Origin of the sequence: Streptomyces sp. Rer75, assembly GCF_013414305.1 — a bacterium.
In the GTDB taxonomy this organism is placed as follows: Bacteria; Actinomycetota; Actinomycetes; order Streptomycetales; family Streptomycetaceae; genus Streptomyces; species Streptomyces himastatinicus.
In genome coordinates, this window is the sequence record NZ_CP058693.1 from 10,430,535 (window position 1) to 10,474,412 (window position 43,878).

The following is a 43,878-nucleotide window of genomic DNA, read 5'->3' on the forward strand; positions in this document are numbered from 1 at the left end:
TTCGTCGAAGTGAGTCCTCATCCGGTCATGACAGATGCCATCGGCGACTTGGCGGCTGCCGCCGGACACGAAGTGGTCGTGGTCGGGTCCCTGCGGCGCGAGCACGACGACCGCGCCGCGCTGACGCGATCCGCGGCGACGCTGTGGGCACACGGGGACAGCGTGGACTGGCCCTCGCTGGTGCCCCGGTCGGCGCGCCCGGTCGACCTGCCCACCTACGCCTTCCAACGTCAGCGGTTCTGGCTCGAGGCGCCCGCACGCGCCGGTGACGCGAGCGGAGTCGGGCTCGAGGCGGCGGACCATCCCCTGCTGGCAGGCGCGGTCGTTCCCGCCGAGAGCGACACGGTCCTGTTCACCGGAAGGCTGTCGCAGGCCACTCAGCCGTGGCTCGCCGACCATGCGGTGCTCGGCACGGTCCTGCTGCCCGCCGGTGTCCTGGTGGACTGGGCACTGTACGCCGGACGCGAGCTGGGCTGCCCCGAACTGCCCGAACTCATCCAGGAGACGCCGCTCGTCCTCGGTTCCGACACCGCTGTGCACGTTCAGATCCAGGCGGGGCCGCCCGGCGAAGACGGCCACCGCGTCCTGACCATCCACTCCCGCCCGGAGCCCTCCGCCGAGGACGCGGCCACGGAATGGACGTGTCATGCCCGCGCGGTCGTGGCCCCCCGGCCCGAAACCCGGCCCGCGAGCACGGGAGGCCCCCGAGAGCAGGCGGCGGTTGGCTTCGAAGAACTCACGGGCGCCTGGCCGCCACCCGGCGCGTCCGCGGTCGACGTGGCGGGCCACTACGAGACGCTGGCAGGGCAGGGCCGTAGGTACGGTCCTGCGTTCCGGAGCCTGCGCGCCGCGTGGCGGCGGGGCGCGGACGTCTTCGCCGAGGTGACCCTGCCGGAGGCAGTCGCCGCGAACGGCTTCCGCCTGCACCCGGCGCTGCTCGACGCGGCCCTGCACACCGTGGGTCTCGGCACGTTCCTCAGGCACGACGACGCGCACATACCGATGCCGCTCGCATGGTCCGGGGTACGGCTGCACCATCCCACCGCCACCGCCGTGCGGATGCGGCTCTCCGGCACGGGGGACGACGCGATCAGCATCCGCCTCGCCGACGCCGAAGGCCGCCCCATCGCCGGCGTCGACCGCCTGACGCTGCGCGCCGTACCCACGGCCGAGTTCGCGTCGACTGCCGGGACGGCCGCTCCTCGGACCGCGGGGCCCGGGAAGCCGCCACGGGAGCCGGGGGAGAACACCCTCGCCCGGCTACGGGACGCCGCGCCGGACAAGCGCCGGCGACTGCTGGAGGACATCATCCGTGGCGAGCTGGCCGCCGCTCTCTGCCACGAAGAGGGCGTGGACATCGACACGGACACGGAGTTCGTCGATCTGGGAGTGGACTCGCTCGCAGGCATCGACGTGAGCGACCGGCTCGGCGCGCTGCTGGACCTGGAGCTTCCCGCGACAACGCTGTTCGAGTACTCCACCACGGCCCGCCTCGCCGCCCACGTGGCGGCTCTCGTCGGCTCCCGCGCGCCCGGCGACCGCGCCGCCGACCGCATGGCCGCGCCCGCGTCGCCCTTCGACAGCATAGAAGCGCTCTACCGCGAGTCACACGCCCTCGGTCAAGCGGGCACGGCGGGCCTGAGCCTCATCAAAGCCGCGGGGCAGATCAGGCAGTCCTTCACCGTCGAGACCGCGGCGGGCCACGTCACGCCGGTGGTCCGGCTCGCCGGCGGCGACGGCACCCGGGCCGCGGTGGTCTGCGTGCCCGCCATCACCGCCACCGCCGGACCGGTGCAATACGCACGGCTCTCCCAACTCCTCCAAGGCGAACGGGACGTGCTCGCGCTGACCAATCCCGGTTTCGCCGAAGGGGAGCTGCTGCCCGACTCATTCGAGACCTTCCTCGAGGCGCAGATCGCCGCGCTGCGCTCGTGCGTCGGCGAACGCCCGTATGTCCTTCTCGGGCACTCGGCAGGCGGGCTGCTCGGCTATGCCATCGCGATGCGGGCCGAGCAGGCGGGGCTCGCTCCCGCCGCGGTCGTTCTGATCGACACCTTCCACGGGCACGGCCATTTCTCGACCGACACGGTCAACGGGATGATGGACGCCCTTTTCGCCCGCGAACACATCCTGGGACCCGACGCGCTCAGCGGTGTGCGGCTCACCGCCATGGGGCGGTACCACACGCTGATCGATCAGTGCACGGTGGCGCCCATCGCCTGCCCGACGCTCCTTCTCCGCGCGGAATCCCCGATGCCCCACCAGGACAGCGGATGCGACGGCGACGAGTGGCGGCCGATCTGGCCCTTCCCACACACGGCGGTCACCACCCCCGGGGACCACTTCACGCTCATGGAGGACAATGCGGCCGTAACGACCGGCGCGATCGAGCGATGGCTCACCGACCAAGGATTGTGACTCCCCGCCCCGGACGCCAGCCAGAGGGGCGGCCGCAGGCGGCCGTACCAGGTGTCCGCGCGGGACGACCTTTTCGATCGCCGACCACGTGTCCACGACCGAGACCGTCCCGCCGGTCTCGGTCGCGGGAGGCGCCGTCATCAGCGAAGGCCGTGGCCACCGCGAGCCCCAGATCACCGGTACGGGGCTCGCTCGCGTATCGCGGGAAATCCGGCTTTCGGGGTCTGCGGCGGGCTCTGTTCGTACGAGGGGTGCCCGGGACAGCCGTCGGGGTGGTCGTTGGTCCAGGACAGGCCGTAGGGGGGCGAGCTGGTGGCGTGCCCGGGTGAGGGCCACGTAGGCGAGTCGGGACTCGGCCAGGCTCAGCGCCCGTGGGATGGGTTTGCCGTCGAGGTCTACGTCGTCGGCGGGTGCAGGTACGAAGTCGGGAGCGGTGGCGTAGTCCCGCAGGTCGGCCTCCGGCAATCAGCATCGCCAGCACCTCCGGTGGGGTCGCCTCGTTGGCCGCCACCGCAGGGCGGACCTCGGCATGCGGATGCCGGGCAAGCCGGGCTGCCATGTCCGGCGTCATCCACGACGCGAGCTCCGCGACGACCCGTACCTCCGAGTCAGCGGCGATCCTCTCCAGCACCTCGGATGGAAGCCCGGGGCAGGCGGCCAGCTTTTCCCGGCGCCCGGCATCCGGATCCGACGCGAATACCTGCCGCCCCTTCGCCGACGGGTGCCCTGGTGCCACGCTTCGCCGAGCTCGGCGGCAACCAGGTAGTCACGCCGTGGGGGCCTGAAACGCCTTCATGCCCGGGAAGCATCAGCTGGTCGTTGGTCCGGGTGTGCCGTTGACTGATGCGCAGTGGGCGCGGATTGAGCCGCTGCTCCCCGACCGGACGCCGAAGCGGGGTGGCCGCTGGCGGGACCATCGTGAGGTGATCGACGCGATCGCCTTCAAGTTTCAGACTGGTACCCAGTGGGTTCATTTGCCGGAGGAGTATGGCAACTGGCGAGGCGTCTACAACCGGCTGCGGATGTGGGCCGTCGATGGCACCTGGGAGCGGGTGTTCACCGCTCTGGTGGCCCAGGCCGACGCGGACGAGGACCTGAGCTGGGCCGTTTCGGTGGATTCCACGATCGTGCGGGCTCACCAGCACGCGGCCGGGGCCCGCAAAAGGGGGCCCCGGCCAGCGAGCCGGACGACCATGCCATCGGCCGGTCCCGCGGCGGACTGACCACGAAGATCCACCTTGTCGCCGACAATCGCTGTCGGCCGCTGGTCTTCCATCTCACCGCCGGACAGGCAGGCGACGCGCCCGCCTTCATGGAAGTGATGGCACGCCTGCGCGTTCCCCGCCGCCGTGGACGGCCCCGCACCAGGCCGGACATAGTCCTGGCCGACAAGGTGTATTCCTCCCGCGCGATCCGCAGCCACTTGCGCCAGCGCGGTATCCGGACGGTGATCCCCGTCCCGGCCGACCAGCGACGTCACCGACTGCGGCGGGGAAGCCGGGGCGGCAGGCCACCGGCCTTCGACTCTGCACGATTCCGCCGCGGCGAAGGAAGTCCTCTTCCGCCTCCGGCTGATGCACCCCGAGATCACGATCGTCTGGGCCGACCGCGCCTACGCGGGCAAGCTCGTGACCTGGGCCAACGACACCTCAACCTCACCACCAAGACTGTCAGCCGTCCCAAGGACATGTCTGGGTTCGTCCTCCTGCCCCGCAGGTGGGTCGTTGAGAGATCGCTGGCCTGGATCATGCATGGCCCGCCGTCACGCCCGCGACTACGAACGGCTCATCCAGCACTCCGAGAGCCTGATCACCTGGGCCGCCATCACCCTCATGACCAGGCGCCTCACGCGGCGCCGTCAGGCGAAGCCGACACCGCCCCCGTCAGCATAGGCAACCTGATCAGAGCGCTCCCGACTGTCACCTAACGCCGAGCCGTCGGGAAAATGATCCCGAGGATTCCGCCTACGCCGCTGCCGAGCACCAGGCCGATCGCCATGTTGTCGAAGACGGACAGCCCGAGCATGATCCCAATCGGGATGCCTATCATCGTGCCTACAAAAAACCCTCTGGCAGGAAACGGCGTTCCGTCTTCTTCACTGTTTGTCACCCGCTCATTGTGCCGAACACAATGAGAAGCGGGCCCGTCACCGTCCCGATATGGCCAACCTTCCGCAAGCAGGTACTCAGTTACTGGCGCCGCTGGCCAAGGACACAGAACTCGTTACCTTCGGGGTCTGCCAGTACAACCCACGATTGATCACCCTGGCCAATGTCAACACGCCGTGCACCATGAGCCACGAGACGGGCCACCTCGGCGTCCTGATCATCTGGCACGAAGTCGAGATGCAGTCGGCTCTTGGCCTTCTTGGGCTCCTCAAGGAGGACGAACTCCAACCCCGGCAGGCGATCCGGCTCCGGGCGGATCGCGAACTCCACATCAGAGGTGTGCACCACAACCCAACCAAGAGCCTCGGCCCACCACTGCCCCAGGGCCGCCGGATCTGCCGAGTGAACAATGACATGTTGCCATTTCAAGGTCATCCGCCGAGCTTAGACCTCCCAGGGCTTCGAAAACAGGCACTGAGGTTTTCTCAATGGTGATCACTTCCAGATTGCGTTGAGGTCCAGAGCGGGGCGGGGTCTCTCGCCGTTACGGCTGGGTCTGATGGTGACGCGCTGCAGGGCTCGCCAGGATTGCTTGAGCTCCGCGGCGGTGCGCTCGCGCAGGGCGCGGAGGCTAGCGTATGAGGCCTTTGACGATGCCGGTGCCCACGCAGAAAATGGCGTCGTGACTGATCTCTACGCGGTACGGGTGCTAGCCGTCGATCCACCGCGCCGCCGCATACAACTGCGGGTAACTGCCATCAACCCGGACGTATGGCACGCTCCGCTGCCCGACGATGCGAGCTTCTTCCTCAGTGACCTGGAAGACGATGAGGCCATACTGGACCTTCTTGTTGACGAGGACGACGGGGTGGATGACGACTTCGTCGAGAGTGTGGAGCGGACTGCGACGCGCAACTACCCCTTCACGGCGGAGGCCGAGAAACGGGTGTTTGAAAGCGGCAGAGGATTTCCCTGGGAGGATGAAGGGTCGTTCAACGAGATGTCCCCCGAATCCGCCGCGGCCCTGGTCCGCTGCGAGGAGATACGCGTAGGGGCCGATTACGACGTGGTGGTCACCGATTCCCGGGTGATCGAGCATCTGGAAGCCGGCGACTGGTGGCGCACCACCGCTTACCCCGGTGCAGACTGACGCGGCGAAGCCGACGGGCAGCATAGGCGTCAGGCAGTGACGTTTTCCCAGTGGTGATCATTTCCAGATCGCGTTGAGTGCGAGGGCGGCGCGGGCGATGTCCCCGATCCGGCTGGGGCTGATGGTGACGCGCTGCAGGGCTCGCCAGCGCTGTTTGAGTTCGGCGGCTGCGCGTTCTCCGAGTGCTCGGATGCCTCTGATCAGGTTGTTCGTGGTTCGTGTGTCGGCGTGCAGGGCTTGTTCCGACTGGCCTTTCGGACGGCGGATTGGGACGAGGATGCCGATGCCGGCGCCGATGTAGCCCTTGTCGGCGAGGGTGGGCAGACCGTCAGCCGCCGCCTTGTAGAGGGCGGGGAATGCGTGGAGGCGGGGCGGCGGTGATGTCGGGGGTGGATCCGGGTTCGGTGTCGGAGATCCATAGCGGGGTGCCGTCAGGGGCGGCCAGGAACTGTACGTTGCCGCCGAACGCCTTGTGCTTCTGGCTGAACCAGAGGTCGTTGCCGTTCTCGCGGAGACCGGCGACGCGGTCGGAGGCGATCAGCGTGCCATCGAGGATCACGTGGGTCATGCCCTCGCCTCGGCAGCGGCCGAGAACCTCGTGCAGGTCCGGCGCCTGGCCAGCGAGGACGTCGATGCCTTCGTGGAGGTAGCGGTAGCCGGTTGCCTGGGAGATGCCAGCGTCGCGGGCGAGGCAGTGCACGCAGCTGCGTTCGCGGAACCAGCGCAGGACCAGCACTGCTTGGCGGTACGGGCCCAAGGCGCGTGAGTTCCTCGGAGTCCCGATCCGGCGGCGATGGGCGGCCAGCAGACGGGCGAGGTATTCCACGACGTGGCGGGGGACGTCGAGCGTAGCAACATAGGTGACCAACGTGGGCCTCTGGCTTTTCGCAGCGGACGATCTTGTGTGTGTGGGGGGGGGGGGAACCGTCCTACCAGGGGTCCAACGCCTGTCTTGCAGCCGGGGCTTCCCCGACCCCGCCCGCCCAACTCATGTTTTCCACAGGTCCGTTGGTCACTTCACTGAGAAAACGTCACTGAGCTTGTTCTTTATGCTCTGACCTCGAACGATGCCCCGAACGTGATCGCTCATACGGGGATTCCAGGGACGTGAACACGGCCTCCGTCTGATCCTGTGCTCCGACCAAAGAGGCACTTGACCAGTACGAAGGCCGTGGGGGAATGAGTCTGCTGCATCACGATGCCCGGCGCGAAGCGTTCGCGGTGGCATCACACTTCCGGGACGACTTCTTCGACTGCCTGACCGTGCGCGGGGACACGTTGTTCGAGCTGACCGACGCGGTGCTGTGCGCGGACGGGCCGGTGACCACGCCGGTGGATCTGACCCTGACGGCCGAGCACCGGCGTGGGCACGGCTCGATGTACGACGCGCTGAACCGGGGCCACGTGGATGTGCCGAGGCTGCGGCAGGTGCTGGCAGGGCTGCCGCAGCCCGAAGCCGCCGACGGGCGCCTGGTCCTGGCGGTGGACGTCACCCACTGGCTCCGGCCGGACGCGCCGACCAGCGCGGATCGCTTGTTCTGCCACGTCTACGGCCGCAGCGGACGCTCCTCGGACCGGTTCGTGCCCGGCTGGCCCTACTCGTTCGTCGCCGCGCTGGAGTCGGGCCGGACCTCGTGGTGTCAGATCCTGGACGCGCTGCGGCTGGGGCCGGCCGACGATGTCGCCGAGGTTACTGCTGCCCAGGTCCGCCGTGTGGTCGAGGACCTCATCGCCCTCGTCTGACCACCCGCTCCGCATGGATCGACCACACCGGAGAACTCCCCCTCATCGAGGGCACGTTGATCCGCCTGGAGATCGACCGCCTGCCCGGCGGCCACGATCCGCTCCCCGTCTGGCTATGGACGTCGGCCACCGACGTGCCGGGCGAGGGCGTCGATCTGCGCTGGCAGGCGTTTCTGCGCAGATTCGACCTGGAACACACCTTCCGGATGATCAAGCAGACGCTGGGCTGGACCCGCCCGAAGCTCCGCGCCCCCCGACGCGGCGGACCGGTGGACATGGCTCATCGTCGCGGCCCACACCCAACTCCACCTCGCCCGGCCGCTGGCCGCGGACCTCCGCCGCCCCTGGGAGAAACCGGCCGAACCCGACCGGCTCACCCCCGCCCGGGGCCGCCGGGGGTTCAGAAACCTCCGCCCGAACCTGCCCTGCCCGGCCCGTGCACCCAAACCCAACCGGCCTGGCCCCGGCAGGCCACTCGGCTCGAAGAACCGGCACCCCGCCACCCGCTACGACGTGGGCAAGACCACCAGACGCCCCGAAAGCATCACCGAACGCGATCAGCTCAGAGGCGGAACACGACTTCAGAACGGAACAGCCAGACCGGCCTCGCGCAATCGGAAGCAGTGCCCTGCCCATGCACTCGGCGACCGAGGCGCCGTCGGCCCTCATCCCACCGTCCAGCGGCCCACCAGAAGCGGCAAATGTCCACGCCGGCTGACCGTCACGCATGCGCTCCGCGTCGACCCGGATCATGGACCGACCCCTTGCTCGCCAAGCCACTCCAGGATGGACAGCGTCACGTCCTCGACGCCGCTGTCCAGGTCCACCTTGGGCAGCCGCCCCATCCCCTTGGCCATGGCCATGGCCACAACCCTACTCAGCATCTGATCGGGTCGCGTCACGCACTCTCAAGGCGGCTCGGACCATAAAGAACAAGCTGAGTACCTGTGTCAGAACCTCGTAACGCGTGCCTGGGCATCCAGCGCGGTGGCGGCCCGCCCTCGACCGGCCCCGGCGGTGGCCGGGGCGAGGAAGGAGGTGATAGGTGCCAGGGTGGCCTCCGGAAGGGGGATTGCGCGCTATCCGGGTCGAGTTCAGGTACTTTCGCTAAAGATTCCAGGCGATTACAACCTCCCGGCCCTCATGACCCGTCAAGACGTACGTACCAACTCACTTCGATATTCCGGAGGTTGGAGATGCGACGTTTGGGAACCGCGATCGCGGCGATCGTGCTGGCGGGCGCCGGACTGGCGGGCACGGCGGGGGCGGCCCAGGCCGCGACCACGGGCACGTCGGTGGCGTGCGCGACCGGCTGGGGCAGTGGCGAGAAGACGGAGTCGTTCAGCAGCGCGAAGCCGCTGGTCAACATCAGAACCGGTCAGCACGAGTGCTACGACCGCATGGTCTTCGACATCAAGGGCGCGACGGCCGCCGACAAGGCGTTCGTCTGGGCCGGTTACGTCGACACCATGTACCAGAACGGCTCCGGTGACCCGATCCCGGTCAACGGCGGCGCGATCCTGGAGATCCACGTGGGCGCGGCCAGCTACTCGCAGAGCGGGGGTACGACGTATCCCGGCAAGGTCGGCGAGCAGTTCCCGGGGGTGGACGTGTCGGGTTACAAGACTTTCCAGGACACTCGCTTCGGCAGCAGTTTCGAGGGCGAGACCCAGGTCGGGGTGGGGGTGCGGGCGCGGCTGCCGTTCCGCGTCTTCCAGTCGGACGGCAAGGTGACCGTGGACGTGGCCCACTCCTGGAACGCCGCGAGCTGAGCCCGGACACCGTGACGGCCCGCGGCGGCGGGCCGTGACGGCCGGGCATGAACGAGCCGGCCACGAGGCGGCGCCGCCCGCGGGTGGCGCCGCCTCGTGCGTCACTCGCTTGGCGGGCGGTCAGCGCAGCCGGGCGTCGACCGCGGTCGGGTCGAAGAGGGCGTCGGCGACCATGTAGGCCGCGCCGGTGACGCCCGCGCGGGTGCCCAGCGGTGAGAAGCTGTTTCTCAGCCCTGCGGGAGGTGCCGCCGGTACTCTGGTGGCGGGCGTCTCCAGAGCGTCTTGGTGGCCACCGAAGCGGGGCCCGGGGCAAAGTGACCGCGGTGGATTTGGCCAGCACGTCTCCAAGGGGCTGTGTGCTCAAGGAGGGCCGACGTCACGGCGAGACCGACTGGGACGGACAGGACGGCCGGGCGCGGGTGCGCACCGAGGCCATGGCCCTGCGCGAACTGGCCGCCGCTGGTGTCCACGTGCCGGTAGTTTACGAGGAGTTCGACGAGCAGCGGCACGCCTGCCTCGCCGTCGAGGATGACGGTGAGCGAACCTTGGAGGAACTGGTCCGCGTGGAGCGGCTGCTTTCTGTGCGCGGCGCGCTGCTCCTGTCAGCCGGGGTTGCGCGTCTGGTGGCCGAGGTGCATGAGGCTGGCTGGGCGTGGCGTGACTGCAAGCCGCGCAACGTGGTGGTGGGCGATCACGGTGTGCTGCGCCGGATCGACTTCGAGGGCGGCTGCTCCATCGGCGTCCGAGGGCTCTCCCCGTGGGGGAGCGAGGGGTACGCGTCTCCGGAGTGGCTCGACCCGGCCGCCGACCAGTCCTCGTGCGACCTGTTTGCGCTCGGAGTCAGTTGTTACCAGGTGCTCGTGGGGACACGCTCGTTTGGCGCGACGTCAAGTCTCCGCGAGCGGAGCTTCAACCTGCAACAGACTGCGGACTTGATCGAGGAGAACACCAACGCCTTCCACCTCGGCCTGGTCCCCTATGACAGCGACGACGCGTCTGTGAACCTCGCACGGCTCACGGTCAAGGTCGAAGGGCTGCGGGTGGAGCAGTGCAGGCGCGAACAGCAGCTGGATCAGCCACACGAAGGCAACAACGATCCGGCCTGAAGCCCGGCAATCTTCGACCGGAGACCGGAGCTTCCCTGGCTGACTGTCCACCTGACTGCCGCCGTGCGGTACCCGTTCTTGCACCGCGTGCTCCCGTGAGCGCCCTATGCCGCCCAGTCGAGCCCGAGGGCGGCGAGCTGCTGCACCACCAGCACCGCGGTCGGCACGGAGCGGTGATCATGGTGCGGTGCCGCAGGAGCGGTTCTTCCGGTGTGGTGGTCGTCTGGAGGCCGGGGCGGAGGTGTCGCTGGCCCCCCTTCGGGATCCTGGGGCTGGCCCCCGTGCGGCCGGGGTGTTGACGCCATGGTGCCGCATGGCCTCCGGCCCGTACGTTTAAGCAGGTCAGAGCATTGCTAGCCGATTCACCGACCGGAGTCCTCCATGTCTCAGACCGCCACGCCGTCTGTGTCCACCGCACCCGTCGGCGTCACCGCGCAGCAGGGGAGTGAGTTCACTGCCCTGCTGCGGAAGGTCAGGGGACAGGGGCTGCTGGAACGTCGCAAGGGCTGGTACGCGCGGATGATCACCGTGAACCTCCTCGCCCTGGCCGCCGTGGTGACGGGGTTCGTCCTCGCCGGGGACACCTGGTGGACGCTGCTGCTCGCCGCGCCGCTCGCCGTGTTGTCCGCCCGCACTGCCTACGTCGGCCACGACGCCGGGCACGCCCAGATCGCCGCTGGCCGCCGGGCGAACCGCGCCATCGGACTCCTCCACGGCAATCTGCTCCTGGGCATGAGCTACGCGTGGTGGAACGACAAGCACAACCGGCACCACGCCAACCCCAACCACATCGAGAAGGACCCGGACGTCGGAGCCGGCGCACTCGTGTGGACCGCGGAACAGGCCGCTGTGCGCCGAGGATTCGCCCGCTGGGTCACTCGCCACCAGGCCTGGCTGTTCTTCCCGATGCTGCTGCTCGAAGGCATCGCCCTGAAGGTGAGCAGTGTCCAGGACCTGCGGCGGCAGCCGGTGCGCGAGCGGGCCGTCGAGGGCGCGCTGCTGGCGCTGCACGCGGCCGGTTACGGTGCCCTGCTGCTGACCTGCCTGCCGGTGGGCAAGGCGGTTGCGTTCGCACTGCTCCATCAGGCGCTCTTCGGGCTCAACCTGGGCATGGCCTTCGCGCCCAACCACAAGGGCATGGACATGCCCGACCCGGAGGGCGAGCGCTGGGGCCATCTGCGCCGCCAGGTCCTGACCTCGCGGAACGTCCGGGGCGGGCCGGTCACGGACTGGCTCCTGGGCGGGCTGAACTACCAGATCGAGCACCACCTCTTCCCGAACATGCCCAGGCCCCACCTCAGGCTCGTACAGCCTCTGGTCCGGGAACACTGCCGCAACCTCGGGCTCCCTTACGCCGAGACCGGGCTGCTCGACTCCTACCGGCAAGGGCTGCGGCACATGCACACGGTCGGCGGTGCGGCCCGGCCAGAATGAGAGCGCCGTCGGCCGCGGGGCCACGGGGCCGGCCTGGGCCTTCCCGTAAACCACGCCCATGGCTCCCTGCCCGGCGCCGCAAGCCGAAGCGGTAGCGTCCAGTCGCTCCTCCTGACTCTCCCGCTCGCCTCGCGTCACTTGCGCGCCTTCTCCGCCACCTGCACAACGTTCAGGCCATGGCCCAGTCGAGACAGCACGCGGCCGGGAGCGACCGTGACTACTCCGTTGATTGTGTCGGTGGGAAGCAGCAGCGTGTGATGGTGAGTTCCGGGAACGCTTGAGGGGCTCGGCCGCAGAAATGTCGGCGAGTTTTAGGGCCTGTCTGATGGGTCAGTCGCCGGACCCGCCGGACGGTTCCTGGGACACGACCGTCGTTATCGAGCGGCTTGGAAGCGGGCTGGAGTAGACGACGCTCGTGGTGACGGAGCCCAGAGCGGCGATGCGGCCCGTGGTGCGTTCCAGGTCGCGCATCGAGCGAGCGACAACCTTGAGGACGAAGCAGTCCTCGCCCGTTACATGGTGGGCCTCCACGATCTCGGGTGTGGTGTCGAGCAGGTCGTGGAACGGCTTGTAGTTGCCAGTGGGGTAGCGGAGGCGGACGAAAGCAAGGATGTCGAGCCCCAGGGCCTCGGGGCTCACGACGGCGGAGTAGCCGGAGACGACCCCGCACTCCTCCAGCCGTCGGACTCGTTCAGTGACGGCGCTCGGCGACATGGAGACGCTACGGGCCAACTCGGCATAGCTGGCACGCCCGTTGCGTTGCAGGGCTTCCAGGATGCGCATATCGGTAGCGTCAAGGGGATCAGCGGCCATAGCCGATAATTACCACGGAGTCCACGGCGAAGGGCGAGTAGGGCCGTGGATCGTGGGTTCTGGGGGAAGGGGCGGGGAGCATAGCGTCCAGGGCATGACCAAGACCCGGATCAGCGCCGCCCTTCGGGTGCCGCCGGCGGCACCCGCCGAGGCGACCGCCTTCTTCACCGCACGCCTCGCCTTCCAGGCAGATGTGTCCGATGTCCATGCCTCGCTGGAGTCCGGCGACCCGGGCTTCGTGCTCGTCGACTCCCGGGGAGATGCCGCGTGGACGCAAGGGCATGTGCCGGGTGCGGTGCACCTGCCCACCGCCGAGATCCCGGAGCGCGCCGCGAGCCTGTTGGATCCGGCGGTTCCGATCATCACGTACTGCTGGGGGCCCGGCTGTGACGGCGCGACCCGTGCTGCGCTCGCCCTTGCCCAGCTCGGCTATCGCGTCAAGGAGATGATCGGCGGGATCGAGTACTGGATCCGCGAAGGGCTACCCGTCGAGGGGGCGGACGGGGTTGAACGGCGGGCGGTCGACCCGTTGACGGCACCGGTCGGGTCCGCCCTCTGCGCTTGCTAGGGACTCTCCGGCGAGTCACGCTCGCAGCCAGAGGCGGACCGCGGCGACGGTGACAGTGCCTTGAAACACGTAGGCTCTCTTGTCATATCTGGTTGCCACAGCCCGGAAGTCCTTGAGGGCATTGACTGTCCGCTCGACTTCGTTCCTGCGCGCGTACAACTCCCGGTTGAAGCCAGCGGGCCTGCCCCCCGCGCTGCCGCGGTTGCGGCGGTGGGTCCGCTGGTCGCGACGTTCGGGGATGGTGTGTCGGATCTGACATCATCGCAAGTAACGACGGTTGCGGCGTGACGAATACGCTTTGTCGGCGCTCAGGCAGTCGGGGCGGGTACGCGGGTGCCCGCCAGCAGGTCTCGGCACACGTAGCCGTTCAAGAACGGGGATCATCTGCGGGCCGTCGCCCCACTGGCCCGGGGTGATCAGCAAGGCCAGTGGTCGCCGGCCGCCCTCACTGGCTAGATGGATCTTCGTCGTCAGGCCGCCTCGGGATCGCCCCAGGGCCTCATCCGGGCGGTGCCAGGCGGGGCGGGTTCGCTTGCCCGGGACTCGTGGGACACGTTTGCGGGCGCCGGCCGCATGTTGGTGAGCACGGCAGACGGTCGAGTCCACACCGACCATGGACCAGTCGATCCGTCCCTCCGCGTCGGCGCCGGCCTGAAGGGACCGTAGGATCTTCTCCCAGGTTCCGTCCGCCGACCACCTGCGATGGCGGTCATACACCGTCTGCCACTTGCCGAACCGGGTCGGCAGATCCCGCCACGGAATCCCCGTCCGTAGCCGGAACAGAATCCCGTTGATCACTTTGCGGTGGCACTTCCACCGCCCGCCCCGCCCGATGTTCCTCGGGAGATGCGGCACCAGTCGGGCCCACTCCGCATCCGATAGGTCACCCCGCCCCACAGGGCCGAGAACGATCCGCGATGCGGATTGTCACCGACCCGTCGGACACGGCCTAGGTGTGCTGTCCGGGGACGTTGGTGACGGGCGACGCGCCGTGAGTGGTGCTTGAACGAGGCGAGGGCCTCTGGTTTCGGTGTGGATTGCGACATCTGTACCGGCACGCAGGAGGCCCTCGTTGATCCACCGTAACGCCCCGCTGACTCCGACCGGCAGGCTGCGTCTGGCCCGCTGTGTCGTCCAGGACGGCTGGCCGCTGCGCCAGGCCGCCGAACGGTTTCAGGTCAGCCATACCACCGCAGCCCGCTGGGCCGGACGCTACCGCCGCCACGGGGCAGCGGGTCTGCAGGACCGTTCCAGCCGCCCCCATCACTCACCCCGCCGGACACCCGCCGGTGTGGAGGAGCGGGTGCTGCGGATGCGCCGTGAACACCGGATCGGCCCGCTGCGGCTGGCCGCCCGTTCTGGCGTCGCCGCCTCCACCGCTCACCGCATCCTTCAACGCCACGGCCTGCCGCCGCTGGCCGCGCTGGACCGGGCCACCGGCGAACCCGTCCGCCGCTACGAACGCTCCCGCCCCGGCGAGCTGGTCCACATCGACGTCAAGAAACTCGGCCGCATCCCCGACGGCGGCGGCCACAAAACCCTGGGCCGGGCAGCCGCCCGCAAGAACAAGAACGGGACCGGCTATGCCTTCCTGCACACCGCGCTGGATGACCACTCCCGCCTGGCCTACACCGAGAACCTGCCCGACGAGAAGGCCCCCACCTGCGCGGCCTTCCTGGCCCGCGCCGCCGCCTGGTTCGCGGTCCAGGACGTGACCGTCGAACGGGTGCTGACCGACAACGCCTGGGCCTACAGTAAGAACACCTGGCGGCAGACCTGCCGTGACCTGGGCATCAGCCCCCGCTGGACCCGCCCCTGGCGCCCGCAGACGAACGGGAAGGTCGAACGCTTCCACCGCACCCTGCTCGATGAATGGGCCTACCAGCGGCCCTACACATCAGAAGCCGAACGCCAGGCCGCGTTTCCCGACTGGCTGGACTGGTACAACTTCCACCGACCCCACACCGGAATCAGCGGCCACACCCCAGCCAGCCGCATCACCAACCTCTCCGGACAACACACCTAGGGCGTGTTTCGAAAGTGCTGGTCACAGCCATTCGTTGATGGCCGCGACCAGCACGGTCGCCTCATAGCGGACGGCGAGCTTGTCGTACCTCGTCGCCACCGCGCGGTGGCGCTTGAGGCGATTGATTCCGCACTCCACCGCGTGGCGCTCTTTGTAGTCGGCAGCGTCGAACTGCGGTGGCCGGCCACCGCAGGAACCGCGCTTCTTGCGGTTGGCGGTCTGGTCGCGCTTCTCCGGGATCGTGCAGCGGATGCCGCGCTTGCGCAGGTAGGCGCGGTTCGCGCGGGAGCCGTACGCCTTGTCGGCGCGAACCTTGTCCGGCCGGGTACGCGGACGGCCCGGCCCGAGCCGAGGCACCCGGATACGGCCCAGGACCACCTGGAACTGCAGGGAGTCACCGCGCTGTCTGGCCGTGATCACCAGCGACATCGGCTTCTGGGCCTGCTCGACCGCCAGGTGCAACTTGGTGGTCAGCCCACCCCGGGAGCGTCCGAGACCGTGGTCGTCCGGCTCGGTGAACAGACCACCGGGCGGCTCGATCTGCAGATCCCCTTTTTGCGGGCACCGGCCGCATGCTGGTGGGCGCGGGCGATGGTGGAGTCCACCGAGACGTCCCAGGTGATCAGTCCCTCGGCATCGGCCCGGGCCTGCAGTTGCTCGAAGATGCGGTGCCAGGTGCCGTCCCGCTGCCAGCGGCGGAACAGTCTGTACACCGTCCCCCATGGGCCGTACCGCTCGGGCACGTCCCGCCACGGAGCACCGGCGCGGGTGCGCCAGCGTATGCCGTCTATCAGCTGCCGCTTGGTGTGTACCGGCGGTCGTCCGGACTTCTTCCCAGCAGGGAGCAGGGGCTCTAGCTTCGCCCACTGCGCATTCGTCAGATCGTGCCTCCCCATGAAGTGGATCTTGACACACCAAGATCCACTTCTGAAAACGCCCTAAGCCGCACAACCAGCCGCGTCCGCGGCTTGACAATCGCATAGGGAGGTTCCTGAAACACGAGATCCGCCAGAGCTAAAGGGCTCTATGTCTTCTGAGGAGTCAGTTGTCGCACCTCAGTGATGAGTCAATGACCGTCGCGGTCTCTCCTCTTCCGACGGGCAGATGGCTGCCTTCGAAGCTGTACTTGGCCTCACTCAGGGGGTCAGCACCACTACCAAGCGGGGGTTACCCCCATTACCTGCCGTGCCTCCACTGCGTAGCGTGATCGTCGTTCCCAGTTCTGTTCGATTCGATGGAGGAATAGCGACAATGAGGTGCAGGCTTCGTCGGCGGGGTGGTCAGCAAGGGAAGCGCCTCGTGGCCCTGGCGACGGTCACCGCGGCGATTGTTTCGGGGATGATGGTGTCGGGAAGTGGGCCGGCCGTCGCGCACGCAGTGGTGGAGCCATCCGTTCGCAGTGCCACCGCGTCACTGCGAAGTGACCTCGAGAAATATCTGGACGCTCAGGGCACTAAGGATCATTTCTCAGCGGTCTCCCTTCGGGTGACCTATGCCGATCAGCGACCTGATATCTCGGTCGATGCGGGGACGTCCCGCTACGGCGGTGGTCGACCGGTGAACAGCAAGGCGCTGTGGCAGATAGGCAGCAACACCAAGGCGTTCACGTCCGTGCTGCTGCTTCAACTGGAGGCCGAAGGAAAGCTGTCCATACGGGACAAGCTGGGAAAGTGGCTTCCCCAGTATCCGGCGTGGCGCGATGTCACCATCAAGCAACTGCTGTCGATGACCAGCGGCATCCCCAGCTACACCGAGCAGAATGCGTTCCTGAAGGATTTCGACGCCAATCCCTCCACGCGCTTCACGCTGGAGCGCCTGATGTCCTATGTGGAGGGCCTGCCACTGGGTCCCGCGAAGTACGAGTACTCGAATACGAACTACCTCCTCGCGCAGATGATTGTCGAACGAGCGTCGCACGATACTTACCATGAGCGGCTCGCCGAGCGCATCATCGAACCTCTCGGAATGAACGACACCTGCCTCCCCCCGGACTGCCCTCCGGACACGGCCTCGCGCATGCCGACGCCGTACTCCACCCATTCCGTCCTGCCGAAGCATCTCAACAAGTCACTTCCTCGGCTCCGCCTGTCCTGGGCGCAGGGGGCGGGTGGCCTGGTGAGTTCACTGAGAGACATGACGGCTTGGGACAGGGCGCTGTACAGCGGTCGACTGCTGCCCTCAGCGCAGCAGCGCGAGCTGGAGTCCCTGGTCTCGGCGAAGACGAGTAAGCCCATCAAGAGCGTCACGGCCGACGATCCCATCGGTTTCGGGCTCGGTGTCGTGAAGTTCGTCCATCCTGTGGCCGGGACGGTCTGGGCCTATGAGGGGGCCACTTTTGGAAACCGGGTGCTGCACATGTACTTCCCGAAGACTGGCATGATCATCGCCATTGCTGTCAACAGCGCCGTTGGCGAAGGGGACACGCTGCCCGACCTCGCCGGTACCGTCTACAAGACTCTTTCGGCGCAGAAGGCACAGGCTCTCCCACGGCACCAGTAGCCCCGGAGCCAGCTGCGTGACTTCCAGGTAGCTGCACTGCGAGGTCTGAGCTCCCTTCTTCCTGAGCTTGGCCTTTAACGTCGCAGGTCACTCGGCCTGCTGAGGCCCCGGGAATCGGCAGGCCGTGATGCGGCCATTCTTCGCGGTGGCGACGAGGTACGACGAGCTCGCCGTCCGCTATGAGGCGACCGTGCTGGTCGCGGCCATCAACGAATGGCTGTGACCAGCACTTTCGAAACACGCCCTAAGGGCGGTCGGGGACCGCCCTCGCGTCTGCGGCTCAGACAGCCTCTGGTGGTGTCAGGTTCTGCGGGATCGCTTCCCGCTACCTTCTCTTGGTGCTTGTGCACTCAGGCGCCGTTCGCCGCCAGGTCCGTCAGTTTGGTCTCCAGCAGGGCGGCGTCCTCGTCGTTGATCACGATGCCGAAGACGTCGTCCAGCAGCTTGCGCACCTCTTCGGCGCCTACTGTCTGGGTCTCGGGTGGGATGCTGCCGTCCGCCAACTGTGTGGTCCAGGTCAGCCCGTCGAGAATGTGCAGCCGGTCGGGGAGGATCCGCTGGATGAACGGACGGGTGACGAACGGGGAGCGGTCGTTGGAGTCGACGAAGTGGTTCCCGACGGCGAAGTCGATCGGGTACTGCGGGTTGAGGGTCGTCGCGTGCCGGCTCAGCCACCCCTCGGGGCTGTCACCGCTCCGCTGGTACACGGCCCATCCGTCGGCGCCGGGGGTGATCTCTTCATGTTGCACGCGGTATTCCCACGCGCCGGTGGTGAGTGCGGCGCCGTCCGCCAGCTCGATCGGCTCGAACAGGCTCGCCCCGAAGCCCACGTCGCACAGCCAGCGGCGCCCCTCCAGCTCGACGACGAGCATGGCGTGTGTCGCCGGAAGGATCTTGTCGGAGCCCATCCGTATCCGGCCGGAGACGGCGGTGAAGCGGTAGCCCAGTGCTTCCAGGACGGCGGCGAAGAGGGTCACGTGCTCATAGCAGTAGCCGCCGCGCCCCCGGTGCAACAGCTTGTCCTGGATGGTTGCCAGGTCCAGCGCCACGTGGCCGTGCAGGAAGGCGTCGAGGTTCTCCCAGCCTATGGAGAGGACGTGCGCCCGCTGCAGGGTTCGGAGGGTGCCCAGGGTCGGTGTGCAGTCGCCGTCGTACCCGATGTGTGCGAGATAGGCGTCGAGGTCGAGCTCTTCGCTGTGCCACACGGCGGTCTCCTTCCGTCGCACGCCTGGGTGCGCGCGTACCCGTACCGCCTCCGGGGCGGATCTCTGTCAGCGGTCGCCGACGGCCGCCCATACGCCAACATGCGGCCCCACGGCCGCATTCCTCCGCGACGCGCGTTCAGCTCGACTTCTTCTTGTTTTTCCGTTGTCCCAGCTCCTGCTCGCCCGTCACCAGCCAGGTCGCTGCACCTGCACCAGGGTGCTGTCGCCGCCCAGCTGGCGGGTGAGGGTACGGGTGACCGCGCCGACCGGCGCCCTCTGGGGAGACTCCGCAGGTCAGCGGGTTGCCGCTTCGGGGCGTCCCGAGGATTTGGACATGACGTGAGACTGAACGGCTGGACACTGCGTGAGGCACCGCGAGAAGCCGCAGGGCACGGCGTCGTCATGGGACACGAGCCACGAGACCCTACAGGTGACTGTGGGATCTCAGATTCCGTGGCCGAATCTCACGACCCATGGCCGCTCGGTGGCCGATCGGCCACGAATCCGAGACGCCTACCGCCTCTACACCGCCCGCTGGTCACTGGCCGACCTCACCTCCGACCGCCGACGCCCACCCACCACCGCCCCGACCGGCAGCCACCGGCCGACCCGAGCGCACCCGCCGCGCCCCGGCCTCCGGGCCTGGGGCCGGGGGAGTGGGAGATACCCCGCGTGCCGTTGCAGTACGAACGGGCCGTCCTCGCCGGAGCTGCGGTCCGCGAGAAGTCGCGCTCCACCGTCGCCACACGCGGCCGGGCGCACGACGTCGTCGCGCACCAGCAGGCGGCGATGCTCGAGCAGCTGCTCGCGCCCGAGCCGACCGACCCCCGAGCACGACGACCAGGAGCAGGAGCCCGGCCGACAGGAGGCGGTCGACCTGACGGCGCTGCGGGCCCTGCGGGAGTCCCGCACCGACGTGGAAGCCCTCGATCTCACAGCCGAGCGGCTGCGCCGCCTCGGGGACGCCTTCACCACAGCGGCCGACCGGGCCCGCGCCACGATGGACCGCTACGCCCACCGTGTCAATCCCCGTAGCGTGGAGACGATCTATGCGGCCAGTCCCTCTGCGAGGGTGGCCCGGTACTCGCGTTCGTAGTCGATCGGGCTTTTGAACCCGTATACGCTGTGTAGCCGCCTGGTGTTGTAGAAGTCGGTGATCCAGGTGGCGATCTTGATGCGGGCCTCGGTGCGGGTGCGGAAGGTGTGACGATGGACGTACTCGACCTTGAGCACGCTGTTGAACGCCTCGCTCACGGCGTTGTCGAAGCAAGATCCAACTCTGCCCATCGACTGCACGATGCCCAGCTTGCGGCAGGCCCGCTTGAACTTCCGGGAGCAGTATTCGCTGCCCCTGTCGGTGTGCATGATCACGCCGCGGGCGTCGCCGCCCGGGTGGCCGCGGCCATGTTGAGTGAGGCCACCACCAGCTCGGCGTCGTGCCGGGCGCCCATCGCGTAGCCGAGCAGCCGACGGGAGAACAGATCGATCACCGTTGCCAGGTAGAGCTTGCCCTCGCCGGTGTCGATCTCGGTCATGTCGCCCGCCCAGGTCCGGCCCTCGATGCCCTGGACATGGCCCTATGGCGCCGCGACCGGGCCGGAACCCTGTCGGACCAGGGCTGATTCATCATTCCGACGCGGGCAGTCAATACACGTCGTTCGCCTTCGCCGCCCACCTCCTCGACGCCGGCATCGACGCCTCGATCGGCACAGTCGGCGACGCCCTGGACAACGCACTCATGGAGTCCCGGATCGGCCTCTACAAAACGGAGCTGATCAAGCCCCGCAAGCCCTGGCACGGCCTCGCTGACGTCGAACTCGCCACCACGGAATGGGTCGACTGGTTCAACAACCAGCGCCTCCACACCGCCATCGGCGACATCCCGCCCCACGAACACGAGACCAACTACTACGCTCAACACCAGCCCCAACCGGCAGCTGGAGTCAACGCATAAAGCCTCCACCGATCCCGGAGCGGTTCATCACCGGACGCCTCTTACCCCCTCGTCGCAAATGTTCCAATCCTCGCGTCGTCAAGCGCAAGGTGTCCAACTTCGGGGTCAAACGAGACGAGCACTTCGCCTGGCCGCAGCCCACCCGCTCCGCAGCAGACGCCGTCACCATCGCTCCACGCTGGCGCACCGCCCCGAGCAACCCAGCAATCAGAGCAAGAGCCACGACCACTTAAGTCACTGGTGTTGAGGCTGAGCACGTCGCGCCCATGCGGAAACTGTTGCCAGGCAGGCGTCAAGAAAGGTGGGGGAGGTGACGAGGACTTCGAGTTCTACCGCCTCGTCGGGAGTGAGCAGGTTCCGTTCGAGGAGCGCGGGGCGGATCTGGTTGAAGGTGGCTTGCCACAGCTGGTGGGACGGGCTGTGGTCACCGACGGTCCCGACACCGATGTGCAGTCCGGGCTGGGTGAGTCCGGCCTGGAGGAGGGGGGTGGGCTGGGTCCTCGGCCAGCGCAAGTCGGTTCCCAGGGTGCTGCTGAGGAGATCGGCGCTTACGAGCGCGACCTTGCGGAAGAGCGGGTGGGGTGAAGACTGGGCGGGGAAGACGTCGGGGTCCTCCACGACGAGCCACCCACCGGGTCTGAGCCAGCGCGCGACCTTGGTCAGGATCTCCTGGCGGGCGGGGATGTGGACGAACAGGGCCCGGGCATGGATGAGGTCGAAGCTGCTCGGCGCGAAGTCGTCGCGGGTGACGTCATGGCGCAGGACATGCAGATTTCCGGGCAGGTCGCCGGAAAGGTAACCGGTGTCGATGTCGGTGGCTGTGGTGCGTCCATGGGAGCAGGTACCGGCCAGCCAGCGGGCGATGGATCCTGCTCCGGCGCCCAGCTCCAGGCAGTCCCAGCCGGGCTCAGGGTGCAGACCTCGGATGATGCGCTGGGTCGTGACGTCCCAGTCAGCCTGCAGGGTGAGGAGCCGGTCGAGTTCGGTCGTGATCCGGTGTGCGAAGACGCCCTGGGGATAGTCCTGCGACCCGCGGCGCCGTGGTTGCTCATCGGAGGAATCGGTGTGCTGGGTCATAGCCGGGCCGTGACCTTCAGGTGGGGGGTCGTCCTGCTGATGAGCCCGTGTGGGACGGGCGTGAAGCCGTCGGCCCACTGCAGTCCCGGCAAGTGGCGGAGCAGGACCGAGACGGTTTGGCCGAGAAGGCGGGCCAGGTGGGCTCCGAGGCAGAAGTGCCGGCCCGCGCCGAAGGCCAGGTGGGTGGCTGAAGCGGCGAATTCCCTGTCTATCCGCTCGGGGCGGTGGACGTCGAAACGGTCGGGGTCCGAGAAGAACTCGGGGTCACGGTTGGCGGATGCCAGCAGGCAGGCGACGGTGGAGCCGGCCGGCACGGTGCCGCTGGGTAGGTCGACGGCTTGAGCGGTCTGGCGCACGATGACGTGCGTGGGCGGGTCCCGGCGTAGCGACTCGGCCCAGGCTGCCTCCAGCAGGTCCGGGCTGTCCGCCACGGCGGTTTGCGTATCGGGGTGTTCGACGAGGTTGGTGAGGAAGAGAGCGAGGGCCTTCTCGCTGGTGTCGGCCCCGGCGGCCAGCAGAAGGCTGCACGTCCCCTGAACCTCGCGGTCGGTCAGCAGCCGACCGTCGATCTCTCTCGTGCACAGTGCCGAAAGGAGGTCGTCGCCGGGCTCGGCCCGCCGGGCGTCGATATGCGGTTCCAGGTAGGCGAAAAGGGCTTTTGAGGCGTCCAGGCCGCGCTGGAGGGTGGCCGGGTCCTGCCGGTGGTCGGCCACGAAGGACATGCCCGCGTTGTACCAGGGCCGCAGTCGCGGCGCGTCGTCGACCGGTAGGCCCAGGACAGCCGTCATGACGCGGATAGGCAGTTCCTGGCAGAACGAGGTGACCAGGTCGGTGCTGCCCTGCAGGCGGACCTCCTCAGCGGCCCGGCCGGCGAGTTCCTCGGCAGCATCGAAGGCGGCCCCGCGCAGGGCGGTCAGGGCACGGCCACGAAAGGCCGGGGACATCACCGCCCGGTGCGCGGTGTGTTCCGAGCCGTTCATCTCCAGCAGGATGCGTCCCACCATCGGACCGCTCTGCCAGGAGTAGTTGTCCGAGGTGAAGCGCGGATCGCACAGAGCGGCGCGGACGTCGCGGTAACGGCTGACCACCCATGCGTCCAAGGGCTCATCGCGCATGAGGGGAAAATGCGCACGCAGCCGCGCGTACACGGGGAAAGGGTCCCTCTCGAACTGCGTCCACATCAGACTCAGCGGAGTGCGCCGGGTGTCGACCGCCGCCACGGGCCGGCCGTGCCAGTGGTAGCGGCTGGAGGTCTGGTGCCAGGCCAGGACGTCAGCCATCGCTGCGGCCAGCACCTCGGCGAGCCGCCGGACCTCGGCCGCCTCCCCGCCCGTCCCGGGGAGCTGCGATCTCTCCTTCTCGAACGCCGAGACCCGGTCACAGATCATGTCACGGACCCCGTCGACAGCCTGCTGCCAGGAGCAGCCCCACTGGCGGTGGGCAACCTTGACCAAGTTCGCGTTCTCACCCAGCAGCAGGTCCTTCTCCAGGGAGTACAGGTCGTTCACCCAGCCCAGGACATCGCCGGCACAAGCGCGCAATCGGGAGACGCCGGCCCCCAGCACGCCGGTGTTCGGCGGCTGCAGCTCGTGCACCAACTCGATGAGGTCGAAGAGGATGTCCACGCCGAACAGATCGGCCCGGAACGCCGGATATTCCTCCAGCGTCAGCACGAGCGTGTCCGCCTGTCCCACTCGATGGCCGACCATCCGGCACTGCGCTTCCAGGTGACGACCCACGTGACCGACGAAGGCTGCTTCCTTGCCTGAGGCGAGCAGGCGACGCGTCCGCGGCAGAAGGTCCTCCGCGAGGACCTTCAGCATGGGGTCCTCATCAGCGCCGTCGGCATCATGCCGGCCACGGAGAACGCACAGCGCCCGCTGCGCGAACCGCTTCAGGACGCCGTCATCGGCCCACTGCCCGTCGTCAACCCGGTCGTCGAGCACCAGCGTCCAGACGAACCACTGCATCAGCAGCAGCGCGCGCTCCTGTTCCCCTCCTCCCGTCAACGCCAACCCGACATCCAGGATCCCGGAGGTCTCCATTCGGTCCCGCCCCCGCGGACCTACCAGCCCGTGCAGGTGACTCCACACGCATACCTCACGCACCAGGTCAAGGGCGTCATCACGGGGGAAGGCGCCCGTGAGGGGGAACGACAGATCCGGAAGGTCGAACATCACACGATCCGTGACACCACTGCTCGCCATTGGCTCCTCCGTCACCGATCCCACCAAAGCAACCAGAACTGACGTTTCACCGTCTCCAGCGCACGAACGATGGCCGTCAGATCCTGTTCGGTGAGGTAACCGTCCTGGTCGGTGTCCAGAAAGGCGAACATCCGGCGGAGCTGGGTGCTCAATATCGAGCTGTCGACGGTGGTGATGACGTGCCCTCTCCGTTCTTCGAGTCGGGGGCCTACATTGCGCGGCGACAACGGCTTTGGTGAGCCGTCCGGGTCGTGAGAGGCCGCTGGTTACCCATCGACCAGGGTGCACATGCAGCCCTGAAGCATCTTCACTCGTACCAGTGAAGATGCGGTGGCGAGTGTCTCGCTGCGATGTGCCGGTTTGGTGTCGGTGGGTTGGTGTCAGTGACGGCATGTCAGGTTGGGGTTTTTCGCTGGTGGGGTGTTGAGGATGGGCGGGCTTACTGCGGTGGAGTGGTATCTGCAGTCGGTGCGGCTGTCATGGAGCGGTACACCACTTCGGCTGACCCGACGACAGCAGGGCCGGACGAGATCATCCTGTCCGGCCCTGCTGCTCACCAGATGGAGCGGATGCAAGGCCCGAACGAGGGCGCAATCGTTCCAAGGCCGGTGTTGGTCTGGATTGGCGTCAGCGAGAGTGGAGCCAGACGCCGCCGTACGCCACGAGGGCGCCTCCGGCGGCAGTCGCTGCGCCGCGGAGCAGGTAGAGGCAGGCCTCGTGGCGAATCCGTCGTGCGCGTGCCGCCCACCGGGACGTACTGGGGGGTTTCGGTGCCGAGGTCGGACCCGTAATCTCGGTCATGGACTTGAGCTTCTGCTTCGTCGAGGATGTTCGGTCTTCTCCAGACGGCTCCCTGCCCACCAGGGGGCCGTCGCCGTTTACGGCGACGGCACTGCCGCTGTCCGCCTGTTGAGACACCACTGCGTCCGGTGGGGCGGCTGACACCAACGAAAGCACCCCGAATAGCGCGCTGACCAGCGAAAACAGTGCTTTGCTGAAGAAAGTTCTTCTGTGCTTTCACGCGGCAAACCACGCAGAGGCTTGTCTTCCCGAGGCTTTGACGGGGTCTTGTTGGGCGATGGTGGTCCCTTCTTGCTTCTGATGGGTGTCATGCCTGGTCCAAGCTAGGCTGTTCAGGTTCAAATAGGCCATAGCGAGCGGGAGTTAGGCATGCCCCAGATTCTGCGAATGCCGAGTGAGGATGAGCTCCCGCGCGGGCCCAGGAGGACCTTCGTGGGTGAGCTGTTTACCTACTTCCGCGCAGCAGGGCGCCCCTCACCGGCCAGCATCGCTGCAGCCGCCTCTCAAGGGCCTCAACCCGACCGCGTAATGGTGAGCCGTGAGACGGTCCGCAGGCTCCTCAAAGGCGAGACGACCAGCACCTGGCCCAAGGTGAGAGCGGTGCACGAGGTTCTCTGCCGTATGGCAGACCGTGACCCGACGTGGAGAAGGTTCTCTGACTCCTCCGACTACGACGAGGACAACGACACCCGCACGCTTCGTGAGTACATACGCGATCTGTGGAACGACGCTGTTGACGGTGCTGAAGTGGATGACGTTCCCCTCAGCTAGCTCCGGTTCCGGAGCTGTCACCGCCGCCCGCCCCCACGGGGGGCTGGGGAGGCAATGCGCCCTCAAGGGGGTGGGGCACTCCGCAGCACCCTCAGGACGATCCTTGGGCCACCGGAACGCCGCAAAAGAAGACCAGCAGTCAGCAGGTCTACAGCGACGAACCTCCCTTCTGAGCGCGGACGACTCGGCCTGCCCGGCACCCCTGCGACTGTGACCGCCACGGCTACGACCACCGCATGCCGATCGCGGACAGCTGCTCCACCCGCTCCGGCGACAGCGTCGCGGCCCGGCTGCGCTGGTTCCCGATCCACGCACCGAGTCGGAGCTCCCGCTCCTCCTGATGCTCGCCGTCGACACCGAGCACGATCGTCTCCACGTGCTTGCGCGGCACCTGAAGGTGCCCCTCGCGTTCGTAGAACTGCCGGGCGGCCTGGTAGTTCATCGCCCACTTGTCGGCCTGCGTACGGCGCGGCTGGGGCTTCTCGTCCTCGGCCGCGGGCTCGATCCCGAGGATCTGCTCACACATCCACTGCTGCACGGTGGTGAGCTTGTCCCACCCCAGGCGCTGCGCTCGCACCCACCGCCCCAGATCCTCACTCTGGTGCACGACCACGCCCGGCTCGGTCGGCAGCGCGCCACCGGCCTCCAGATGCTGCCGGACCAGGTGGAAGGCGCGCTGCCATCCCACGGGCCAGGCCGGGCACCATGACGGGTCGATGTCCTCCAGCTGCTCGCGGCGCTCTTCCGACAGCGCCCCGGCTGCCGACTCCACGGGCAGGCCCTCGGCACGCCGCTGCTCGTTCTCGGCAGCCTTCCGGGCGGCGGCCCGCGCGTTCTTCAGCCAGATGCCCACGCGGTACCCCTGGTGCGTGGCGTCCAGCGGCGCGAGAAGGTGCCCGTTCCGCTCGGCCCACCCGCGCGCTGCCGCGAGTCCTTCCTCCCACGCGACGTCGAAATGCGACCACACCATCCCCAGCTTCTCCAGCTGTTCGATGCGGTCGGCGTCCATGTCGCCGCGGGCGTAGAAGCGGCGGGCGTCGGCGATCCACTGCCCCAGCGGGAACGCGGCGAGCGAGACCGGCCACCCCTCGGTCTCCACCGCCCGGTCGTCACCGCCGGGCACGCGGTACGTGAATGGCACCTTCAGGTCGCCGTGCAGCCGGTTGTAAATGACGGCGGCCTCCACACCGCGCCGCCAGTGCTCGCGCTCGGGATTGAGGACCCGCAGGTTGATGAACGCCGCCAGCTGCGCCGGGTCACGCGGCGTGGAGAACTTCAACAGCGACCGCGCGGACACCGACGGCCCACCGGACCCGTTCCCCTCACCACGGCTTTCCTCGCCCTGTGTGGCCTTCTGGACGGGCTTGTAGGCGCTGGGGGCCTGCTGCTGCGCCAGAGCCTCCACGGCCCGGGCGTCGTGCGCCCTGAGTGCTTCCAGCAGCTTCGCCAGCCCGCCGAACGCCCTGCTCGTGAGCATGTTGTCGGCCGTCTCGCCCGGACCCAGCAGGACCGGCACGACCAGGCTGGCCACCTTCCCCTCGCCCGGCTGCATCCGCAACGCGCGGCCGACGGCCTGGACGAGGTCGGGCATGGAGCCGCGGACATCGGCCCAATAGACGGAGTCGCAGTGCTTGGTGTCGACGCCCTCACCCAGGACCTTCACCGAGCACAGGAAGCACTTCTCCACGACCGTGCCGTCCGCGGCGATCCCGTCGGCGAACTCGCCCAGCAGGCGCCGGCGGTAGAGCGGCTTGTGCTCCCCGCACAGCCAGTCCGCCCAGATCGTGCGCGGGTACAGCTCAGGGCCGGCGGCGTGCAGCTGCGCGGCGACGTCCGGAAGACCGGCCGCGAACGCCTCGGCCTCCTTCACCACGTGGTGAAAGACGAGCGTGCGCCGGAAGTTCTCCTCCGAGGACGCCTTCACCAACGCGGTCTGCAGAGCAGCGAGCCGCGCTCCGCGCACCTGGTCCGAGCGGCCTTCCGCGCCCAGGAGCTGGGCGGCTTGGAGCCGGGTGTCGGTGATGTCCACGCACACCACCTGGTACGGCGCACAGATCCCCCGATCGACCGCCTCCGACAGCGTCAGCGTGTACGCCCTGCTGCCGAACGGGCCGTCCGGGTCGTCCTCCATGCTCGCCACCAGCTCACCCGGCGCGCCCTCGGAGTCCTCGTCCAGCTGCCACACCCGGGGCGTGGCCGTCATGTACAAGCGACGCAGGGACGGAATGCGGGCGTTGTCGTGAACGACCGCCCACGGCTTGCCCAGCCGCCCCGACGTCCGGTGCGCCTCATCGACCACAATCAGATCCCAGCCCGGAAGACCGGCCTTGTGCGCGCGCTCCAGCGCGCCCAGCCCGAGCGAGGCGTACGTGGCGAACACCGTGACCCTGTCCAACGGGCGCACCCAGTCGACCAGTTCGGCCACGTCCGTGGTGTTGGGGAAGGAGGCTTCCTCCCCCCGCAGGGACGAGACACCGATCATCGGGCCCCGGCGGCCAGCCTCCCGCCACGCGGTCTCGGTCTGGACGAGCAGATCCAGCGACGGCACGAGCACCAGCACACGACCCGCGTAGAGCTCCTCGGAGCTGCGGGCCGCAACCCGGGTCTTGCCCGACCCGGTCGCCATGATCACCTGCGCCCGCAGCCCCCGCTCCGGCACAAGCGATCTTGCAGGCAATTCCAGAACACGGAGAACAGCGTCAATAGCCTCACGCTGAGCTGCCTCACGCTGATTACCGGTCATCATCCTTCCTTTTCTTCCGTGCCGTAAAGCCGCGTTTCGTCAGCCAGACCGTGGTGATCGAGGTGCGCCAGGAGCAGGCGGGCCAGGGGCCTGGCCGGGGTAGCTGGAGTGCAGGTGCCCGTTGGCGTCGGTGCCCTCGGTGAAGCCACACGTGGCCTGGCTGGCTCGCAGCTGCACGACGTCCTCACCCTCCCCGAGGATGCCGAGCTGGCCGGGGAAGCCGACGGCGCGAGTGAAAAAGTCATCCAGAACGCCGAACAGCTCCGGGCTCGGACGGCCCGGCTCACGATCACCCACGGCGGTGTCGGCGGCCTCCATGACGGCGGTGAGGAACCGCCCACGCGCCTCCTCCTGCTGACGCGCCTCGTTGGACAGACTCTCCTCACTCACCTCCACCACCCGGTACAGGCCCTGGTCCCCGCCACCCCGCCCGGCCGCTCCAACGCCATACGCACCTTGGCGACGGCCTCCTCCACCGACCGCCCGTACGCGTAGTTCGTCACCACAGCAGCCCCGGGGTGCGCCGGATCGGTCCGCTGCGCCCGATCCGGTAGCTGATCAGACCCGGGTGGCCTCACCGGTCTCGCGCTCCCAGTGCTCCCGCTGCGCCTGGCGCCAGCGGTGCACCTCCGGGCGCTGTCGGGGAGTAGGTCTCCACCCCGCATCGGTCATCAGGTTCCAGATGCGCCGCAGCTCGGTCCGCCGGACCGACGCCAGCCGCTCCTCGCGCTGATCAGCCTTGGCTGATCCTCATGGTTCTCCAGGTGTGAAGTGCCGTTCCAGTGCCAGTGGCGGAGTGCCGCTGCTCTGACATCGCCGACCTTCGAGAATCGGCTCTCTGGCCTGGTGCAAGTGCCTTCGATCGACTGGCGTTCAGTGGCATCAGGTGCTGGTAGATAGTGGCATCAGGCCAGGACAGCTTTGCGGCACTTCCTATAGGCCCCCTGCAGCTACTCCGCTGCCGGGTGAGGACCGTGGCGACATCAACGGCTCTCAGTCTCGGGTGGTGCTGGCCGCGAAAGAACCCTCACTGAGTGCCCCCTGTTCACAGACCAGCGGGGCGAGAGCGGGGCCCTCATGGTGTGACCGCTGCTCCTGTGCTCCGCGGACGAGCGGCGGTCACCCAGCGGCGTAGGGATACCGGCCGCAGTAGACGGTGAAGTCACCTGCCGTGACCTGCCGGGCGTAGGTCTCAGCGCCTGCGAGGATGTCGGGCCTTGCGGTCGGCTCACCCGCTGCCGTGCCCTCGGGCCGTGACGGCGGTAGGTCTCTCAGAAGGTCACGTCCACCACAAGGCCTGCGCCCGCGACGACGTCAAGTCCTTCCCGGCGTCGATGAAGTGCCCAAGGACCGGAACAAGGCTGCCACGGAGGCAGTGGTGTCAGCAGGAGACGCGACCACAGGAGTAGGGCGGGGCAGTACAGCGGGGGCCCGTCTGGGCGAGGACAGCGTCTGTTCCTCCTCGGCGTCGAGCAGAGGGGATAGACGCTCGCGGGTGTCGGTGAAGTTCCATCCGACGACATCCTCGATCGAGTCGATTTGCTCGGCTATGTCATCCGGGTCGTAGTCATCGAGGTGACGTGCCAGATAGGCGTCGACCTTGTCAGGCGAGTACGTGTCGACGGTCGGCCCCAGACCAAGACCGGCCAGGGAGTTGGCGTACTGGACCAGCGCCTCGACCAGATCTGCTTCGTAGCCGGTGCTCTGGTGGTGGGCGATCCGCGGTTCGTGGCTGGCCCAGGCGTGACTGATCACGGCGCGGATCTGAGAGATCGGATAGAGGAGCGAGTGGCCCGCCGGCCAGAGGGGACTGGCGCTCTCGATCGCCGCAGCGAGTTCCGTAACCAATTCCGCCAGCGGCTCAATGGATGTCATGCCCAATCCGTCCACGAGCCGGGCGACACGCGAGAGGGCGGCGCCGAACCAGTCAGCCGGCAGCGCTGCCCCAGGGGCTGCATGGCGGTCACCGTGAAAGCGCACGCTCAGCGTCAGAGCTTCGACGAGCGAGGTCAGTTCCCGAAAGCTCCCGCTGGCGAGATCTGCCGCATCGCATGCGTAGAGGTCCCACAGTTCCCGCAGCCGGACCAGCAACTCCCGTGCACACGTGTCGAGAACACTGCGGAACAGGTCTTCGCCGCTGGAGAACAGCCGCAGGTTGAATTCCAGCTCGATAGCCTCACCCCGCCTGCACACAGGAATCAGATCATCAAATTTCACCGAATTCCTGATGATGGCAGTCATTGCGCCGGGGCTTATGGACAAATACCGTATGAGGAAGTCCCGTTGGCTGGGATCGGCCAAGGTCAGACCCTGGCTTCCGGCATGGGACGCCTTCGTGATCCATGATCCGTTGAGCCGCTCGACGGCGGCATCGACGTGAAACTCCGATGACGGAAAGCTCCCCAGCCGTCGGACGACCTCCTGCCACAGCACCAATTGCGAATCCATTAGCGACAGGGCCAGCAGCAACTGCTGATCGACCGGCGGAAGCGCACGGAAACTCGCCCCCCAGATCTCGTGAGGGTTCTCCAGAGCCTCCTCCAGGTTGTTGATCAGCTCCTGGGCACTTTTCGCCCCATTGCGCCGAACGACGATCTCGATGAGACGAGGGGAGTAGTTCTGGTGGCTGGCCACCCGTTGCCACCAAGAGCCGATGGAAAGGTCCTGCCGAGTCTGCGGATTGGTCACGGCGAGGTGGACATGGTTGAACAGCATCCGGCAGCGGACGTCGTAGGGGAGGCGCTCCACCGGAACGTGACAGTGTGCGAGTCGTTCGACCGCGCGTCGGGAGGCGTCACTGAGCCGCACCGTGTCCTGCAAGACCTGCACCCGACTCGTCATGATCAAAACCTTGGATGCAGTGCCACTGCTCTGCCGCTCCACTACCGACTCGATGAACTCGGACATGTCCGTGTCGTGGTGACGTGAACCGTGGTCCTGATGGTGCGTCTGGCCCCAGGCGTCGTCGAAGAAGAACACCGTGGGAGTGTCGTCCTCGAGCCACGCCCACCACTGATCGACGGTCCGCGGGTCCACGACCACCCGAAAGCCGCGGTGCCACCACAGCAGCAACAGGTACTCGGCGATTGTCGTCTTGCCCGCACCGGGCGCCCCGCTCAGCAGCACACAGCCGTACTCCTCGAGTGCCAACTCGGCGACCTCGCAGGTCTCGTGATGCACGAAGCGGAGGTAGTTGCGCTCGATGCGCTGGATCCTGGACTCACCGCGCAGGAAGACTCCGTCCTGCATCATGGCGCGTACCGCCTGTGTCCAGGAGACCCACAGTTTGAAATGACGTCGCTCGACCTCGGGGTGCAAGGCGAGCACGGCATTGAGCCAGCCCCGCCCGTACACCTCCACCGTATCGGCGACCCCCGCAAGGGCCTCCTGTGTCTCCCTCTCGGTGCCAGGGGTCAGTTCAGCGGACGTGACGAAGACGTACCGGACAGGTGCGAGACCCATGCCTGCCGCCTTGCCCGCCTCGATCCTGGCGGCCCGGAGAACTGAGCCCTTGTCCGCAGAGGGCGTGTGCTTGCATTGCGCCACCACCCAGCCCTTCTCCGTGGCCGCCTTCAGGTCGATGCCCCCGTCTGCACCCACCCGGTAGGTGGAATAGATCAAGTGATCCTGCGCGGACAGCAAGTCACGGACGAACACTTCGAAGTCGTAGGGTGACAAGCTCGCAAAGTCATAGTCCGGAGCAGCGATCCCGCTCACCTCTCAAGATCCTTAGCGCGTCGACGGGGCCAGCCGCCCGTAGAAGGTCGAACCACACAGTGCCCCATGGACCGTGGGTACTGCCAGGCGCCCCCGGCAGACCGTCCAGCTGCGACGTGATGAGCACCGATCACACGGCACCTCATGCCGGCCGGGCTTTACAGAAGCGTTCCCAACCTCTGAGCGTGCACAGAATCCGGCCGCCGTGCCCTGTTGGCTTCAACGGGAGGTGTGTTGGCTGAGCAGAGACCCCGCACCCGGATACGCGCAGGTAACCGCACGCGTAGAGGTGAGAATCAGACAACTGCGTCAATCGGCGTGCGAGTTCGCATCCGCGCTCGGGCAGTCATTGTCAGACCTCGCCGCTACAGTGCCCCGGCCCACTGCGGCGGACACGCGTCACCCGCCCGAGTCGCTAACGAAGCACGGCGACAGAATCCGGCACCCAAGGGCGGCCCATACAAATCCTTACGGAAAAACGTAAGGAACCCCGGAAAGCCCGGACGCACGGCCAGCACCCGCACGCCTCTCCGCTCCTGATGCCTCAAGCTGCACTTTCCTTGCTTGTGGACCGCGTGCCGCTCCGTAGGCCAACTGGCGCCGCTGTACGCAGGACGCAACCTCGCCCAGCCGAAACGTAAGGCTCAGCAGTGGCGAATCGGCACTCCTGGCGACCGAACACCGATGCATCCCACCTGTCATATTCGCGACAAATCAAAGCTCGAAATGCAACAACAGGTCGGCTGTGCCAGCCCTGCTTCCGTAACGACCTGAACTGATCCACCAGACCAGCCAGCGGCTTAAGTTGCAGCTCACCGGCGCTTGCACAGCAGCGCCCGACACCCGCCCTGCGCACATCACCCCACAAGGGCTGGCGCGCATGGACCGTTGCACTCGCCGTACCAGACCGCCGCGGCGACGCGCTCCAACCTGGCACGCCACATCCACCGCCTGCGGCTGGACCGCCCGGGTTGTCACCGCGCTCACCAACGAGATGAAGGAAATGGCAATGGGACACGGAGAGTTGGGTGCCCAGGGCGTTGAGGAGGACGTGCCTGGCCGAGAGCCTGGACAGGCGAGTCTTCGACGATGTCGCGTGGAGACGCAGCGACGAGGAGCTCCTCCAACAGGCGCTGGGCTATCTGGTGAAGAAGAAGTCCGCGGCCGACGCGCTCCACGCCCATGGCATCACCGCCGATGCCGACACCGTCGCCGCGTGGCGGGCGAAGGTCCACCCCGGCCCCGAGGAGCAACAGCGCCTGCAGCAGGTCTTCAGGGAACTGCGTCGCCGCAACATCGCCCCCTACCTGACTCGCGTGCTCAACGCGGACGGCGGCACCAGGATCGAGATCCACCCCGTCGACCAGGAGTCCGTTGAGGCCCGCCACCGGCGCGACCTGCGGGTCCGGTGGAAAAACATCTGGCGTTGGAACGCGATCATCGCAGCTTGGGCGCGGCAGGACTCCCTGGAGATGGAGCACCTGTGGCGGGCCTCATGGTGAGATGGAGTCCGACCACCGTTCCTACTACTTCGTGCGACACATCGGCATCCTCGGCTGACCGCATTCCCGCTCGATCTCACCTGCAGCATCCATCGCATCTCTGAAGGGAGTACACCGGTGCCCCGGACATCGACTGACGCCTCGTCCGACGACCCAGAGCACGCCCCACGGCGCCGACGGGAGAAGAAGAAGCTGCTGGCGGCCGCGGTTCGCTCCCTGATGGAGCTGCGTCAGCGCAGTGACATGACCAGCGCCGACGTGAAGACCGTCGCCCGCACCCTGGGCGTCCACGAGCGCACCGTGTGGCGACGTCTGGAGAAGGCCCAGGCCCTGGGCACCGCCGACCTCCCCGAACGCCCCCGGTTCACCATCACCGAGGAAATCCGCATCAAGCTCGCCTACCACCACGGGAACATCAAGGCCGTCCACCTCGAGATGCTCGACGAAGCCGCCGATGCGCGGGATGTCCCGAGCCTGTCCACTCTGCACCGCACTGTGAAACGGGATCTTCCCCCGGGCGACCTGGCAGGCCTGCGCGAAGGCATCCCCGCCTCCCGCGCGCATGACCCCCACCTGCGCCGCCCGCCCACCTGCCGTAACGAGGAATGGGAAGGCGATCACAAGCAGGTTCCCATCCTGGTCTGGGCAGACGGACGCCTCGTCAAACCCTGGGTCACCTGGTTCTGCGACTGCCACACCGGCATGACCATGGGGTGGGCCGTCACGCCCCATTACCCGCACCGTGCATCGATCTTGGCCGCCCTACGCGCCTGCATCCTCACCGACGAAGTGCACGGCCCAGCAGGCGGACTGCCCCGACGCATCCGCATCGACCGAGGCAGGGACTTCCTCTCGGGCCGTTACCGAAGCTATGGGCTGCTTCAGTGTCAGGTGGACGTCCTGCCGCCGTACACCCCCCACCGCAAAGGCAGCATCGAAAACCTCAACCGGGCAGCGACCAGCATGTTTTTCTCCACCCTGCCCCGCTACACCAAGGCCCAGAAACTGGACACCAAACGGCGGGTCGGGGACAAGGACCCCGCCCTGTCCTTTGAGGCATTCGTCGACCTGTTCGCGAAATGGGTACGCACCCGCAACGCCGAACACCGCATGCAGGGCTACGGCGACGTCACCCCTCTGGAGAGCTGGCTCAGCGACGACACCGCCGCTGCGAGGCCGCCGCTGGAGGACCTGCATGTCTTCCTCCTCGAGGAGGAGCGCTCAACCCGCATCATCCACGGCCACGGCATCCGCTGGCAGAACCGCGACTACGTCGGCGCGTGGATGACCGGCCGCACCGGCACCCAGGTCCGTATCCGCTACCAGCCCCACCACCCCCGCGCCATCGAGGTCTTCGACGCCCACACAGACCAGCACCTCGGCACCGCGCACCTCGCCGACGAGGCCAGCGAGGACGAAATCCGCGCCGTATACGAGGCCCGCGACGAACGAGTACGCCGCCTGCGCCGCGACCTGGCCGACGCCAAGCGCCGCCGCCGTCGCCGCTTCCAGGCCGTCACCCAGGCCGAGCCCGCACGCACCGCCGGAACCATGACCCGCGCCCAGGCCGCCGCCGAACTCGCCTCCACCCGCCGATCGCGGGCCAAGGACGACGGCGTACCCGCCGGATACATGCCCCGCCGCGTCACCCCTGGCGCCCGCTGGGCGATGCCCGCACCTGCCAGCACCGAGGAGAACAGCACTGCCCGATGACCCCACCCCCTCGGCTGAGGTCCGCACCATCAGCCCGCACGGGCACATCCACCGGCGAGGCCGCACCTACAGTGCCCTCTTTGCGCTCGCCCACATCGGTGCCCGCGTCACCATCGAACCCGGCTCTCACACCGAGGAGATCGAAGTCCACGACCCCGCAACCGGCCGACACCTCGGGACCGCCCACCAACTGCTCAACCCGACCATGCCTGCCCCCGCCCACCCCTCATCTCCGCAAGGAGCAGCCATCATGACCAACACCACCACCGCCTCCGCCCCCGACGACAGTGGCGCAGACCCCGACTTCTACCTCGACCTTCCCGACGCCCGCATCGTCGCCACCGAAGCACTGCTGGAGGCCGGCGAGAACATCGCCGACACCATCGACGCCCGCGCCATGTCCTGCATCTACGGCGACGCCGGACTCGGCAAGACCTTCTCCGTGCGGGCCGCACTGAAGGAAGTCGCCGCCGACCTCGTCCTGCTCCTGCAGTTCCGCTCCCGCCCCACCCCGCGTGACATTCGCATGGAGCTCTTCGACGTCCTGCACCTGGAAGGCAAGCCCCCCGCCCACCCCAGCGAGTTCGACCGGCTCCTCAAGCGCGCCCTGGCCCGCCGCCCCTACATCCTGGTCTGCGACGAAGCCCAGCAATTCAGCCGCGAATGCTTCGAGTTCGTCCGCCACTTGTACGACACCGGCAAGGGAAAGAGCCGACCCGCCGTCCTCTTCGTCGGCGGCGAGGAGTGCTACAAGACTCTGTACAACGAGCCCGCTCTCGCCTCCCGGATCTATATCTGGCAGGAATTCACGCCCATGGAGCCCGCGGAGGTCGCCAAGAACATCCCCCTGTTCCACCCCATCTGGGCCAACGCCTCACCCGAGCTGATCGACTTCATCGATCAGGAAGCTGGCGGCGGCACCTTCCGCATGTGGTCCAAGATCACCCACCATGTACTCGAGGGCATGAAGCGCCGCGGCCTGAGCGAAGTCGACGAGACCCTCGCCCGCTGGGCCATCCGCCGATCCCGACCCGCCCGCCCCGTCCGCAGCGACGACGACCGATGAACACCACCGCCCTCTCCCGCCGGACCACCCGCACCACCCCGGTCGCCACCGCTCACGGAACCGTCCGTTTCGCCCGCCACCACCTCGGCCTCACCGGCGCCCGCACCGTCCACACCCTCCAGGTCACCGCCGCGGCCACCGCCCTCGAGGCCACCGTCACCGAGCACGGCATGATGTGCCTGACCGCACCCGCAGGGCAGGCAAACCTTCACCCTGCACACCTTGCTCGACCAGCACCCCGCCTGGCACGCCATCCGGATCCTGCCCCAGCCCCAGGCCCGCCCCGGCGACCTCCGCCACAGCCTCCACCACGCCCTGGGCCTGCCAGGACAGCCCCCCAAGGACCCCGGCACCAGCGACGACCTCATCCGCCACGCCCTGCACCACCCGCCCCGGCTGCTGGCCATCGACGAAGCCCACCAGCTCTCCGCCTCCTGCCTGGAGTACCTCCGCTACCTCTACGACGACCCCCACACCCGCATCGCCATGGTGCTGGCCGCCAGCAGCCACCGCCTCCGCACCCTGCGCACCACGCCCATGCTCGCCTCACGCGTGACCTGCTGGCACGAACTCCACCCCTCGACGCCACCCAGATCACCACCGTGATTCCTGCCTTCCACTCCACTGGAAGACCACCGACCCCGACCTGCTGGTGCACCTCGACCAGATGTGGGCCCGGCAACCGCCGCTGGGCCACCCTCACCTACCGCACCACCACCCGACCCGCCCACACCGAACCCGACGCACTCCTGCGCCACCTCACCCCTCGCCCGGGGCGCCATGACCCCCACCCGCCCTCGGCCGGTCCGGACGGCTCACGCCACGACAGCGAGTGGAACCCGACCTGGCCACCACGCCAGAACACCACGCTTCCCACCCCACCGTCATCGTCACCACGCGCGATGAACAGGACTACATGCGCCTGGCATTCGCTGCACACCAGCCCCGCCACGGACGCATCACCGTCCACCTCCCCGCTCGCAGGAAACGGCCCCTACCTGGCCCACGACCTGATCCGCGCACTCGGTAAACACCTGCCCCTCCCCGATGACGACCACGGCCTGCCCGCATGGGCCACCAACACCGACCGCAGCTGGCGCATCGCGGCAGCCTGGATCACTCTGGGCATCCGCCACCTGACCGCCGCGCGCCACCGGCTCAGCACAGGGCAGTGGGAGCAGTGCTCGCGCTCGCGCCGCACCGGCATCCGCGACCCTGCTGTGCAACGGTCCCATCCACTGACGACCCTCAGCCTGCTGGAGACCATCGAACACCGACTCCTGGACAGCCGACGCGCCGCAAGCCGCCCACTGGAGCAACCCGCCCGCGACAACTCGCCGACTACCCGTGGTGGCAACACCGCGCACCCTTCCGCGCCGCGCGACGCGCAGACTGCAGTTCCGTATGCCACCCCAGCCCCAGGGGCCGCACCGTCGTCTTCACGCCCTCGTCCTACCCCCGGCCCCCACCCCTGCCCCTGCCTGGCCACACCAAGACCACCTCCACCCCGCCCAGATCGCCGACCGCATCCCACCCGTCGCCCACCCGTCCACGCCGCCTGTGTCGCCGTGGCAGCACTGACCGGATACAACAACCAACAGATCAAAGCCCTCCACACCCAGGTGAGCAACGGCCTTCCAGCGATTCCGGCCTGGACGACGCTGCTGATGGACGCCGCCCGCCGCCTCGCGGCTCTGCGGGAGCCACCCAGACGCCCCCAACCCGCTGTCCATCCCACCTGGGAGCACACCGACGTCGAGCAGGCTCTCCGCCTCTCCCTGCCACCCACCCACCCGCCGATCCCGACCCTCCACCTCCGTCTCGCGGACGAAGACCGTCCGCCAGTTGCGCGGGCGCCTTGCCGCCCTGAAGGAACACAGATGCTCGACCGACTCCACACCGACTCCGTTGCAGAAGCCCTCGACATCGCCGATGCCCACCATTGGACTCGTCAGCCCCTGCTCGGACCGGGCCCGCTTACGCTTCCTTATGTCCCGACACGGACCTCGCCACCCTTGCCAGCCGCCTCAACACCACCCCCAGGCCCTGCAGCGCATCATCACCAACCGAAGTGGCGAACGGGCGGGCGACCGATCGAGGCGCTGAGCCAGGCCATCCTCAAAGACGTCATCCGGCTGTGGCAGCCCCATCCGTCGGCGGGCCCACCGAGTTCTCGCCGAGCAGCAGCACAGTCTGTGGGTGCACTTCCGCGGATGGTTCGGCTTCAACGCGGCAGCAGGATCCTCCGACGACGGCCGTGTCCGCTCCCTGTCAGAGACCCTGCATCACCCTTACCCGGCACGTCTGTTCGAGGCCCGACGCAGCGGCGCCAGTGAGCGAGACCTGCGCAGCATCGTCGCCGATGGGATAGGCGAGTCGTACTTCAGAGTCTCGACAGGCCGCAGCGGTCTGCACCTGGTACGACTTACCGACGTCGACTACATCGAGTTCTCCTACTGAACAGGCCGAGTGCCCACGGAAGGCAGTGAGTCAAACCCGGCTTGAGTAGTCAACTCAAGGCTCGATCGAGATCGGCTACGGCACCGTCACGGTTCAGCGGTTAGAGCCCGCAGACTGCTGTTCTGCCGACTTGTCCTGTGCGGCAGCTCCGGCGGCCTCTGCGGCGGTGTAGAAGACGGACGAGCCCTGCTTGGTGCGCTGAGCCTGGTTCTTGGCCACGAGGTTTTCGAGCGTGGTGCGCACGACGGTGGTCTTGATGTTGCGCTCGGGGTGCTGTTTGTCGAGCCCGGCCGTGATTTCGGCTGCGGAGCGAGGCTCGCTCTGGCCTGTCAGATGCTCGCGGACCAGGTCGACGAGGGTGGGCTGGGCCGATGTTACGGCGGATGCCTCGGACGCGTTCTTCTTGCGGGTCTGCTTGGGGGCCGGCGTGGCGGACTTCTTAGCGCGCGGCTGCTTGCCGGCCTTCGACGCGGCAGCCTTCTTCTTGCGGGGTGCGGGAACTGCTGCGGTGGGCTCGGATACAGCGGGTGCTGCTGAGGTCCCGAGGGCCTGCTGGATGTTCACCAGGACGGTGTGGTCCTGCTCCAGAGCGACCAACTGTGCTTTGAGTGCTTCGATTTCACCGCTGATTCGTTCCTGTTCTTTGAGGTTGCGCTCGAGGTCATCCGCCACCTGCGTGCTGTACTGCGAGCTCAACTGGGTGGGCGGATCTAAAACTGACGATCATCGTTGACACCTGGGTCTCTGATCACTACGGAGATCCACATGCCGAAGTCCACTCCCACCGCCCCGCCGCTTGACCGTGAGGGCAAGCGGCGGCTGGCGGTGATACGCCATGTCGAAGAGGTCACCGGGAACGTCGCGATGTCCTGCCGGTACTTCGGGATCAGCCGGCAGGCGTACTACACGTGGTACCGCCGCTACCAGGCCGAGGAGCCGAGGGCTGCGCACCCGCTCCAAGGCGCCGAAGACGTCGCCGAACGCGACGCACGTCGAGGTGGTCGGGAAGATCATCTACCTGCGGCAGAACTACCACTTCGGCCCGGAGAAGATCGCGATGTACCTCAAGCGGTACCACGACGTCACCATCAGCAAGTCGGGCGTGTGGCGGATCCTGCACCGCCTGGACATGGGCCGCCTGCCAGCCTCGCAACGCTACAAGCGCCACGACAAGCGGTGGTACGAGAAGCAGCTGCCCGGCCACCGCGTGCAGATCGACGTGAAGTTCATCGAGCCCCTCGCCTCCGCAGCCCAGGGACGGCGCGGCGGCCGCAACAAGTACTACCAGTTCACGGCCATCGACGACTGCACTCGCCTGCGCATCCTGCGGATCTATCCCGCGCTGAACCAGAAGACGGCCATTCAGTTCCTCGACTACGTCATCCAGCGCCTGCCGTTCCAGGTCGAGGTGATCCAGACCGACAACGGCGCCGAGTTCCAGACTGCCTTCCACTGGCACGTTCTCGACAAGGGCATCGCCCACACCTACATCAAGCCCCGCACACCACGTCTGAACGGCAAGGTCGAACGCTCCCACCGCATCGACGCCGAAGAGTTCTACCGGCTCCTCGACGGCGTCATCATCGACGACGCCGAGGTCTTCAACGACAAGCTGCGCGAGTGGGAGGACTACTACAACTACCATCGCCCCCACGGCGGCCTCAGCGGCCAAACACCCTACGAACGCCTCAAGCAGAAGACCGCGGCCCAGGCGTAACCGGTGATCGTCAGTGGCACACCGACAGGTGACTACGGCCTGATCGACACATGCCGCAACCCCAAGTTGGCGACCGACAGCAATACGACCGTGCGGCTGGCGCCTGCCATACCTTTGCCGCCTGTCGCCGCAGCGATATGGCGAATTAGATTGATCAACTGGATAGTGTCTCAATCTGCAGCGTCACCTCGGCCGCCCAATTAGCGCGCCCGTAGGATGGGTCATGGATCTGCGAGCAACTGGAGGCTGAACAGCCATGACTGACCAGCGCGTTGTCGTCGTTACTGGGGGAAGGACCGGTATCGGCGCAGCCACCGTGCGGCTGCTACGAGCGACCGGCCACGCCGTGGTCATCTCTGGGCGGCGGTCGGAACCGCTACACCAGGTCGCTAGGGAGACTGGAGCTCTTGCATACCCGGCCGATGCCGCAGACCCAGATGCCGTCCACGGCATTGTTGAGGCTGCCATGGCGCGTTACGGTCGGCTTGACGGGTTGGTGCTCAATGCAGGTATTGGCCCGCGGAAGCGTAGGGGAACTGTCCGACGAGGACTGGGAGGCAGTCCTACGTACGAATCTCACAGGGCCCTTTCTGCTCATGCGGGCGGCCCTGCCCCACCTGTTGAAGAGTCGTGGCTCAGTAGTTGCGGTCGCCTCGGTATCCGCATTACGTAACGGAGTTCGCAACGCTGTCTACGCCACGTCCAAGGCGGCGCTGCTGCAGTTGTGTCGCTCGCTGGTGGTCGACTACGGCCCGCGCGGATTGCGGGCTAACACTGTGTGCCCCAGTTGGGTGCGCACGGAGATGGCTGACCGCCGCATGGCTCGGTTTGCCGAGGATGCCGGATTGGCCGCTGGCGGAGTCGAGGAGGCATACGAGGAGGCAACTCGGTTGGTGCCGACGCGCCGCCCAGGGGAGCCTCACGAAGTCGCGGAGGCTATTGCCTGGTTGTTGTCGCCGGCCGCATCCTTCGTCAACGGCGCGGTGCTGACTGTGGATGGTGGCGTGACCGCGCTCGATCCTGGGACTGTCCCCTTCGGCTTTGATCTCACCCCACGGGACGACAAGGGATGACCTTGCAAGGGTTCGCTGCGCTCAGTGTGTCAGTGCGGCGCATTCCTCATTCGGAGACGCCGTTTCAACAGCAGAAAGACCCCGGGGTATAAAACAAGTCCCGGCGCACTATGCGAGATCGCGCCCGTCGTCCGCGAGCCGTCGGTTGAAAGTGGCGGTAAACTCACATGCTATCGGATAGGTTCGGATGCGTAGTAAAGGTCCGAGCCGGGGTCGATGCGTAGGCTTGCGCCACGTCGAGGAGGAATGTCTTCTCGCTATCAAGGTCGCCGTTGTCGAAGCTTCCGGAACCGTCAACGGGCGGTTGCGGCGGTATGCCGGCGAGCTTGTCGTTGCGGGCTCTTCTCAACACGCACGCAAGCGTCGTTGCCTCGGCCTTGGTCTGGGAGACATGAGCCTCGGCCACGTGACAGCGCGCGTGATCCCACGTACCGGCGGCCACGTAGCTGTTGAGGACGAGGATGGCGTCCCGAGTCTCTATTACTTTGCGGTAAAGCAAAAGTTCGCGCGGGACGGCCGGCCAGAGGGTCTCGAGCAGCCTCTTCTGAGGCCTAGCCAGAACCACGTGCGGGACAGCATCCACCAGTTCGCGCCAGGTGGCCACAGACGCCACGTGGTCACTATCGTGGCGGTCTTCCGGCCAATAGTAACGACGGACGGCACCAAGATGGCCGCTGCTCTGAACAGGCCGTGCAGATTCATCAATAGGGGCATGACCGCCGTGGGCCAACCGATGCCTGCCGTGAGCCGAAGCAAAGTCCAGCCAGTACACTCCAGCGAGTGCCGTACCGATCCCGAACAGATGCAAGCTGACTCTGACCGAGCGAGTGCTCGCGCGCCAGCCGTACCGCATGCAGACAGACGCGCAGGTGAAGTTGGCAACAAGGTGAGCCACCATCAAGATTAACCAGAACGGGTAGGAGAAGACCGGGTCGCCAGCGGCAGGAGGAATATTGTGCTCTCCGTGCCGGGAGGCCAGCAGGTCGAGCACGGGAAGCACCCCCAGCGTGATGCCCAACGCTATGCATAAGGTTGAGCGGAGACGACGGCCGCCAGCGGAGGAGGCAACGAAGTAGAGCACGGCAGTAAGCTGACAGGACTCGAACATGTTTTGGCCAGGGAAATGCGGTGGGCTGGGCCGAGATAGGACGTCAGTGTGTGTCCGGCCGGTGCATTCAGCGCCATGGCCATAGCTGCGGTGACCACAGCCAGCCACAACCCACGTTGATGCGGCGAGCGAGCAGCCCCTGGGAGACGTATAAGGGCAGCGGACCAGAGGATAATGACGCTGGGGTATGTAAGCGATCGCCCGAGCTCGTCCAGGTCATTCATCTTCTGATGTCTCTATCCCCAGGGCGGCTCCTAACTTGCCAGTCACGCTGCGCGGCTGGTAACGGTTTGCTCGGTCCGCGCTCGTCCGTATCAGGCTCGCGAGCGTTTCTGCTTCCTGCTCCTGGCGCGTGGTGTAGTTGGTGCGTCCGAGGAGACGGGTCACTAGGCTGTCGCTCAGATCGGGCAGAAGGTCGCCCATCACGGCTGTGTATCTAGCGTCAACTCTGTGATGGTTGAAGAGTAAGTGGCCTAATTCGTGGAGCACTATGTGCTCCTGATGCACATGCGACGTCTGGCTTTCGTAGAAGATGTGGTCGGCGGTGGCGGTGGCCAGCAACACCCCGCAGGCGCCGGTCGACGAAGCTTCCGGCGGCAGGGGGTGAAGATGAATCTGCCTCCCCCGTTGGCTGGCGATGGTTCGGCACAGGGCGTGGGCCGAGAACGGTCGTGGGAAGTCGATCTGGTTAAGCAAAGGCAGACATCGCTGACGCAGCCTGAGGTATCGGTACGGCATGGATCCCTCCCCACCCCTTCCCGGGCAACGTCGATAGGCGGTCACGCAGATGGACACGGTAACTTCCATCTCCAGTCGACTTTCACGCGATTGGAGAAAAGCTGCAGGTTGTCAAATGTTTGCTTACGGGTTCTCCGCCCCGGAGGACTTATGTTGGGTAGTTCCTGAACCCTGCGTGCCTCGTTCACCATCGTCAGCAGGGCGTCCAGACTGGCTGAGGATAGGCCCTCGGCTCGCAATGCCAAATTGCGAATTTTGATATCACGTAAAGCTGTCGCAAGTCCAAGTTGCGCTCTGACGAGTTCGAAACCTCCTCGTTCAGGAAGTACTCCGGAGGACACCGAAGAACTGGGCGAGGACGTCGAGCGCTGTTCCAGCGTGATGTTGCG

Annotated in this window: 32 protein-coding genes and 7 pseudogenes (1 of these 39 cut by a window edge); 21 read left to right on the forward strand and 18 right to left on the reverse strand. The window is 67.2% G+C overall.

The genetic code is table 11. The features are described 5' to 3' along the window. The 3 genes and pseudogenes from HYQ63_RS45510 to HYQ63_RS43730 form a co-directional block, all read left to right on the forward strand. Nucleotides 1–2,418, forward strand: the final stretch of a protein-coding gene (locus HYQ63_RS45510) for a type I polyketide synthase (RefSeq protein ID WP_257232548.1). Its footprint begins 7,563 nt before the window's first position; only the last 2,418 of its 9,981 coding nucleotides appear in the window; its start codon lies off the left edge, out of view; it ends in the stop codon at nt 2,416–2,418. 794 nt (nt 2,419–3,212) lie between these two features. Then, nucleotides 3,213–4,105: pseudogene (locus tag HYQ63_RS45520) on the forward strand (IS5 family transposase); the annotation flags it as partial. 64 nt (nt 4,106–4,169) lie between these two features. Next, complete coding sequence (locus HYQ63_RS43730; protein WP_179931912.1) at nt 4,170–4,310, forward strand: hypothetical protein; 141 nt, start codon at nt 4,170–4,172, stop codon at nt 4,308–4,310. Between the two features lie 31 nt (nt 4,311–4,341). Here HYQ63_RS43730 and HYQ63_RS43735 read toward each other — a convergent pair whose 3' ends face one another. Together HYQ63_RS43735 and HYQ63_RS43740 are read right to left on the reverse strand one after the other, a co-directional pair. Further along, a complete protein-coding gene (locus HYQ63_RS43735; protein WP_179931913.1) occupies nt 4,342–4,527 on the reverse strand; it encodes a hypothetical protein in 186 nt (61 codons plus the stop codon). Nucleotides 4,528–4,607: 80 nt separating this feature from the next. Continuing rightward, nucleotides 4,608–4,961, reverse strand: coding sequence for a VOC family protein (locus tag HYQ63_RS43740; protein ID WP_179939558.1), 354 nt, complete (start codon nt 4,959–4,961; stop codon nt 4,608–4,610). A gap of 247 nt (nt 4,962–5,208) precedes the next feature. Between HYQ63_RS43740 and HYQ63_RS43745 the strand changes: the two genes are divergently transcribed. Next, nucleotides 5,209–5,676, forward strand: a complete 468-nt coding sequence (locus HYQ63_RS43745) for a hypothetical protein (protein WP_179939559.1) — start codon at nt 5,209–5,211, stop codon at nt 5,674–5,676. A gap of 57 nt (nt 5,677–5,733) precedes the next feature. On the opposite strand, the pseudogene HYQ63_RS43750 reads toward HYQ63_RS43745, so the two are convergent. Further along, nucleotides 5,734–6,544, reverse strand: a pseudogene (locus tag HYQ63_RS43750) (transposase family protein). 311 nt (nt 6,545–6,855) lie between these two features. On the opposite strand from HYQ63_RS43750, the pseudogene HYQ63_RS43755 reads away from it, so the two are divergent. From HYQ63_RS43755 to HYQ63_RS43775, 4 genes and pseudogenes are all read left to right on the forward strand, one after another. After that, nucleotides 6,856–7,986 (forward strand): annotated as a pseudogene (locus HYQ63_RS43755) (transposase); the annotation flags it as partial. Between the two features lie 629 nt (nt 7,987–8,615). Continuing rightward, nucleotides 8,616–9,191 carry a hypothetical protein gene (locus tag HYQ63_RS43765; protein ID WP_179939560.1) on the forward strand — a complete coding sequence of 192 codons (576 nt, stop codon included), beginning with the start codon at nt 8,616–8,618 and terminating at the stop codon, nt 9,189–9,191. A 356-nt stretch (nt 9,192–9,547) separates the two neighbouring features. Beyond that, a complete protein-coding gene (locus tag HYQ63_RS43770; protein ID WP_179939561.1) occupies nt 9,548–10,297 on the forward strand; it encodes a lipopolysaccharide kinase InaA family protein in 750 nt (249 codons plus the stop codon). Nucleotides 10,298–10,678: 381 nt separating this feature from the next. Then, the gene (locus HYQ63_RS43775) at nt 10,679–11,731 is read left to right on the forward strand and encodes an acyl-CoA desaturase (protein ID WP_179939562.1); all 1,053 of its coding nucleotides are present in this window, start codon (nt 10,679–10,681) and stop codon (nt 11,729–11,731) included. A gap of 330 nt (nt 11,732–12,061) precedes the next feature. On the opposite strand, the gene HYQ63_RS43780 is transcribed toward HYQ63_RS43775, so the two are convergent. Then, on the reverse strand, nt 12,062–12,544 hold the full coding sequence (locus HYQ63_RS43780) for an Lrp/AsnC family transcriptional regulator (protein WP_179939563.1): 483 nt from the start codon (nt 12,542–12,544) through the stop codon (nt 12,062–12,064). Nucleotides 12,545–12,638: 94 nt separating this feature from the next. Here HYQ63_RS43780 and HYQ63_RS43785 point away from each other — a divergent pair, with 94 nt between their 5' ends. Next, nucleotides 12,639–13,112: a rhodanese-like domain-containing protein gene (locus tag HYQ63_RS43785; protein ID WP_179939564.1), complete on the forward strand. Its 474-nt coding sequence runs from the start codon at nt 12,639–12,641 to the stop codon at nt 13,110–13,112. A gap of 15 nt (nt 13,113–13,127) precedes the next feature. On the opposite strand, the pseudogene HYQ63_RS43790 reads toward HYQ63_RS43785, so the two are convergent. Next, nucleotides 13,128–14,009 (reverse strand): annotated as a pseudogene (locus HYQ63_RS43790) (IS5 family transposase). 175 nt (nt 14,010–14,184) lie between these two features. On the opposite strand from HYQ63_RS43790, the gene HYQ63_RS43795 reads away from it, so the two are divergent. After that, complete coding sequence (locus tag HYQ63_RS43795; protein WP_179939565.1) at nt 14,185–15,138, forward strand: IS481 family transposase; 954 nt, start codon at nt 14,185–14,187, stop codon at nt 15,136–15,138. Between the two features lie 21 nt (nt 15,139–15,159). Here HYQ63_RS43795 and HYQ63_RS43800 read toward each other — a convergent pair. Continuing rightward, a protein-coding gene (locus HYQ63_RS43800; RefSeq protein WP_179939566.1) for an IS5 family transposase occupies nt 15,160–16,034 on the reverse strand; the annotation gives its coding sequence in 2 pieces (ribosomal slippage) (nt 15,160–15,687 and nt 15,690–16,034; 873 coding nt in all). A gap of 403 nt (nt 16,035–16,437) precedes the next feature. Between HYQ63_RS43800 and HYQ63_RS43805 the strand changes: the two genes are divergently transcribed. After that, nucleotides 16,438–17,637, forward strand: a complete 1,200-nt coding sequence (locus tag HYQ63_RS43805) for a serine hydrolase (RefSeq protein WP_256982437.1) — start codon at nt 16,438–16,440, stop codon at nt 17,635–17,637. 350 nt (nt 17,638–17,987) lie between these two features. Here HYQ63_RS43805 and HYQ63_RS43810 read toward each other — a convergent pair whose 3' ends face one another. The 3 genes from HYQ63_RS43810 to HYQ63_RS43820 form a co-directional block, all read right to left on the reverse strand. Further along, entirely contained in the window at nt 17,988–18,842 is an 855-nt protein-coding gene (locus HYQ63_RS43810) for an arylamine N-acetyltransferase (protein WP_179932026.1), read from the reverse strand. A gap of 1,047 nt (nt 18,843–19,889) precedes the next feature. Continuing rightward, nucleotides 19,890–20,207, reverse strand: a complete 318-nt coding sequence (locus HYQ63_RS43815) for an integrase core domain-containing protein (RefSeq protein WP_179939567.1) — start codon at nt 20,205–20,207, stop codon at nt 19,890–19,892. Between the two features lie 2 nt (nt 20,208–20,209). Continuing rightward, entirely contained in the window at nt 20,210–20,404 is a 195-nt protein-coding gene (locus tag HYQ63_RS43820) for a DDE-type integrase/transposase/recombinase (RefSeq protein ID WP_257232714.1), read from the reverse strand. A 53-nt stretch (nt 20,405–20,457) separates the two neighbouring features. Here HYQ63_RS43820 and HYQ63_RS43825 point away from each other — a divergent pair. Beyond that, a pseudogene (locus HYQ63_RS43825) lies at nt 20,458–20,796 on the forward strand (integrase core domain-containing protein); the annotation flags it as partial. Between the two features lie 234 nt (nt 20,797–21,030). Here the strand turns inward: HYQ63_RS43825 and HYQ63_RS43830 are convergent. Genes HYQ63_RS43830 through HYQ63_RS43840 form a run of 3 tightly spaced genes read right to left on the reverse strand, consistent with a single transcriptional unit; the run spans nt 21,031 to nt 24,232 of the window. Next, on the reverse strand, nt 21,031–21,873 hold the full coding sequence (locus HYQ63_RS43830; RefSeq protein ID WP_179939570.1) for a class I SAM-dependent methyltransferase: 843 nt from the start codon (nt 21,871–21,873) through the stop codon (nt 21,031–21,033). Continuing rightward, nucleotides 21,870–24,080, reverse strand: a complete 2,211-nt coding sequence (locus HYQ63_RS43835) for a cytochrome P450 (RefSeq protein ID WP_179939571.1) — start codon at nt 24,078–24,080, stop codon at nt 21,870–21,872. Before HYQ63_RS43835 ends, HYQ63_RS43830 begins: the two co-directional genes overlap by 4 nt. An 11-nt stretch (nt 24,081–24,091) precedes the next feature. Next, nucleotides 24,092–24,232 carry an EF-hand domain-containing protein gene (locus HYQ63_RS43840; RefSeq protein WP_179932022.1) on the reverse strand — a complete coding sequence of 47 codons (141 nt, stop codon included), beginning with the start codon at nt 24,230–24,232 and terminating at the stop codon, nt 24,092–24,094. Nucleotides 24,233–25,250: 1,018 nt separating this feature from the next. Here HYQ63_RS43840 and HYQ63_RS43845 point away from each other — a divergent pair. Then, the gene (locus HYQ63_RS43845) at nt 25,251–25,652 is read left to right on the forward strand and encodes a hypothetical protein (protein WP_179939572.1); all 402 of its coding nucleotides are present in this window, start codon (nt 25,251–25,253) and stop codon (nt 25,650–25,652) included. A gap of 223 nt (nt 25,653–25,875) precedes the next feature. Here HYQ63_RS43845 and HYQ63_RS43850 read toward each other — a convergent pair whose 3' ends face one another. Further along, entirely contained in the window at nt 25,876–28,395 is a 2,520-nt protein-coding gene (locus HYQ63_RS43850) for a DEAD/DEAH box helicase (RefSeq protein ID WP_179941163.1), read from the reverse strand. Between the two features lie 114 nt (nt 28,396–28,509). Between HYQ63_RS43850 and HYQ63_RS43855 the strand changes: the two genes are divergently transcribed. Then, on the forward strand, nt 28,510–28,890 hold the full coding sequence (locus HYQ63_RS43855) for a hypothetical protein (protein WP_179932021.1): 381 nt from the start codon (nt 28,510–28,512) through the stop codon (nt 28,888–28,890). Between the two features lie 819 nt (nt 28,891–29,709). Here HYQ63_RS43855 and HYQ63_RS43860 read toward each other — a convergent pair. Next, nucleotides 29,710–32,112, reverse strand: a complete 2,403-nt coding sequence (locus HYQ63_RS43860) for a restriction endonuclease (RefSeq protein ID WP_179939573.1) — start codon at nt 32,110–32,112, stop codon at nt 29,710–29,712. Between the two features lie 1,028 nt (nt 32,113–33,140). On the opposite strand from HYQ63_RS43860, the gene HYQ63_RS43865 reads away from it, so the two are divergent. The 5 genes from HYQ63_RS43865 to HYQ63_RS43885 all read left to right on the forward strand — a co-directional run bounded on the left by HYQ63_RS43865 (nt 33,141) and on the right by HYQ63_RS43885 (nt 38,853). Continuing rightward, nucleotides 33,141–33,614, forward strand: a complete 474-nt coding sequence (locus HYQ63_RS43865) for a hypothetical protein (protein ID WP_179939574.1) — start codon at nt 33,141–33,143, stop codon at nt 33,612–33,614. A gap of 117 nt (nt 33,615–33,731) precedes the next feature. Continuing rightward, complete coding sequence (locus tag HYQ63_RS43870; protein WP_179939575.1) at nt 33,732–35,327, forward strand: Mu transposase C-terminal domain-containing protein; 1,596 nt, start codon at nt 33,732–33,734, stop codon at nt 35,325–35,327. Between the two features lie 250 nt (nt 35,328–35,577). After that, nucleotides 35,578–36,393 carry an ATP-binding protein gene (locus HYQ63_RS43875; RefSeq protein WP_179932016.1) on the forward strand — a complete coding sequence of 272 codons (816 nt, stop codon included), beginning with the start codon at nt 35,578–35,580 and terminating at the stop codon, nt 36,391–36,393. Nucleotides 36,394–36,606: 213 nt separating this feature from the next. After that, nucleotides 36,607–36,999 carry an ATP-binding protein gene (locus HYQ63_RS43880; protein WP_306664889.1) on the forward strand — a complete coding sequence of 131 codons (393 nt, stop codon included), beginning with the start codon at nt 36,607–36,609 and terminating at the stop codon, nt 36,997–36,999. Nucleotides 37,000–38,592: 1,593 nt separating this feature from the next. After that, entirely contained in the window at nt 38,593–38,853 is a 261-nt protein-coding gene (locus HYQ63_RS43885; protein WP_179939577.1) for a hypothetical protein, read from the forward strand. A gap of 93 nt (nt 38,854–38,946) precedes the next feature. Here HYQ63_RS43885 and HYQ63_RS43890 read toward each other — a convergent pair whose 3' ends face one another. Further along, nucleotides 38,947–39,525 (reverse strand): hypothetical protein, encoded by a 579-nt coding sequence (locus tag HYQ63_RS43890; protein WP_373688998.1) that lies wholly within the window; start codon nt 39,523–39,525, stop codon nt 38,947–38,949. Between the two features lie 325 nt (nt 39,526–39,850). On the opposite strand from HYQ63_RS43890, the gene HYQ63_RS43895 reads away from it, so the two are divergent. Continuing rightward, nucleotides 39,851–40,570 carry an integrase core domain-containing protein gene (locus tag HYQ63_RS43895; protein WP_373689190.1) on the forward strand — a complete coding sequence of 240 codons (720 nt, stop codon included), beginning with the start codon at nt 39,851–39,853 and terminating at the stop codon, nt 40,568–40,570. Between the two features lie 256 nt (nt 40,571–40,826). Then, a pseudogene (locus HYQ63_RS43900) lies at nt 40,827–41,643 on the forward strand (SDR family NAD(P)-dependent oxidoreductase). A gap of 163 nt (nt 41,644–41,806) precedes the next feature. Here the strand turns inward: HYQ63_RS43900 and HYQ63_RS43905 are convergent. From HYQ63_RS43905 to HYQ63_RS44135, 3 genes and pseudogenes are all read right to left on the reverse strand, one after another. Beyond that, nucleotides 41,807–42,634, reverse strand: coding sequence for a DUF6545 domain-containing protein (locus HYQ63_RS43905; protein ID WP_179939579.1), 828 nt, complete (start codon nt 42,632–42,634; stop codon nt 41,807–41,809). 333 nt (nt 42,635–42,967) lie between these two features. Further along, on the reverse strand, nt 42,968–43,489 hold the full coding sequence (locus tag HYQ63_RS43910) for an ImmA/IrrE family metallo-endopeptidase (protein WP_179932008.1): 522 nt from the start codon (nt 43,487–43,489) through the stop codon (nt 42,968–42,970). Between the two features lie 41 nt (nt 43,490–43,530). Next, a pseudogene (locus HYQ63_RS44135) lies at nt 43,531–43,878 on the reverse strand (hypothetical protein); the annotation flags it as partial.

Bases quoted from the DNA above. Each gene is read 5' to 3' on its own strand.
- HYQ63_RS43730 (WP_179931912.1), top strand. From the start codon at position 4,170: ATGGCCCGCCGTCACGCCCGCGACTACGAACGGCTCATCCAGCACTCC.
- HYQ63_RS43740 (WP_179939558.1), bottom strand. From the start codon at position 4,961: ATGACCTTGAAATGGCAACATGTCATTGTTCACTCGGCAGATCCGGCG.
- HYQ63_RS43765 (WP_179939560.1), top strand. From the start codon at position 8,616: ATGCGACGTTTGGGAACCGCGATCGCGGCGATCGTGCTGGCGGGCGCC.
- HYQ63_RS43775 (WP_179939562.1), top strand. From the start codon at position 10,679: ATGTCTCAGACCGCCACGCCGTCTGTGTCCACCGCACCCGTCGGCGTC.
- HYQ63_RS43780 (WP_179939563.1), bottom strand. From the start codon at position 12,544: ATGGCCGCTGATCCCCTTGACGCTACCGATATGCGCATCCTGGAAGCC.
- HYQ63_RS43785 (WP_179939564.1), top strand. From the start codon at position 12,639: ATGACCAAGACCCGGATCAGCGCCGCCCTTCGGGTGCCGCCGGCGGCA.
- HYQ63_RS43815 (WP_179939567.1), bottom strand. From the start codon at position 20,207: ATGCACACCGACAGGGGCAGCGAATACTGCTCCCGGAAGTTCAAGCGG.
- HYQ63_RS43830 (WP_179939570.1), bottom strand. From the start codon at position 21,873: ATGACCCAGCACACCGATTCCTCCGATGAGCAACCACGGCGCCGCGGG.
- HYQ63_RS43835 (WP_179939571.1), bottom strand. From the start codon at position 24,080: ATGGCGAGCAGTGGTGTCACGGATCGTGTGATGTTCGACCTTCCGGAT.
- HYQ63_RS43845 (WP_179939572.1), top strand. From the start codon at position 25,251: ATGCCCCAGATTCTGCGAATGCCGAGTGAGGATGAGCTCCCGCGCGGG.
- HYQ63_RS43850 (WP_179941163.1), bottom strand. From the start codon at position 28,395: ATGACCGGTAATCAGCGTGAGGCAGCTCAGCGTGAGGCTATTGACGCT.
- HYQ63_RS43875 (WP_179932016.1), top strand. From the start codon at position 35,578: ATGACCAACACCACCACCGCCTCCGCCCCCGACGACAGTGGCGCAGAC.
- HYQ63_RS43910 (WP_179932008.1), bottom strand. From the start codon at position 43,489: ATGCCGTACCGATACCTCAGGCTGCGTCAGCGATGTCTGCCTTTGCTT.